General features: G+C 69.2%; 37 protein-coding genes and 2 pseudogenes. 16 read left to right on the forward strand and 23 right to left on the reverse strand.

The features are described 5' to 3' along the window. Nucleotides 1-204, forward strand: a pseudogene (locus ACTH43_RS11905) (hypothetical protein); the annotation flags it as partial. 105 nt (nucleotides 205-309) lie between these two features. Here ACTH43_RS11905 and ACTH43_RS11910 read toward each other — a convergent pair. The 6 genes from ACTH43_RS11910 to ACTH43_RS11935 all read right to left on the reverse strand — a co-directional run bounded on the left by ACTH43_RS11910 (nucleotide 310) and on the right by ACTH43_RS11935 (nucleotide 8,334). After that, the gene (locus tag ACTH43_RS11910) at nucleotides 310-3,252 is read right to left on the reverse strand and encodes a DEAD/DEAH box helicase (protein WP_441445116.1); all 2,943 of its coding nucleotides are present in this window, start codon (nucleotides 3,250-3,252) and stop codon (nucleotides 310-312) included. A 17-nt stretch (nucleotides 3,253-3,269) separates the two neighbouring features. Continuing rightward, nucleotides 3,270-3,665: a (deoxy)nucleoside triphosphate pyrophosphohydrolase gene (locus tag ACTH43_RS11915; RefSeq protein ID WP_441445117.1), complete on the reverse strand. Its 396-nt coding sequence runs from the start codon at nucleotides 3,663-3,665 to the stop codon at nucleotides 3,270-3,272. A 173-nt stretch (nucleotides 3,666-3,838) separates the two neighbouring features. Further along, complete coding sequence (locus tag ACTH43_RS11920; protein WP_441445118.1) at nucleotides 3,839-5,158, reverse strand: acyltransferase family protein; 1,320 nt, start codon at nucleotides 5,156-5,158, stop codon at nucleotides 3,839-3,841. Nucleotides 5,159-5,704: 546 nt separating this feature from the next. Next, on the reverse strand, nucleotides 5,705-6,175 hold the full coding sequence (locus ACTH43_RS11925; RefSeq protein WP_441445119.1) for a hypothetical protein: 471 nt from the start codon (nucleotides 6,173-6,175) through the stop codon (nucleotides 5,705-5,707). A gap of 270 nt (nucleotides 6,176-6,445) precedes the next feature. Next, entirely contained in the window at nucleotides 6,446-7,123 is a 678-nt protein-coding gene (locus ACTH43_RS11930) for a MerR family transcriptional regulator (RefSeq protein ID WP_441445120.1), read from the reverse strand. After that, nucleotides 7,123-8,334 (reverse strand): MFS transporter, encoded by a 1,212-nt coding sequence (locus ACTH43_RS11935; RefSeq protein WP_441445121.1) that lies wholly within the window; start codon nucleotides 8,332-8,334, stop codon nucleotides 7,123-7,125. The genes ACTH43_RS11930 and ACTH43_RS11935 overlap by 1 nt, the downstream gene beginning before the upstream one ends. A 195-nt stretch (nucleotides 8,335-8,529) precedes the next feature. Between ACTH43_RS11935 and ACTH43_RS11940 the strand changes: the two genes are divergently transcribed. Further along, entirely contained in the window at nucleotides 8,530-9,195 is a 666-nt protein-coding gene (locus ACTH43_RS11940) for a class I SAM-dependent methyltransferase (RefSeq protein ID WP_441445122.1), read from the forward strand. A 10-nt stretch (nucleotides 9,196-9,205) separates the two neighbouring features. Here ACTH43_RS11940 and ACTH43_RS11945 read toward each other — a convergent pair whose 3' ends face one another. The 3 genes from ACTH43_RS11945 to ACTH43_RS11955 all read right to left on the reverse strand — a co-directional run bounded on the left by ACTH43_RS11945 (nucleotide 9,206) and on the right by ACTH43_RS11955 (nucleotide 11,270). Continuing rightward, entirely contained in the window at nucleotides 9,206-10,027 is an 822-nt protein-coding gene (locus ACTH43_RS11945) for a GmrSD restriction endonuclease domain-containing protein (RefSeq protein ID WP_441445123.1), read from the reverse strand. Between the two features lie 209 nt (nucleotides 10,028-10,236). Then, a complete protein-coding gene (locus ACTH43_RS11950) occupies nucleotides 10,237-10,944 on the reverse strand; it encodes a GNAT family N-acetyltransferase (RefSeq protein ID WP_441445124.1) in 708 nt (235 codons plus the stop codon). Between the two features lie 143 nt (nucleotides 10,945-11,087). Further along, on the reverse strand, nucleotides 11,088-11,270 hold the full coding sequence (locus ACTH43_RS11955; RefSeq protein WP_087486256.1) for a hypothetical protein: 183 nt from the start codon (nucleotides 11,268-11,270) through the stop codon (nucleotides 11,088-11,090). Nucleotides 11,271-11,544: 274 nt separating this feature from the next. On the opposite strand from ACTH43_RS11955, the gene ACTH43_RS11960 reads away from it, so the two are divergent. After that, nucleotides 11,545-12,768: an amidohydrolase gene (locus ACTH43_RS11960; RefSeq protein WP_441445125.1), complete on the forward strand. Its 1,224-nt coding sequence runs from the start codon at nucleotides 11,545-11,547 to the stop codon at nucleotides 12,766-12,768. Nucleotides 12,769-12,825: 57 nt separating this feature from the next. On the opposite strand, the gene ACTH43_RS11965 is transcribed toward ACTH43_RS11960, so the two are convergent. Further along, nucleotides 12,826-13,653 (reverse strand): SDR family oxidoreductase, encoded by an 828-nt coding sequence (locus tag ACTH43_RS11965; RefSeq protein WP_441445126.1) that lies wholly within the window; start codon nucleotides 13,651-13,653, stop codon nucleotides 12,826-12,828. Between the two features lie 116 nt (nucleotides 13,654-13,769). Here ACTH43_RS11965 and ACTH43_RS11970 point away from each other — a divergent pair, with 116 nt between their 5' ends. Together ACTH43_RS11970 and ACTH43_RS11975 are read left to right on the forward strand one after the other, a co-directional pair. Next, the gene (locus ACTH43_RS11970; protein WP_441445127.1) at nucleotides 13,770-14,507 is read left to right on the forward strand and encodes a TSUP family transporter; all 738 of its coding nucleotides are present in this window, start codon (nucleotides 13,770-13,772) and stop codon (nucleotides 14,505-14,507) included. A 351-nt stretch (nucleotides 14,508-14,858) separates the two neighbouring features. Further along, nucleotides 14,859-15,407 carry a dihydrofolate reductase family protein gene (locus ACTH43_RS11975; RefSeq protein WP_441445128.1) on the forward strand — a complete coding sequence of 183 codons (549 nt, stop codon included), beginning with the start codon at nucleotides 14,859-14,861 and terminating at the stop codon, nucleotides 15,405-15,407. Nucleotides 15,408-15,539: 132 nt separating this feature from the next. On the opposite strand, the gene ACTH43_RS11980 is transcribed toward ACTH43_RS11975, so the two are convergent. Then, complete coding sequence (locus tag ACTH43_RS11980; RefSeq protein ID WP_441445129.1) at nucleotides 15,540-16,730, reverse strand: carbohydrate kinase family protein; 1,191 nt, start codon at nucleotides 16,728-16,730, stop codon at nucleotides 15,540-15,542. A 103-nt stretch (nucleotides 16,731-16,833) separates the two neighbouring features. On the opposite strand from ACTH43_RS11980, the gene ACTH43_RS11985 reads away from it, so the two are divergent. After that, nucleotides 16,834-18,315 carry a family 4 glycosyl hydrolase gene (locus ACTH43_RS11985; RefSeq protein ID WP_441445130.1) on the forward strand — a complete coding sequence of 494 codons (1,482 nt, stop codon included), beginning with the start codon at nucleotides 16,834-16,836 and terminating at the stop codon, nucleotides 18,313-18,315. Between the two features lie 96 nt (nucleotides 18,316-18,411). Here ACTH43_RS11985 and ACTH43_RS11990 read toward each other — a convergent pair whose 3' ends face one another. Further along, nucleotides 18,412-19,245, reverse strand: a complete 834-nt coding sequence (locus ACTH43_RS11990) for an aldo/keto reductase (RefSeq protein ID WP_441445157.1) — start codon at nucleotides 19,243-19,245, stop codon at nucleotides 18,412-18,414. A gap of 115 nt (nucleotides 19,246-19,360) precedes the next feature. On the opposite strand from ACTH43_RS11990, the gene ACTH43_RS11995 reads away from it, so the two are divergent. Further along, on the forward strand, nucleotides 19,361-19,537 hold the full coding sequence (locus ACTH43_RS11995) for a hypothetical protein (protein WP_441445162.1): 177 nt from the start codon (nucleotides 19,361-19,363) through the stop codon (nucleotides 19,535-19,537). Here the strand turns inward: ACTH43_RS11995 and ACTH43_RS12000 are convergent. Next, nucleotides 19,501-20,112 (reverse strand): annotated as a pseudogene (locus ACTH43_RS12000) (UTRA domain-containing protein); the annotation flags it as partial. The gene ACTH43_RS11995 and the pseudogene ACTH43_RS12000 overlap by 37 nt on opposite strands. Between ACTH43_RS12000 and ACTH43_RS12005 the strand changes: the two are divergent. From ACTH43_RS12005 to ACTH43_RS12015, 3 genes are all read left to right on the forward strand, one after another. Next, a complete protein-coding gene (locus ACTH43_RS12005; protein WP_441445131.1) occupies nucleotides 20,026-20,679 on the forward strand; it encodes a Gfo/Idh/MocA family oxidoreductase in 654 nt (217 codons plus the stop codon). The pseudogene ACTH43_RS12000 and the gene ACTH43_RS12005 sit on opposite strands and share 87 nt — an antisense overlap. Before the next feature lie 159 nt (nucleotides 20,680-20,838). Continuing rightward, nucleotides 20,839-21,765 (forward strand): hypothetical protein, encoded by a 927-nt coding sequence (locus ACTH43_RS12010; RefSeq protein ID WP_441445132.1) that lies wholly within the window; start codon nucleotides 20,839-20,841, stop codon nucleotides 21,763-21,765. A 62-nt stretch (nucleotides 21,766-21,827) separates the two neighbouring features. Beyond that, on the forward strand, nucleotides 21,828-23,045 hold the full coding sequence (locus ACTH43_RS12015) for a toxic anion resistance protein (RefSeq protein WP_441445133.1): 1,218 nt from the start codon (nucleotides 21,828-21,830) through the stop codon (nucleotides 23,043-23,045). A gap of 57 nt (nucleotides 23,046-23,102) precedes the next feature. Here ACTH43_RS12015 and ACTH43_RS12020 read toward each other — a convergent pair whose 3' ends face one another. Further along, the gene (locus tag ACTH43_RS12020) at nucleotides 23,103-23,708 is read right to left on the reverse strand and encodes an amidohydrolase family protein (protein ID WP_441445134.1); all 606 of its coding nucleotides are present in this window, start codon (nucleotides 23,706-23,708) and stop codon (nucleotides 23,103-23,105) included. Between the two features lie 58 nt (nucleotides 23,709-23,766). On the opposite strand from ACTH43_RS12020, the gene ACTH43_RS12025 reads away from it, so the two are divergent. Continuing rightward, entirely contained in the window at nucleotides 23,767-23,889 is a 123-nt protein-coding gene (locus tag ACTH43_RS12025) for a hypothetical protein (RefSeq protein WP_441445158.1), read from the forward strand. A gap of 23 nt (nucleotides 23,890-23,912) precedes the next feature. Here the strand turns inward: ACTH43_RS12025 and ACTH43_RS12030 are convergent, their stop codons facing one another. From ACTH43_RS12030 to ACTH43_RS12045, 4 genes are all read right to left on the reverse strand, one after another. Then, entirely contained in the window at nucleotides 23,913-24,803 is an 891-nt protein-coding gene (locus ACTH43_RS12030) for an NAD(P)-dependent oxidoreductase (RefSeq protein ID WP_441445135.1), read from the reverse strand. 32 nt (nucleotides 24,804-24,835) lie between these two features. Further along, nucleotides 24,836-26,191 carry a four-carbon acid sugar kinase family protein gene (locus ACTH43_RS12035; protein ID WP_441445136.1) on the reverse strand — a complete coding sequence of 452 codons (1,356 nt, stop codon included), beginning with the start codon at nucleotides 26,189-26,191 and terminating at the stop codon, nucleotides 24,836-24,838. Between the two features lie 92 nt (nucleotides 26,192-26,283). Next, a complete protein-coding gene (locus ACTH43_RS12040) occupies nucleotides 26,284-27,684 on the reverse strand; it encodes a GntP family permease (RefSeq protein ID WP_441445137.1) in 1,401 nt (466 codons plus the stop codon). Nucleotides 27,685-27,841: 157 nt separating this feature from the next. Continuing rightward, on the reverse strand, nucleotides 27,842-28,864 hold the full coding sequence (locus ACTH43_RS12045) for a 3-hydroxyacyl-CoA dehydrogenase family protein (RefSeq protein ID WP_441445138.1): 1,023 nt from the start codon (nucleotides 28,862-28,864) through the stop codon (nucleotides 27,842-27,844). Between the two features lie 299 nt (nucleotides 28,865-29,163). On the opposite strand from ACTH43_RS12045, the gene ACTH43_RS12050 reads away from it, so the two are divergent. After that, a complete protein-coding gene (locus tag ACTH43_RS12050; protein WP_441445139.1) occupies nucleotides 29,164-30,423 on the forward strand; it encodes an MFS transporter in 1,260 nt (419 codons plus the stop codon). A 75-nt stretch (nucleotides 30,424-30,498) separates the two neighbouring features. Here ACTH43_RS12050 and ACTH43_RS12055 read toward each other — a convergent pair whose 3' ends face one another. Both ACTH43_RS12055 and ACTH43_RS12060 read right to left on the reverse strand, forming a co-directional pair. Beyond that, a complete protein-coding gene (locus ACTH43_RS12055; RefSeq protein WP_441445140.1) occupies nucleotides 30,499-31,317 on the reverse strand; it encodes an SDR family NAD(P)-dependent oxidoreductase in 819 nt (272 codons plus the stop codon). Nucleotides 31,318-31,369: 52 nt separating this feature from the next. Further along, entirely contained in the window at nucleotides 31,370-32,314 is a 945-nt protein-coding gene (locus tag ACTH43_RS12060; RefSeq protein ID WP_441445141.1) for a sugar phosphate isomerase/epimerase family protein, read from the reverse strand. Between the two features lie 312 nt (nucleotides 32,315-32,626). Here ACTH43_RS12060 and ACTH43_RS12065 point away from each other — a divergent pair, with 312 nt between their 5' ends. The 3 genes from ACTH43_RS12065 (at nucleotide 32,627) to ACTH43_RS12075 (ending at nucleotide 35,893) form a co-directional block, all read left to right on the forward strand. Continuing rightward, complete coding sequence (locus ACTH43_RS12065) at nucleotides 32,627-34,342, forward strand: dihydroxyacetone kinase family protein (RefSeq protein WP_441445142.1); 1,716 nt, start codon at nucleotides 32,627-32,629, stop codon at nucleotides 34,340-34,342. Nucleotides 34,343-34,438: 96 nt separating this feature from the next. After that, a complete protein-coding gene (locus tag ACTH43_RS12070) occupies nucleotides 34,439-34,909 on the forward strand; it encodes a ribose-5-phosphate isomerase (protein WP_441445143.1) in 471 nt (156 codons plus the stop codon). A gap of 222 nt (nucleotides 34,910-35,131) precedes the next feature. Then, a complete protein-coding gene (locus ACTH43_RS12075) occupies nucleotides 35,132-35,893 on the forward strand; it encodes a triose-phosphate isomerase (RefSeq protein ID WP_441445144.1) in 762 nt (253 codons plus the stop codon). A 52-nt stretch (nucleotides 35,894-35,945) separates the two neighbouring features. Here the strand turns inward: ACTH43_RS12075 and ACTH43_RS12080 are convergent, their stop codons facing one another. After that, nucleotides 35,946-37,340 carry an amidase gene (locus ACTH43_RS12080; RefSeq protein WP_441445145.1) on the reverse strand — a complete coding sequence of 465 codons (1,395 nt, stop codon included), beginning with the start codon at nucleotides 37,338-37,340 and terminating at the stop codon, nucleotides 35,946-35,948. A gap of 554 nt (nucleotides 37,341-37,894) precedes the next feature. Between ACTH43_RS12080 and ACTH43_RS12085 the strand changes: the two genes are divergently transcribed. After that, nucleotides 37,895-38,806: a hypothetical protein gene (locus tag ACTH43_RS12085; RefSeq protein WP_441445146.1), complete on the forward strand. Its 912-nt coding sequence runs from the start codon at nucleotides 37,895-37,897 to the stop codon at nucleotides 38,804-38,806. A gap of 21 nt (nucleotides 38,807-38,827) precedes the next feature. Here the strand turns inward: ACTH43_RS12085 and ACTH43_RS12090 are convergent, their stop codons facing one another. Together ACTH43_RS12090 and ACTH43_RS12095 are read right to left on the reverse strand one after the other, a co-directional pair. After that, entirely contained in the window at nucleotides 38,828-39,529 is a 702-nt protein-coding gene (locus ACTH43_RS12090; RefSeq protein ID WP_441445147.1) for a GntR family transcriptional regulator, read from the reverse strand. 128 nt (nucleotides 39,530-39,657) lie between these two features. Then, nucleotides 39,658-40,827 carry an acyl-CoA dehydrogenase family protein gene (locus ACTH43_RS12095; RefSeq protein ID WP_441445159.1) on the reverse strand — a complete coding sequence of 390 codons (1,170 nt, stop codon included), beginning with the start codon at nucleotides 40,825-40,827 and terminating at the stop codon, nucleotides 39,658-39,660. Between the last annotated feature and the right edge of the window lie 146 nt (nucleotides 40,828-40,973).

Raw genomic sequence — 40,973 nt, forward strand, 5'->3', positions numbered from 1 at the left:
AGCGTGAATACCCGCCACAGCAGGGTCATTCACCACGAACCGCGAAGAGCCCCCAAACGACTCCGTGCGCGATTGTTTGAGATTCCCGCGACTCTCGTGCGGCGCTGTCGGCACAAGGTCCTACACCTCGCCCGGCACGCCCCGGAAGCACTCACCGTCTTGACCGGCGTCAACCGGCTCCGCATCGCCGTCGCGCAGACCTGAACCGGCGAGCCCGCTCGTCCCTACGATCCCCAGCACCTTCTCGGGAGTGGAACCCGACCGCCCGCCACGGACACGGCGACAGATCGTCACACCCACATGCCAGAATCAGCAGCTGAACACCGGCAACGACGCCGGTCGCCCCCGCTCACAACCCCGATGAAACATCGAGGCTAAGTAGTCATAAAGCTCAGGTGCAGTGGGGGTATTGAGAGAAAGTTTCATGGTCACAACGTTTAACGAAGAACCATTCGCTCCAGACATCGTCTCCTGTGTGGGCTCCTGAGGCATCGCGGTACCGAGATAGTAGAAATCGCCAACGCTCTCGACATCATCCTTTTTTACGAAAATGTGTAACGCTGGGGAGCCTTCGCCGGATAGGATCTCCCGAACCTCTCCGCTCGCGAGTGTGCGATTGCTGCGAGTGAACCACCGAATAGTCCTCTCGTCCAAGAAGGCGTCTCCGTAGGCTGTACTCTCGGACACCTCATCGGACTTATGGTAAGTAATGAAGATCGGGCAGGTGTTCGTCCCGGAATCGGTTTTATAGCCATACATGACGCCCTTCTGATCAGAACGCCAATTAAGTAACCTGCAGACATCCTTGCGCGTATACCTCTGCCCCAACTGAAGCGGAGTCGACCAATCGTGTCGATGTCGCGCAAGATAGAGACCGGTCTCGAGGACATCGTCAACGTGGCGCCTAAAGTCTTCAGAAGTCTCGTACTCGTTCAGGAAATCTCGCGAAAGCCGGAAGCGGCCTTCCACCTCGACACACATCGGGCTTCCATACTTTGCAAGGTCCTGTTTCGTGAAGAACTCAAAGTTGAGAATTCGGATGACAGACTCAACCTCTCCTCCATCCACAGCACAACCTTGCTCGAGCAGTATGGATCGGATCCGATTCACGTGCACACCCTCGCCCGGCCGCCCAAGTAGCGCCTTGAGGAGCACCAGCTCGTGCGGCCTCTTACCGTTCAAGACTTCAGTTGAGAGGTACTTGAGGTACCTGTCCGCAGTGGTCGTTGGGGCTTCCGACACCAACTTGAACGAAAGCAATAAGTTCCAGAAGTTACCCTTCTTTGAAGCCAAAATCAGAGGGTCAACGGCATCGAATCGCGCGAAGTCCAGGAGCCGAGGAACACCACCAAGACGGTGTTGCATATCTAAGACAGCACGCTTCAAATTTGGCATGCTGTCCAGGTTCACGCGTGCGAGGGATTCAAAAATTCTCCGCCGCGACACTTCCTCGAAAGAAATGCTCGACACGCCCGCGATGGCACCCGACGTCTGCGACTCCAGGAGCTTCCTACGGAGCACATCTTTATTCAGAGAGCTATCCCCGAATAGCGCAATCGGGATAAGGAAGTTGTTCGAGTAGTTGCCGATAAAGTCGACCACTCGCAAATGGTCCTTGCCTAGTGCTTTTCGCAGTCCGCGCCCGAGCTGCTGAGTAAAAATGATGCTTGACTGAGTATTGCGCAGCATCACAACCTGGTTCACGGAGGGTATGTCAATACCCTCGTTAAATATGTCGACCGTGAGAATATAGTCGAGCTCTCCAGCTTCGAGCCGACGAACTTCCGCCTCCCTGAGCGCCACGCTGTCCGCCCCTGACAACGCAACCGTCCTGAGTCTCCTCCCGCGCCACTCGCGGCCATTCAGCGCCGCGGAAATAGCTTTCGCCTCGTCATTCCTACTGCAGAACATGAGCCCTCTGGCGCCAACTGGATGCCCGTAAATCTTCAGGGTGCTTACTATATGATCCACACGCTCCACCGCCGTCAACCTTGCAAGCCGACTCGTGTCATCAATCGTGTTGCCCTCAGCATCCGTATAATCCACTACTCCATAGTAGTTGAACGGTGAAAGCATGTCCTCTTCAAGCGCCTGCTGCAGCCGTATCTCATAAGGAACGTTGAAGTCAAACAATTCGTAAACACTGAATTCGTCCGACCGCTCGGGCGTTGCGGTCAGGCCGAGCAAGAACTCCGGCGTGAAGTAATCGAGGATTTTCAGGTACGTCCGAGCTCCTGCGCGATGCACTTCGTCGACAATGATCAGATCGAAGGCGCTGGGGTCGAAGGAGTGGAGATTTTCGGTCCGCTGTAGCGATTGGACCGTTGCAAAAACGTGCTGCGCATACATGGAGCGCTCACCGCCGGCTAGGCGGCCAAAAGTTTGAGCTGGGACTTCAAGTACCCTAGAGAATTCTTCGGTGGCCTTATCTAATATCTGCTCTCGATGCGCCACGAATAGCAAGCGGGCTGGATCAATCTCCTTGGCCGCGAGTGCCGCGAGGATAGTTTTTCCCGTCCCCGTCGCAGAGACAACGAGCGCTCTCCGCGCCCCGGAGCTCCGGATCTGCCGGATCGCCTCCAATGCATCTTCTTGCATTGCATTCGGCCGAATCTTCCCGGTGGGCAGTAGCGCGTCCACGCCCGCCTCTCGCTGGTCGCTGGGGAGAATTGGATTCCAAGAATCTTCGTATGACCCAATCCACTCTTCAGACAACGCGACTGCGCACTGCGCTTGGCGAGCAGCGGCCCCTGAAAGTTGGCGCACAATATCCCCATCAGGCATTGCGCTGAATTTCAGGTTCCACTCGTCGTTCTGAAGCAGAGCCCGCCTGGTCAGATTCGAGCTACCTACAATTGCCGCCAAACCGTCAGGCTGCGAGAATATATACCCCTTGGAGTGAAATCCTCTTACCCCATCCGCAACCACCTTTACATTGAGATTTGTAATCGCCATCAATTCACGGAAGACGTCAGGGGAATTGAACTGGAGATACGTCGAGGTAATGATCGTTCCGCTACCCCGATACTCCAACAAGTCCTGCTTGAGTAGGGCGAGCGCTCCGGGCGTAACGAACGCGACGGAGAATAAAAAACTATCAGATCGACGCAGTTCGTATTTAATCGCCCTGAGCATCGTGTTTGAACCATCGTTATCGATGAGGTGCGGGTGGTTCTTGCGCACACTATCAACTCGATGGTCTACGAAGCCAAATCTCGCATCGGCGAGAAATGACGTTATTTTACTCTCCACGCCTAACTCCATCATTTCTAAGCGGTCAGATCGTCAATGAATGGGACGTCGGCAGGAGACCACTTCAACTTCCGGAGTTCTTCCCGCTCCATCCAGTCCAGCTTGTCGTGGTCAGTACTGCTCGTGGGCTCATCGGAGGCGAGGGTCGCAAAATAGCACGCCAGGTCGATCAGTTTGTTCCCGAGTGGCGTTGTGTGACGCGACGCGAGGCCATGGACATTGACCTCGATTCCGAGCTCTTCTCTGAGCTCGCGCTTCAGTGCTCCTTCCGGGGTCTCGCCCGGTTCAATCTTTCCCCCAGGGAACTCCCACAAACCGCCAGCGCTACGCTCTGGATTCCTTCTAGCGGCAAAGACTCTCGAGCCCTTCTCGATAATCGCACCGACGACAATTAGAGTTTCAGGCTCAGCCAATTCAGACTCCTAGCTCGTTTGACGCTCCGTCCCAGCATAGGGGGAGCCGGGCCTGCGAAGTCCGCCAAGTATCGGCTTGCTGCGACTCCACCGCAAAGAGGCCTGGGCCAACGATCCAGGCAGCTTCGGCTAGCCGCTGAGTAGATTGGACCTTCGCGCCTCCAGAGAGTCGCTCAGTCGAGTCGCTCTGGCTCACTCCGATTCCTCGCACCAACGACTCGAAATGCCGCCATCCCCACCACCGGCAGCAACGGCCACCACCAGGTCACGCCGCTCTCCCCCACCACTCCCACGTTCGCCATCACGGCAAGCCCGGCGATCACGGTGACGGCAGCAAGGATCGGCTTCCACAGCGCCGGCGCAGGCCTGTCGTCGGCTCGCGGCTCCTCGAACCGTCCCATCACCAGCACCACCACCCCGGTGAGCGCCAACAGCACCACCGCCCACAGCGGCCGGGTCGCCCACCACGACCCGCTCAACGGCTCTGGCAGCAATGCTCGGGCATCCAGCGCGAGCAGCAGATGCGCGAGGCCCACCATCACGGTGAGGTGCCACAGGAACCAGGTCATGATCCGCTGGTTCACCAGCACGGTCACGAACCACAGCCCAGGCCGGCGCAGCAGGGCGGTGAGCGGCTTCTCGAGCAGCAGCACCAGCCCGGCCTGGAGCATGCCTAGGAACGCCATCGTGATGCGGGTGGGGCTCGAGTTGGAGATCTCGTCGGCCGCGGAGGTGATCATCGAGACCGGGTACGGGCCCACCAGCACGAGCAGCAGCAGGCCCACCAGTCCGATCGCGGCGAGCAGCAGCCGTCGGCCTGATCCCGCGAGCCGGCCATCCAGCCAGGCGTAGCCGAACTGGTGGAAGGCGGCCCACACCAGCAGGTAGTTCGGGTAGCCGAGCAGCGGCTGGTCCAGCACGATGCTGAGCGCGTCCACGATCCCGGCGAGCGCGAGCACGCCGATGATCGACCACCAGCCGAACCTCTCCCACAGCACCAGGCAGGCCGGGGCGACCATGATGACCATCAGATAGGCGGCAAGGAACCAGGTGGGGATGAGTGCCATCTGGGAGGCGAGCTGCACGGTCGCGTTCGGTGCCCCGGCGGCGACGGCGACCACGCCGATCACGAGCCAGGCCAGCAGCAGCGGAATCAGCGGGATGCCGAGGCGTCGCAGGCGGGTGCGCAGCCATTCCGCGTAGCCCACGTCCTTGCGCCGGGCGGAGCGCCAGGAGAGGGCGTTGGAGTAGCCGCCCACCAGGAAGAAGATCGGCATCACCTGGAACACCCAGGTGAGCGGGTGGGTCCAGGCGGCGCCGTCGAGCACGCCGTGGGGCAGGATGCCGCCGTCGGCGTCGACCGCGATGATCGTCCAGTGCCCGAGCACCACCACGGTGATCGCGGCGGCGCGCAGGAAGTCGACCACGCGGTTGCGGGAGGCGGGGGTGGCGGCGTCCACCTTCTCGGCGCGGCTGAGGCGCGTGCTCGTCATCGGCGATGTCCCCTCGTCAGTGCCCCAGCGGCCCGTCCCCTACGAAGGACCGCCGGCTATGACGGCAATATACCGGAACGGCACGATTTCCCAGGTGGCGCTGGCGACATTGCCGCGAGAAGAACCGCGATAACTGCTACGCGACACCCGCCGCCTGCATGATGCTTACACCGAGAGCTTGTGCCCGTAAGGCCTGCATCCCGACATACAACGCAAATCCGGTGCTCAGCAGGAGTGCCACTCCGATACCGACATGAGTGATCACTGCTCGCGTGCCTCGCGCGGGCGACAAGTACCAGAAAACACAAGCAATCGCAGTGGCCAGTTGCAGTGCGGCAGACCATTGGAATCCTGGCGCAAGCTCCGGATCGCGGATCAACTGTAGAAAACTAAAGGTCGACATCAACCCCAGAGGGAAGAAGATGAGCGCTGCGATCACTGGGAATCGCTTGACGCGAGATTGCCGTTGCCACCAGCCTTCAAGTCGCGCGCGCAACCCGCGGGACGGACCGTTCCTCGTGTCGTGATCGACGTTGGGGTGAGTGCTCACTTGCAGAGACGTCCCGCTTCCGTGATCATCGCTGACGTGATGACGCCTGCTGCGGCTCCGACCAACGAGCCTGCGAGAGTAGGGGCGGCGGCGATGGTTGCAAGGGTCCATACGATCCCGTTCGCGTAGCCTGCGGCAGAGAGGATGTTCTTGCACGTCTCGACACTGACACGTTGGGGCGAAATAACACCAGGATCGGCAGTGGAGGTGAGGTCCTCGAAGACCTCATCCGGAACCGAAACAACCTCGCTGCCACCGTGACTGTTCGAGACCGTCAAGGTTTGCGTTTCCAGGTCGAGCTTAAAATTGACTACGGTGCCATCCTCCGCAGTGAGGGACTGCTCGAACTCGTCGGATGTGGCGGATGCAATGACACGTTCCGTCGGGACTGACGATTTGTCGTGTGCGCTCGCTGACACGAGGCTCACTGAAAATGCCAAAGCTACTGTCGTCGCCAGGGCGGCCACTCTCGTCACTGAGTGTGCACGCAACGGATTCTCCTGTCGTCTGGCGGGACTCACTGCGCCCCGTCGCACGTCGAGTTTTTCATTGGCAGCGAAGCTCCGTCAAGTCTTCGAACTGCGAATACTCCTCGCCGTGGGAGGTGCCGGTCGTGTCGGCGTCGATCCGGATCGCGTGGCGGGGGGACGTTGTCCATGAACGCATCGGCGCGGGCTCTCGAGCCGAGAGGGCGTGCCGCGCCGATGGTGGCCGTGCTGTACCGGGGCTGCGGGCCGTCACTCCTGGCTGCGCAGGAACTCGCGCTGGCGAGAGTTCAGATCCCGCTCCACCAACTCGCGCACCAGGCGGAGCCAGTCCTCCCGCAGCGGCGGCAGCTCGTCGGCGGCGTCGGCGAGGACCTCCTGCACCTGTGCGGCGATCTCCTCGAGCTCGGTCTCCGGGGTGTGCTCGTCGACGGCGTCGAACCGGCGCTGGAGCTGCACCAGGAGGGCCCGGCGCTCCGGCTGCAGCAGGGCGTCGGCCAGTCGGCCGAACTGCGGATGATTCCGGTAGAGGTGGGCGAGCAGGATCGCGGGCGGCATGTCCGCGCTCTCGACGGTCAGCGCTGCGGCTTCGCGGCTGAGGCCCACGTGGCCGCCCGCCCGGGCCTCGGCGAGGCGGGCGCGACGCTCGCTGAGCACGGCGATCTGGCTCTCGAGAATCTTGTCCGCCTCCTCGAGCACCGCCTCGGCGGCGTGCGGTGCGGGATCCGCGGCGAGATCCCCGGCGGTCGCGAGCGGCAGACCGGAGCTGGTGAGCTGATGGATCCGCAGCACGAGCACCAGGTGATCGACGGTGTAGTCGCGGTACCCGTTCGAGCGCCGGGGCGGCTCCGGCAGCGCGCCCACCTGGTGGTAGTAGCGCACGGTGCGCACGCTCACCCCGGCGAACTCGGCCAGCTCGGCGATCCGCATCAGTGGGCCTCCGCCCCGAGGCGTCGCAGGTGCGGGCTCAGCAGCGAGGCGATCACGGCGAGGATCCACACCCCGGCGAGCACCATCGCGGCCAGGTCCAGGCTGCCGGTCTCGATGAGCAGGGCGGCGCCGCCGATGCCGACCGCGGGCACCAGGGTCAGCAACGCATTCTGGGCGCCGAGCACCGCACCCCGTCGGCGCTCCTCGACGGTCTCGACGAATGTCAGTCCCACGACGGCGTTCATCGATCCGCCGCCGAGGCCCACGATCGCAGCGCCCGTGAAGATCATCCACACGGGGCCCAGCGTACCGAGCACCACCAGGCCCACCGCGATCACCACGATCCCGACCACCAGCCACACAGCGCGCGGGATCCGCTCGCCTAGGACGGCGAACAGTCCGCCGCCCAGCAGCAGCCCGACGGCGACCGCGCTGAGCACGAAACCCACCATCGAGGCCTCGCCCTGGAACGCGAAGTGCACCGGGATCACCATGCCCTGCAGGGCGGCGAGCACCACGGCGAGGGCGAGCATGAGCAGCATCGGGGCTCGCAGCAGCGGCGTGCGGGCGATGATCCCCACGCCGCGGAACACGGACCCGGCCGCGGCGCGGAAGGATGGGCGGCTCTCGTCGCGCACGTGGGCGGTGGCGTGCGGTGGCAGCAGCAGGGTGAGCAGGGCGGCGAGCGCAGCGATCGAGGCGGTCACCCACATCACCGCGGCCGGTTCGAGGGCGGCGACGAGGATGCCGGCGCTGGCCGGTCCGGCCAGCAGCGAGACCCCGCCGAGGGATTCGCGCAGACCGATCAGTCGCGAGGCTTCCATGCGGGCGGCGCGGGCGATGGCAGGGAGCATCGCCTCGCGGGCGGTGATCCCGGGGACGTCCCCGAAGGAGTTCAGCACGGCGATCGCGATGAACCAGCCGAGGCTCAGCCCGGCAGTCGCCTCGATGATCGGCAGCAGTGCCAGGGCGAGCGCGGAGATCACGTCGGAGAGGATCGCGGCGGTGCGGCGGTTGATCCGGTCCACCAGCGAGCCCATCAGCAGGCCGGCGAGCGCGGCGGGGACGGCCGCGGCGATCGCCACCAGTCCGGCGTCCCCGGCGCTGCCGGTGGTCAGCAGCACCAGCAGCGGCAGGGCGATGGCGGTGACCGAGTTGCCCAGCAGGGAGATGCCGTAGGAGGTGAGATAGAGGATGGGGATGCGTGTCATGGGGGCGAGTCCAAACCATGACAACGCGTCAGGGTCGAGGGTGCGCCCCGCGATGCTGGCCCGGCTGTGACGCAACGCCCACCCGGTGGCCCGACGGGAGGTTTCGCGGGCGCGAGGCGCACGGCCGACGGGACGGGCGGGGCTCCTCGCGCACGGGGCCTTCCCCGATGGCCACTGCTCTGCCAGGCTCGCCCCATGACAGCTCACCACCATCACGGCGCAGGCCACGCCGCCGAGGACCCCCACGCCCACCTCTCCCCCACTGAGTACTGGGAGAAGCGTTACTCGGAGACCGAACGGATCTGGTCCGGGAAGGTCAACGCCAGCTTGGCCGCCGTGGTGGGCGAGCTGACCCCCGGCACCGCGATCGACCTCGGCTGCGGCGAGGGCGGGGACGTGCTGTGGCTGGCCGAGCAGGGATGGCAGGCCCACGGCCTGGACATCTCCGAAACCGCCGTCGGCCGCGCCCGCGCGGAAGCCTCCGCACGTGGCTTCGACACCGCAACTTTCACGGCGACGGACCTCAGCACCTGGCAGCCCGAGCCGGAGTCGGTGGATCTGGTGACCGCCTCGTTCTTCCAGTCGAACGTGGCGCTGGACCGCACCGCGATCCTGCGCACGGCGGCGTCGGCCGTGCGCAGCGGTGGGCGTCTCGTGGTGATCTCCCACGCCGCCGGTCCGCCCGGTTCCTCCCACCGCGGCCCGAACATGATCACCGCCCGGGACGACGCCGCCCAGCTGGACCTGCCCTCGGATCAGTGGACGATCGAGGTCGCCGACGAGCGCAGCCGCCCGTCCGTCGGCCATGACGGGCAGCCCTCCGAGCTGGCGGACGCGGTGCTGGTGGCGCGCAGACGCTGAGGCGCACGCCCTACGCGCAGCCCACCCCGTCGCCGTCGCGGTCCAAGTGCTTGCCGTAGCCGGGATCGTCCGCGCGGACCGGGGCGGCGCCTGCGGCGCGGGCGGCGTCGCAGTTCTCGAACGGGGCTGTCTTTCCGCCGGCCCCGGAGGCCGGCTCCTCCGCCGAGGGTTCGTCGGCGTCCGGAGCCGGCTGGTCCGCGCAGTCGGCGAGCACGCGCCGCATGGCGTCGGCCTCGGCGGGCTTGACCCACAGCTCGTAGCGGTGCTTGACCGCGATCTGCCGGGCCACGTACTCGCAGCGACCCTCCCGGTGCGGCGGCAGCCAGGTGGCGGCGTCGCCGTCGCCCTTCTGCCGGTTCAGGCTCGCCTCGACGGCCAGGAGGTTCAGCGGGTCGTTCGCGAACTCGCGCTTTGTCACCTCGTCCCAGCCGGCTGCGCCGCTCTGCCAGGCGTCCGACAGTGCCACCACGTGGTCGATGTCGATCGTGGAGGCAGTGCGGTCGAAGGCGACGCTCTCGCCGCTGAAGGGTGAGAGGAGGGTGCCGGTGAGCACCACGCATCCGTCGGTGCCGGGCTTGAGCGTGATGTCCTCCAGGTCGCGGCGCAGGATGTCGTTGCGGGTGTCGCAGCCGTTGCGGTCCATGTCATCGCGCCAGCCGAAGGAGTCGCGGTCATAGCCCGTCTTCGGGGCGCGGCCCTTCTCGTCGAGCTCCTCGAGCAGCGCGAGCGCCGTCCCGTCGGCCGCCGGGGCGCCATCGGGCTGCTCCGCAGTGTCGGTGAGGGGTTCGCAGGCGCTGAGCGGCGCGAGGAGGACCAGGGCGGCCAGGACCATCGGCCACAGCGCGCGGGCGCAGTGCCGGTCCGGGCGGGTGCGTCGGTCGTGGCGGAGGGGAAGGGTCAGTCGCGTGTGCAGGGAAGGTCCTTCGTGCTCGTGGGGAAGGGCCCGGGCGGCCGGATGACCTCGAGATCACCCGCTCGGCCGCCGCGCCGTCGGGAAGCCTACGGCGCGCCCCTGACAGCCGAGTCAGGCGTTATCCCTGCTCACTCCCCGTCCTCGAGCCCCTCCCAGAGCCCGAACCGGGCGAAGCCCGCCGCGCGGGCGAGGGCGGCGGAGGGGGCGTTGTCGAGGTCGCAGCGGTACTGCGGCTCATATCCACGGGCCAACGCGGCGGCGCTGATCGCGCGCACCGTCGCCCGGCCCAGGCCCTGGCCGCGGAACTGCGGCAGGGTGATCACGCCGAGGTCCGCGATCGTGGTCTCGCCCCACGGGTACATGCTCGAGACGGAGACCAGCTGCTGCTGGCGGAACGTGCCCACCACGAGCCAGTGGTCCAGCTCCACGAAGGCCTCGTCGAGGTCGTCCCCCGGGGCGAGCGCGGTGAAGGCGTCGAAGGCGTCGGCGTCCGCCGCGGTGAGCTCGCGGGTGCCCTCGCCCCAAGGCTCTGCGCGCAGTCGCTCCTGCTCGGAGAGCGGGAGGTGGAACAGGTGGTCGGCGCTGGCGAGCTCGAGCCCTGCCCGTTCGAGGCGCGCCTCGAGCTCTGCACGGTCCAGGCGCTCGTCGGAGACGAGGCCCAGCTGCGCGGCCAGGTACGGGGCGAGGGAGAGGACCCCGGCCGCACCGTCCAGGCGCAGCAACGACAGCGGGAGCTTCTCCGAGCGAGTCGGATCGATGACCACCAGCAGCTCGCCGTCAGGGCAGGGCTCGAAGGCGGCCGGGAGCCGCTGGCTGGAGATGAGTGCGGAGAACACAGCGGCGGCCTCTTAGGGCTCGGGAACGTGGATCTCCACGGAAGCTACCGGAGGCTGCAGCGACCTGGTAGTTCTTTTCGTCGGCCCGCTGCCGGACCGTCGGGGCGGCACGCTCGGGCGCGCCTCCGCCGTGACTCAGAGGCTCAGAGGCTCACCAGGGTGACGGCCACGAAGGCGGCCACGAGCGAGGCCGCGACGGCCAGGCTGCTGCGCCAGGTAGGTGCCTGATCGCTCGAATCCGCAGTGGCAGGGACCGCCGGAATCTGCGTGGTCTCGGTAGTCGCCGGCAGCTCCTGGCCGACAGTGACGTCATGGCGCGACTCCATACGTGGGTCCCTCCTTCTCGCAGTGGTTGGGAGCACCGTTCTCGAGGCCGAGTATCGGCTGATCAGATGCGGTTTCCGGGCATCTTTTGTGCTCGCGACAAGAGTAGGGCCGCGGGGGGTCGCAGAAAAGGGTCCGAGACCATGGGTCAGGCGAATCACACCGGCGGTGACGGGCCTGGTTACGCTCGAGTCATACCGCGTGCTCGCCGCCGTGCCCGCGCCCTGTCCCGTCGGCCGCGAAAAGCCGCCGCGGCACCCCGCGAAAGGATCCGAGATGACCGCTCTGACCGACCGCATGACCGCCGCGCTGAAGGAGTACCGCGCCTGGCAGGAGCCGCTGCTGACGGACCTGCACCGTCATCCCGAGCTGTCGATGCGCGAGGAGCGCACACGGCGAATCATCGCCGCGCAGCTGGCCGAGTTCGGGTACGAGGTCCAGCAGATCGGCGGCGGCGTGGTGGGGGTGCTCTCCCGGGGCGAGGGGCCGACGGTGCTGCTGCGCGCGGACATGGACGGCCTGCCCGTGCAGGAGGCCTCCGGCCTGCCGTACGCCTCGGTGCACAGCCAGCAGGATGCCGACGGGACTCTCCAGCCCACGATGCATGCCTGCGGCCATGACTTCCACATGGTCGCGGCTCTCGGAGCGGCGAGGCTGCTGGCCGAGCATCGAGGGGACTGGTCCGGCACCTTCATCGCCCTGTTCCAGCCCGGGGAGGAGACCGCCGCCGGGGCCGCGGCGATGGTCGCGGACGGGCTGATCGACAAGATCCCCGCGCCGGATGCATGCCTGGGCCAGCACGTGCTGACCAGCCCGGCCGCGGGGAAGGTCGCCGTGGCGCCCGGCCCGGTGCTGAGCTCCTCGGTGTCGATGCGGGTGCGGGTGCACGGCGCCGGCTCGCACGGCTCGATGCCGCATCTGGGCGTGGATCCGGTGGTGCTCGCCGCCGCGATCGTCACCCGGATCCAGACCCTCGTGGCCCGCGAGATCGCCCCCGGCGACTTCGGGGTGGTGACGGTGGGCGCCCTGCACGCCGGGACCAGCGCGAACATCATCCCGGACCAGGCCGAGCTGGCGCTGAACTTCCGCGCCTACAGCGAGGAGATCCTCGACCACCTGGTCGAAGGGGTGCAGCGGATGGTGCGCGCCGAGTGCGAGGCGGCCCGCTCCCCGAAGGAGCCCGAGTTCGAGCTGTTCAACCGCTACCCCGTCACCGACAACGACCCGCAGCTGGCCGCACAGGTGCGCGAGGCGTTCATCGCCCAGTTCGGGCCGGAGCGGGTCGAGCACATGGACCCTGTCACCGCCTCCGAGGACTTCTCCACGATCCCGGACGCCTTCGGGGTGCCGTACTGCTACTGGGGCTTCGGCGGCTACGCCCAAGGGCGAGAGGCGGCGCCGAACCACTCGCCGCTGTGGGCCCCGGACCTGCAGCCCTCCCTGAGCACAGGCACCGAGGCCGCGGCGAGCGCCGCGTTCGCGCTGCTGGGGCGGGGCTGACCGGCGGGCCGACGTCGGCGCTCTGCCGACGCCGGCCCGCACGCGCGGCGGCGCGCCTCAGACCCCGAATGCGGCGAACTTGGCGTTGATCGCCTCGTCGTTCCAGCCCCACACGTCCTCGCCCCGCAGCACCGCATCGGCGCCGCCGTCGGCGTAGAACGTCTGGCCGCAGCAGTGGGAGTTCTCCACCGACGTCAGCCAGATCAGCAGGCGCGCCACGCTCTCGGCATCCTGATGACCGTTCAGCGGCATCGGCACCACCATGTCCATGAACGCCGCGTACTGAGGATCGGCGAGCATGTCCTGCGTCATCGGGGTGCGCACGATGCCGGGGGCGACGGCGTTCAGGGGGATCCCCGCCCCGGCCCACTTCGGCCCGGTGGACTCGCGCCGCACCCAGCGGGAGATCGCCCGCTTCGAGGAGGCGTAGATGAGGTTGCCGGTGGCGGGATCGGCGGCGAGCTCCTCCGCCCGGGCGAGCGCCGCGGTCTCGTCGTCCGCCATCAGCGCCTCGACCAGCGCGGGGTCGAGCGGCTGCAGGGAGGACATCGAGGAGACCAGGGCGACGCGCGGCGCTTCGGAGCGGGCCAGCGCCGGCTGCAGCGCCTCGAGGAACTCGGTCATCCCGAAGTAGTTCACCGCAGCGGTGACGGCCTTCGGGGCGGCGAGCCCGGCCGACGGGATCACCGCATCGACGATCCCGCCCGTCGCCTCGAGGGCGAGCCGGGCGGCCTCGGCGCGGCCGTCCGGGGTGGAGAGGTCCGCGGAGACCTCCACGCCCTGCAGATCGACGCCGACGACCGTGTGGCCCTGCTCGCGCAGCAGTTCGGCGGTCTTCGCCCCGATGCCCGAGGCTGCTCCGGTGATGATGTAGGTGCGGGTCATGACGGACCTCCTGGTGAGCGCACCGCATCGAGCAGTGCTCGTACCTCGACGCTATCCACGCGCACGCACCGGATCCAGGGTCATAGGTCACCGGTTCACCGCATACCCTGACCGGCGTGATCGATCCGCAGTGGTGGCAGCTGGGCCTGGCCGCGCTGGCCGTCCTGGCCGGGGCGGTCGCGGTGCGCACCACCGGAATGGGCTTCGCGCTGCTGTCCTCCCCGTTCCTGGTGATGGCGCTGGGCCCCTTCGAGGGAATCCTGGTCACGAACGTGTGCGGGATCGTCGCCGCGCTGCTGAACCTCACCGCCGTGCACGCCGATCTGGACTGGCGGCGGGCCGCGAGCGTGATCCCCGCCGGTGTCGTGGGCACAGTGCCCGGGGCGCTGCTGGTGCTGTGGCTGCCCCCGGCGGTGCTCGCGATCTCGATCAGCCTGCTGGTGCTCGTCGGGCTGCTGTTCACCCTCGCCTCACGCCGGCTCCAGGTGCCGAACTCACCGTGGGTGGGCGTGGGCGGAGGCTTCGCCTCGGGGCTGATGAATGTGACCGCCGGGGTGGGCGGCCCGGGCCTGGTGGTCTACGCCCTGGCCACCCAGTGGGAGCATCGCCGCTTCGCGGCCACCGCCCAGCTGCACTTCGCCGTGCTCGGCGTGGCCGCGCTGATCGCGAAGTGGTCGCTGCCCACGCTGCCGCTCGTGGGCTGGGCCGCGCTGCTCGCGCTGCTGGTGGTGGGACTGGTGGGCGGGAACGTGCTGGCCCGCTGGGTGCACGGAGCGCGGGCGATGCGCTGGGTGATCGTGGTCGCGATGGCCGGCGCGCTGATGTCCCTGGCGCAGGGCCTGCTGCAGCTGTGAGGCTGCCGCCTCGGTGACTCCTCGGCCACCGGACACGAGGCCAGAGGTGGAGCGATCCCCGCTGCCGAACCGTCGGCCCCCGCCGTCGGTCCCGCAGCTCCTGCTCCGCATGAGCCTCGTGCCGGTGCCGCTCCCCCAGGGGCGTCCCGCACCCGCACTGAGGAATCTACGGGCCGCTGACCAGGAGCGCGATGGGCTGAACTCCCTGGGGAGAACTCCCCATGCGGGCATGACGGAACTCGGAGCTCTGGAGTCGCGACCGGTAGCGGCCTACACTCCCAGCCCCGACCGGTGACGCCCGCAGGGCGCGCTCCGGGCGGCAGATCCCGCGAAACGGCCCGAGGAGGCCCTGTGCGACCGCTCGTGATCACCCAGAACATCACCGTCGACGGCTCGATCGAGATGCTGGACGACTGGTTCGACCCCACCGACTCCCCACAGGATCAGCAGGAGATCCTCGCCCGGGACAGCGCCGCCTGCGATGCGATCCTTCTGGGCCGGCAGACCTTCGAGGACTTCCGCGGCTTCTGGCCCGACCAGACCGACGACGCCACCGGCATCACCGACGAGCTGAACCGGATCGCGAAGTACGTCGTCACCACGACCATGACCGACCCGGCCTGGCAGCACACCACCCTGCTCGCCGGCGACCCCGTCGAAGCGGTGCGGGAGCTGACGCAGCAGGACGGGGCGGAGATCTCCCTGACCGGCAGCATCAGCCTGTGCCACACCCTGATCGCCGCAGGACTGGTGGACGAGTACCGGCTGTGGACGTTCCCCTATGTGCAGGGTCGGGGGCGCGGCCTGTTCCCGAACGGGCACCGGGCACGCCTGGCTCTGGCGGAGCACCGGGCGTTCAGCTCCGGGGTCACCTACGCGCGGTGGGTGCCGCGGGGCTGACTCTTCTCGCCTGGAGGACCGACGATCGCGCTCGCATCGATCCTCAGCGCTCAGAACTTCGGCCCAGGTGGGCCGGGCGGCGCGGCGCGGCCCGGCTTTGCCCCAAGCGGGCGGCGCGGCGAGGGAGCCGCCTCAGTGCAGCCCGGCGTCCGAGCGCAGGGCGAAGGTGCCCTGGGCGCGGCGGCGGCCCTGGACGGGATGGTCGGGGACCACGTCGTCGAGGAAGCGGTAGCCGGTGCGGGTGTAGGCGGCGCGCAGGTCACCCCCGTCGGCCGCGGCGCTGAGCGAGCGCCACCAGTCGGTGATGTCGCCCCAGCCCGGGGCGGCGAGCGAGCCGCCGAACTGCTGGACGGCGAGCGCCGAGCACAGCGAGCCGAAGCGCAGGCGCTCCTCGAGCGGCCAGTCCGCGAGGGTGCCGAGCACGAGCGCGGCGGCGAACACGTCCCCGGCGCCGGTGGTGTCGATCGCGGTGACCGGCACGGCCGGGCAGTACGCCTCCTCGCCCGTGGAGGAGTCGATCGCGTAGGAGCCGGAGGCGCCGTCGGTGACCACCGCGAGCGGCACCTTCTCGGCGAGTGCCCGCACGGCCCGGTCGGGGCTGTCGGTGCGGGTGTAGGCCATGGCCTCGAGCGCATTGGGGGTGAAGGCGTGGCAGTGGGTGAGGGGGGCGAGGTCGGCGGGGTCCCAGCGGCCGGTCTCGTCGAAGCCGATGTCGGCGAAGACGAGGGAGCCGCGCTGGGCCAGCTGCGCCCACCAGGAGGTCTCCCCCGCGAGGTCCACCACGGCGGCGCGGGCGTGCGGGGCGCGGGCGATCAGGGAGGAGAGCGGCTCGGGCAGGTCATGGCCGTGGGTGGCCATGGCGCGGTCGCCCTCGGCGGCGATCGAGACGGTCAGTGCGGAGTGGAAGTCGGTGAAGCGACGGGAGGCGGAGAGGTCGATGCCCTCCTCGTGCGCCATGGTGTGCCACATCCAGTCGGCATAGGCGTCATCGCCGAAGCCGGCCACCAGCCCGGTGCGCAGGCCGAGCCGCGCGGCGGCGGTGGCGAGGTTCGCGATGCCGCCGGGGCTGGAGCCCATGCCCTTGGACCACAGCTCCTCGCCGGGTCGGGGCAGGCGGTCTATGCCGGTGAACACGATGTCGAAGAACACCGTGCCGGACAGCAGCACGTCCAGCGGCGGGTCCTGCTCGGTGCGCTGGGCGGCGAGCGGATCCCAGTCCTGGCATTCGGCGGCCTCGGGCGGCGCGGGGGTGGAGGCGCCGGGGGTGAGCTCGGGATGGTCGGCGGGGTTCTGGACGGGAGGGCGGGCAGGATCTGTCGTCACGTGGCAGCTCCTTCGAGCGTTCCGCGGATGAAGTGTCGTGGGAGGAACAGGAACCGATCGGGGCCCCATGATCGCACTGCGGCGGTGCTACGGTGACGGCGCTATGAAGCTCACCATCCTGGGAGGCGGAGGGTTCCGCGTCCCCCTCGTCTACGAAGCGGTCGCCACCGGTGTCACGGGCCTGCAGGTCGACGAGGTGGCGCTGCATGACATCGATCCCGCGCGCCTGCGCACGATCGGCGCGGTGATCGAGGGTCTCGGCGAGCAGCTGCGCGCCGAGGGCCGGGTCGCGTCCCTGCCGCGGCTGGCCCTCACCACCGATCTGCGCGAGGCCCTGGCGGGCGCCGACTTCGTGTTCTCCGCCGTGCGGGTGGGCGGGGCCGAGGCCCGCACCGTCGACGAGCGGGTGGCGCTGGGTCTGGGCCTGCTCGGCCAGGAGACGATCGGCCCCGGCGGCCTCGCCTACGCCCTGCGCACGATCCCCGTCGCGCTCGAGATCGCGCGCGCGGTCGCGGAGGTCGCGCCCGAGGCGTGGGTCATCAACTTCACCAACCCTGCCGGGATCGTCACCGAGGCGATGCGCACCGTGCTCGGCGACCGGGTGGTGGGCATCTGCGACACCCCGATCGGGCTGGTCCGGCGCGTGGGCCGACTGCTGGGCGTGGACCTGGTGGCCGGGGAGCCGGGGGCCGACGGGATCCCCGCCGTCTTCGACTACGTGGGCATGAACCACCTGGGCTGGCTGCGCTCGGTCACCCTGCACGGCCGCGACCGCCTGCCGGAGCTGCTGGCGAGCGATGCCACCCTCGAGGAGATCGAGGAGGCCCGCCTGATCGGCAAGGACTGGGTGCGGGCCGACGGCGCCCTGCCGAACGAATACCTCTTCTACTACCTCCACACCGCCGAGGCGATCGACCGGATCACCGGCGCCGCGACCACTCGCGGGGAGTTCCTCGCCAAGCAGCAGGGGGACTTCTATCTCGCGGCCGACGGGGGCGCATCGGCCGCCCCCGTCGCAGATGCCGACGGTGGCGCCGCCGCGGACGCCGACGGGGCCGACACCTGCTGCACCTCGCCGCTGGACCTGTGGCGCTCCACCCTGCACGAGCGCGAGGCGACCTACATGGCGGAGTCCCGCGACGAGGAGCGCCGCGAGGAGGACGTCGCCGGCGGCGGCTACCAGGAGGTCGCGCTGCGGCTGATGACGGCGCTCGCCACCGGCCGCACCGAGCGGATGATCCTGGATGTGGGCAACGCCCCCGCGGGCAGCGTGGCCCCGCCGGAGGCGCGGATCATCCCCGAGCTTCCCGCCGATGCCGTGATCGAGGTGCTGTGCCTGGTGGACGCAGACGGCATCCACCCCCAGCCCGTCGCACCGGTGGAGCTGGGACGGCTCGGCATGATGAGCGCCCTGCGCGCCTCGGAGCGGAAGATCCTCGAGGCCGCGACGACCGGCTCCCGCGAGGCGGCCTGGCAGGGCTTCGCCACGCATCCGCTGGTCAGCTCGCCGGAGCTCGGGCAGAAGCTGCTCGAGGGCTACCTCGCGGGGCACCCGCAGATCGCGGAGTTGCTCACCGAGCGCTGAGCCCGTCGGGCCCCAGCCCGCCGGCGCGCCGCGGCCCGTCGGACGCACTGGACCGGCGTCCGTCAGATTCGCTGAAACGCGGCCCGTCGGGCTCGTTCAGAAGCCGGGATTCGCGGGATCCGCGCCGATCCGGCCGTCCTCGCGGTCCAGGCCCTCGATCCGTGCGATCTCCTCGGCCGTGAGCTCGAGGGCGGCGGAGGCGAAGTTCGAGACGATCCGCTCCGGGGTCTCGGACTTGGGGATCACCACGTTCCCGATCGCCAGGTGCCAGGCGATGATCACCCGGCCGGCGTCGACCCCGTGCGCCTCCGCGATCTCGGTGATCACCGGGTTCTGGAGGATGTCGCCTCCCTGCCCCAGCGGGGACCAGGCCTCCGTGAGGATGCCCTTGCCCGCGTGGTACTCCCGCAGCTCCTGCTGCTGGAACTCGGGGTGCAGCTCGATCTGGTGCATCACCGGCACCACCCCGGTCTCGGCGATGATCTCCTCGAGCTGCGCGATCGGGAAGTTCGAGACGCCGATCGACCGGGCCTTGCCCTCCTGCTGCAGCTCGATCAGCGCCTTCCAGGACTCGAGGTATTTCCCGCGCTGGGGGCTCGCCCAGTGGATGAGGTAGAGGTCCACGTAGTCCATGCCGAGTTTCTCGAGCGACGCCTCGAGCGCCTGCTTCGCGGAGTCGAAGCCCTGGTCGCCGTTGGCGAGCTTGGTGGTGATGAACAGATCCTCGCGGGGGACGCCGGAGGCCTTCACCGCGCGGCCCACGCCGCCCTCGTTCTCGTACCCGGCCGCGGTGTCGATGTGCCGGTAGCCGGCCTCGATGGCCTGGCGGACCACGTCCGCCGCGACGTCGTCCTCGACCTGCCAGACGCCGTAGCCGAGCTGGGGGACGGATGCGCCGTCGTGAAGGGGGAGTGTGGGGACGGTGGTCATGCGGGCCTCCTCGGTATGCGGTTGCCGGTGCACTCTACGACGCCGCGCCCGCCGGAGGACAGGCCTCGTCCGGTCGGTCGGGAAACACCGACGACCGAGCGGATACCGTGGGCGGGTGAGTCTTCCCCTCTCCCTGACCCTGCTCGGCCTGGTGCTGCTCGCGGCCGTGATCCAGCGGGTGGCCGGGCTGGGCCTGGGCATGCTGTTCGCCCCGATCCGCTCATGGGCGAGGACGGTCGTGACCCCTGCTTCGCGCAGGCACGCGTACAGGCCCGTGGCGGCGAGCGCCTGATGCGAGGGAGCGATCCGCTCGGGGAGCGTGTTGCGCATGACCGCGAGCGGCTCGTCATCCGCGTAGCGCACCCGGATCAGGTCGAGCACCTGATCCCCCGGGGCGAGCTGGAGGCGGTCCACCGCCTCGGGCGAGGGGCGGCCGATGCGGTACTCGACGATCTCGGTGCGGGGAGCTTTGCCGGCTGCCGGGGGTGAGCACGCCGCTGCGGATCGCCTCCTCGGTGCCGGTGGCGAGCTGCAGGTACAGCGGGGTCTGACTGCCACGCTCCACCGTGAGGTCGAGGGTGATCGGGCCGTTGCGGGCCGGGGCGGCGTCAGGGTCCACGGTGATCTCCTGCAGATCGGCCCGCCCACGGAGGCGGTGCTGCGCGATGGCGGCGGCGCAGATCCGCCTCGCCGCGGATCTGCCCCGAGGATACGGGCAGGCGGATCAGCTCGGACGCTCGAGCAGCTGCACCGGAACCGGCCCCCGTCGGCCGTGAGGGAGTGCTCGGCGGCCTGGCACACCGCTGCGGCGACGTAGCCGTCCCAGGCGGTCGCGGAGCGGGGCGCGACGAAGGTGCCGTCGGCCACGGCGGAGATCCAGGCCTGGATCTCGAGGCCACCGCCACCTCGGACGTGTTCATCCCGGAGCGCCCGATCCCCACCAGCCTCGGGGTGGGCCACAGCGGCTTCGAGGTGGGCGAGGAGCGCGGCCCGGTGCTGAACGAGGACTGGGTCGCGGCGCTGGGCCGGCTGTCGGGCGGGGCGCATGCCACGCTCGAGTCCTCGCGGGTGGCGCGCGGCCATCGCAGCGACTACGCGCTGGAGGTGTTCGGCACCGAGGGCTCGGCACGCTGGTCCTTCACCCGAATGAACGAGTTCGAGGTGATGAGCGGCGAGGGCGGCACGGAACACGGCTACACCACGGTGCTCGCCGCGCCCGGCCACGGCGACTACGCCCGCTTCCAGCCCGGCCCCGGCATCCCGATGAGCTTCGACGACCTCAAGACCATCGAGGCCGCGGCCTTCCTCTCGGACATCACCCGCGGCACGCACCTGGCACCGAGCGCGGCCGACGGGCTCGCCGCGGCGGAGGTCTGTGAGGCGATCGTGCGCTCGGCGGCGTCACGGTGCTGGGAGGCGGTCAGACAGGGATGAGTTCGCGCCCGGCGAATCCTCGGGCGATATCCAGTCCCTCGCGATAGCCTTTCGGCACGCCCAGGACGAGGCGCGCACGGTGCCCGGAGCGGTGTTAGCACTGCTCCTCCCCTTCTCCGTGTCGGCCCGTCCACGCCTCGAGGAGGACAGCGGGAACCGGTGAGCGCAGGACACGATCCGTCGGCCGAGCGGCCGCACGACGGGAACGGCAGGTTCCCCGACCCCTTCGCGCCCTCTTCCACCTCGCCCTCCACCGAGCCGCGCACCCCCGGCCCCGGCGATCAGGATCTGCCCTGGAAGGCCACCGCGGAGCGCCGGGACCTGTGGGGGCCGGTGCAGAAGCCGCTCGAGGGGAAGGTCCACTCCCCCGCCTCACGCGGCGTCGGCCGCCCCCGCCGCTCGCCGCTGGTGCGCGTCGGCGCGCCGGTGCTGCTGGGCGGCCTGGCCGCGATCGCGACGGTCGTGGTGGGGCTCGGCACAGCGCTCGCAGGGCCGTTGCTGGTGCTCGGCGCCGCGGCGGGCGTCGGCGCACTGACCCTCGGCGGGAGCGCGCTGGTGCTGAACGCCCCGCGCCGCGAGAAGGATCCCGCGCTGCTGGGCGAGACGGTGCCCGAGGGCACCCGCGCCGTGCTCGAGCGGATCCTCGAGGCCGACGCCACCACGCGCGAGCGCCTCACCCGCCTGCGCCCGCAGGCCGTCGTGCCCGCCGCGACCGAGGTGCTCGACGATGTGCAGTCCCTGCTCACCCGGATCGATGCGCTGGTGGGCTCCGAGCAGCTGCAGTCGCTGCGCGCCTCCTCGGGCGAGGTGACGATGCTCGAGGGCATGGCCACGCGCTACGTGCCCGAGCTGGTCGACGCCGCGAGCGACACCCTCGGCTTTCTGCAGACCTTCGAGGGATCCGCTCGCCAGGAGGCCCTCGATAACCTCGGAAGCATCGACCGTCAGCTGAACGTGCTGGCCGAAGGGGTCGAGCAGATCGAGCGCGACATCGTCGGCGGGGTCTCCCGCTCCCTCGAGGTGCACTCGGAGTTCCTGCGCAACCGCTTCGCCGATCAGCACCTGAACCCGATCATCGACGTCTGACCAGCCCGGACCACACCGTCCCCGCACCGACTCCCAGAAACCGCACCGCCCAGGAGGCCCCGATGGACAAGCTGCAGCCGCCCACCCCCGCCGAGGAGATCACGCCCGCCGAGCCGGTCGAGCAGATCAGCGACGACGACGCCGTCTCGGTGCTGCCCGACCTGCCCGCCGAGCAGCAGCACGAGCTCGAGCAGCGGGCCGACGCCTGGGTGGATCAGGTCTCGGGCCTGAACCCTCACTCCCAGGAGTTCACCGCCCAGGTCAACGCACTGGGGGCGGTCGCGCGCCGCACCTTCGAGCGCACCAGCCAGACCTCCTCCCGCTTCATGCAGCAGTCGCTGCGGGAGTCGAAGGAGAAGGGGAACGCGCAGGCCTCGGTCGCGAAGTCCCTCTCCGAGCTGCGCACCACCATGGAGGACCTCGCCCCGAAGGACGAGACCTTCGCCGAGAAGGCGCTGGGCTGGCTGCCCGGCCGCAACCTGGCCAAGCGCTACTTCCGCAACTTCGAGTCGAACCAGGACCAGCTGGACGAGGTGCTCGGTGCGCTCAGCCGCGGCCAGGAGATGCTGCAGAAGGACAACGCCGAGCTCTCCGTCGAGCGTCGGGGCCTGTGGGAGGACCTCGGTGCGCTGCAGAAGGCGGCGTACCTGCTGAACCTGCTGGATGACCGCACGGTGCGCCGGGCCGAGCAGCTGCGCGCCGAGGGCAAGGCGCAGGATGCCGACGCGATGGAGCGCGACGTGCTGTTCGCGGTGCGCCAGCGCCGCCAGGACGTGGCCACCCAGATCGCCGTGACCGTGCAGGCCTACCTGTCGATGGGCCTGATCGAGGACAACAACACCAAGCTCCAGCAGGGCGTGGAGCGGGCCCGCACCACCACGGTGACCGCGCTGCGCACCGCCGTGATCACCGCGCAGGCGCTCGAGAACCAGAAGATCGTGCTGGACCAGATCGACGCGGTCAACCGCACCACCGACGACCTGATCGGCCGCACCTCGCAGATGCTCGCGGACAACTCGGTGAAGATCCAGGAGCAGGCCGCGACCTCGGGCGTCTCCCCCGAGACGCTGCAGAAGGCCTTCGACAACCTCTTCACCACGATGGACGGGATCGACGCCTTCCGCACCAAGGCCAACGAGAACTTCCTGACCACGGTCAACAGCCTCGAGCAGCAGGTCCAGCGGGCCCAGCCGTACATCGAGCGGATGCAGAAGGAGCGTCCCGAGGTCGAGGAGATCGAGAGCGCCGCGAGTCTGCTCGAGATCGAGGACCGGCGCTGAGGGGTGGTCGCGGCTGAGCGCAGCGGCTGAGGGTGCCCGGCCGCCGGGTGAGCCGCCTCAGGCGGCCGACGGGTTCTGCTCGCCGAGCCGGCGGTAGACCCGCGCCGCGGTGCCGTGCAGCATCGTCCGCACGCTCACGTCATCGCGCCTGCGCACTTGCGTGAGCAGCGGTGCGAAGCCACTGCCGAGGTCCAGGGGCGTCGGCGCGATCGGCCAGTCCGAGCCGACCATCAGCCGCTGCGGTCCGAACAGCTCCACGGCGACCTCGACCGCCTCGGTGAAGCCGCCGTTCCCGCTGGTGGCGAGCCCGGAGACCTTCGCGACCACGTTCGGGCAGGCCGCGATCGCCTCAATCTGCTCACGCCAGCGCACCATCGCCGAGGCGTCGCCCAGCGGGGGTTTGCCCAGGTGGTCGAGCACCACGGTGAGCCCGGGATGACGCTGGGCCACGCGCACCACCTGCGCCATGTGCCGCTCGAAGGCGTCGGGGACATCCAGCGGCAGGCCGGCGCCGGCGAGCAGGTCGAGGGAGCGGGCCACGTCGGGGCGGTCCAGGAACCCGGGGTCGGGCTCGTCGTGGACCAGGTGCCGCACCCCCACCAGGTGGGCGGTGCGGGCCGGATCGGCGAGCGCGGCGCGCACGGTGGGACGCCTGCTGGACAAGGCGGACGACCCCGCCGCCGAGCGGGCCGCACTCGAGGCCCGCTAGCCGCACAAGCGCCTGGTCTCCCCCGAGGAGGTCGCCGAGGCGCACTGCTACCTCTCCTCGCCCCGCAACCGCTCGACCGTGGGCGTGCTGCTCTCGGTCGACGGAGGCGTGACCGGGGTGCGCACCCGCGACTGAGCCGGGCTCAGCGCCGAGCCGCGTCAGCCCTCGCCGCGGCGCAGCACCTCGTAGACGATCGAGTCGTCGCGGCGATCCCAGCCCAGCTCGCTGCCGCGCTGGTAGACCTGCTGGGCGGAGCTCGCGAGCGGCACCTCCTGGCCCACCTCCTGCGCGGCCTCGGCGACCAGGCCCATGTCCTTGACGAAGATGGTCAGCGCGGAGCGGACGTCGTCGAAGGCGCCGTCGACCATGCGCTGGCCGCGATCGCCGAACATGAAGGACGCGGCCGCGCCGGTGCCGAGCACCTCATGGACCTGGGCGAGATCGAGCCCCATCGAGTCAGCGAGGGCGAGCGCCTCCCCGGCGGCGGCGATGTGCACGCCGCACAGCAGCTGGTTGACGATCTTGAAGCGCTGGCCGTCGCCGGGCTTCTGCCCCACCACGGGGGCATTCGAGGCGAGGGCGTCGAGCAGGGGGCGTACGACGGCGACGTCGGCCTCCGCGCCGCCCACCATCACCAGCAGGTCGCCCTGCGCGGCGCGGGCGGCGCCGCCGGAGACGGGCGCATCGACCACGCGAGCGGTGATGCCCTCGAGACCGGCGAGGGTCTGCTCGATCGCGGCGGGACCGACGGTCGCCATGATCAGCAGCGTGGTCTCGGCGGTGAGCACCTCGGCGATGCCGCCCTCGCCGAAGAGGACGGCGTCGAGCTGCGCGGGGGTCGCGACCATCACGGCCACCGCGTCGGCGCCGCGGGCGGCCTCGCGGGCGGAGGGCGCCGGGGTGGCGACGTCCGCGAGGGCGTCGCGGGCGGCGGGGTTCAGGTCGAAGGCGGCGACGGGGAATCCGGCCTCGGCGGCGATGCGGGCCATCGGGGTGCCGATGGCGCCCAGACCGATCCAGGCGACGGAGGTGGGGGCGGTGGTCATCATGTGCTCCTCGGCGTGATGGATGGGCGAGCAGGTCAGCGGGCGGCGACGGCGGCGGCGAGGGTGTCCACGACGTCGGCGAGCGCCTGCGCGCCGCCCACATTGCCGGGGAAGACGACGTACGGCGCGCCGAGCACCTCCTCGGGGGCCTCCTGGGCGGAGAACAGGGAGACCTGCCCGGCCCAGAACTGGCCCTCGACGCGGGCGCGGCGGATCCCCAGTCCGTTCGCGGCGACCTCGTGGGAGGTGATGCCGCCCTTGGCGACCACCCAGGCGGGCCGCACCGCGCGCACCTTCTGGACCACCTCGACCACGGCGTCGGAGACGCTGCGAGCGATCGCGAGGGACTCGGCGGGATCGTCGGTGCGCACCAGGTCGCGGCTGGTGTAGAGGACGCAGTCACTGGTGGTGAGGGCCTCGCGCACGGCGGCGGCGAGGTCCTCGAGGTGCTGCTCGCGGCGCTCGTCGAGCACGGAGGGGACGTGGATCTCGAACTCGGTGAGGGTTCCGCGCTCCTGGACGGCGCGCAGCTGCGTGGTGGTCAGGCCGACGTGGGAGCCCACCACGACCAGGCCGTGGTCGAGCCGCCCACCGGGAATGGTGATGGCCTGGCCGTCGACCACGCGGGCGCCGGACTGGCGGGTCAGCGGGCGCACGAAGGAGGGGGCGCAGCGGGTGACGAAGGTGCGGCCCTCGGCCTCGAGCTGGGCCATCGCCTCGGCGACGACCTCCATGTCGGAGTACTCGGTGGCGTTGACGACCACCCAGGTGCGCTCGCGGGCGCCGGCGAGCAGCTCGCGCACGCGGGCGGGGCCGCCGGTGCGGATGTCCTCGAGGGAGAGGCTGAGCACGCTGCTCGCCTCGATCGTTCCGCCGGAGCGCTCGGCGAGGAACTCACGCAGGTCGGAGTGGGTGTAGCCGAAGGTGGCATCGCGCGCGAAGTCGGTCTCGGCGACCTCGACGGCCTTCCCCTCGACGGTCGCGAAGTGGACGTCGCCCTCGGTGAAGCGGCCCGCCTCGATCATCGCCGGGCACAGCACGAAGGCATCGACCTCGAGGCCGTGGGCGGAGAGCTCGTCCGCGATCGCGAGGGGCTCGGCGATCACGTGGCCGCGCAGGGTGGAGTCCGAGCGGGAGACCACATGCAGGCCGTCGGCGGGGATCCCGCCCTCGAGCACGCCGCGCACGATCCGGCGGTTCATCGCGACCGCCTCGTCCTCGTCCAGGGCGCGGGTGTTGGTGAGCACGAAGCAGGCATCGCCCGGCTCCTTCAGCACCTCGAGCGGGATCGCGGGATCCTCGTCGAAGGCGACGTCGATCCCGGCCACGCACTGCGAGCCGGTGGGGTCATCGTCGAGGATGAGCAGGCGACGGGCGGGGACGGCGGTCACGGGGGCCTTCTTCCGAGGGACGGTGGGTGGAGCGGGGACGAGTGAGGGCCGGCGCGCGATCACGCACCGGCCCTCACCCTCTCAGACGCAGGTCATGCGAAGATCACGAACACCACGGCCGACAGCGCGAAGCCGACCAGTGAGATGGTGGTGCCCACGAGCGACCAGGTCTTGAAGGTGGTTACGGTGTCGAAGCCGCAGAACTTGCCGATCAGCCAGAAGCCGGAGTCGTTCACGTGCGACCAGCCGATCGAGGCGGCACCGATGGCGATGACCACGGCCGAGACCGCGATCGCGCCGAAGTCGCCGGCCATGATCGCTGGGGCCATGATCGAGGCACCGGTGGTGGCGGCCACGGTGGCCGAGCCCTGCGCGATGCGCATCGCCATGGTGACCAGGTAGGCGGCGACGATGAGCGGCAGGCCCATCGCGTCGAGACCCTCGGCGACCTCGCCGCCGATGCCGGTCTCGGTGAGGACGCGGCCGAAGGCGCCGCCCGCTCCGGTGATCAGGATGATCGAGCAGACGGGGCCGAGGGCGTCGTCCACGAGTTCCTCGAGGAGGCCGCCGATCTTCTCGCCGCGGCGACGCTTCGGGATCACGTACAGCAGCAGCATCGCGGCCAGGGCGGACAGGGCCAGGGCCACCGGGGTCGCGCCGATCAGGCGGGAGAGCTGGAAGAGGACGTTGTCATCGGTGACCGTCCCCGACTTCTCCATGGTGGAGAAGCCGGTGTTGAAGAAGATCAGCAGCAGCGGCAGCAGCAGGACGAGGAGGATCGCGCCGAAGGCGGGGCGCTCCTCCTTCGGGATCTCCCGGGGCTCGCCCAGCAGGGCCGGGACCGGGGTGTCCGGGAAGCGCTTGGCGATGGCGCGGGCCACCAGGTAGCCACCGAAGTACCAGGTGGGCAGGCCGATGAGCAGGCCCACGATGATCACCATGCCCACGTCGGCGCCCATCACGGTGGCGGCGGCGGTGGGGCCGGGGTGCGGGGGCAGCAGCGCGTGCATCATCATGAACGACGCGATCGAGGGCAGCACGTAGAGCATGAACGAGCCGCCGAGGCGACGCGCCACGGTGTAGATGACCGGCAGCATCACGATGAAGCCGGCGTCCAGGAAGATCGGAAACGCGTAGAACAGCGAGGCGACGGAGAGTGCCAGCGGCGCCCGTGCCTCCCCGAAGGTGTCGAGCATCTTGTCGGCGAGCACCTGGGCACCGCCGGTGATCTCGATGAGTCTTCCCAGCACGGCGCCGAAGCCGACCAGCAGGGCGACTGTTCCGACGGTTGTGCTGAATCCGGCGATGACGACGCTGATGACGTCGCCGACCCCGATGCCGGCGGCGAGACCGGTGCCGACCGCGACGATCAGCAGGGAGAAGAAGGCGTGCAGGCGCGCCTTGATGATGAGGACGAGCAGTATGACGATCGCGACGACCGCGATCGTCAGGAGCAGCCAGACCGGCCGATCCGCGAGGACGAGTTCTTCCACGAGAGGAGTCTCCTGAGGGTGTGGGGCAGGTCGACCTGCGGCTCCGACGTCGAAACGCTCGGGACTCGGCGGCTGCCGGGCCCCGAGCGTTCAGCTCAGGTCCCGGGCAGCGGTGCCCGGTCGACGGGCTGTGCCCGTGGGGTGATGGGGGTGGGGGTCAGTCGTTCTTCGGGGTGGGCTTGGGGGCCGGGCCGAGCTCCGCGAGGAGCTGGGACATCTTGGCGTAGGCCTTGTTGCGGTAGGCGACCAGCTCCGCGGCGGTGTCCTCGTCGTAGTCGCCGAGCAGACCCTTGCCGTTCTTGACGCCCTTGCGATCCGCCGCGACGGAATCGGTGAGGAGCGAGGGGGTGGCCAGACGGTCACCGAAGGCGTTCTCGAAGGTCACGAAGCAGTTCGCGTAGACATCGAGTCCCGCCTGGTCGGCGATCGCGAAGGGCCCGAAGAAGCCCAGGCGGAAGCCGAAGGTGGTGCGCACGATGGTGTCGACGTCCTCGGCGGTGGCGACGCCCTCCTCGACGACGGAGGTGGCTTCCTTCAGCAGCGCGTACTGCAGGCGGTTCAGGACCATGCCGGGGGTGTCCGCGACCTGGGCGCCCTGGTTGCCGGACTTCTCGAGGAGGACCTTGACGGCCTCGACGGTCTCGGGGGTGGTGGCCTGCCCGGCGACGAGCTCGACGCCCGGGATGAAGGGCGCGGGGTTGGAGAAGTGGACGGTGAGGAACCGCTCGGGGTTCTTCACCGCGCTCTCGAGCTCCTTGACCGGGATGGTCGAGGTGTTCGTGCCGATGATCGCGTCGGGGCGGGCGTGCTCGGAGATCTTCCCGAGCACCTCGCGCTTGACGTCGATCCGCTCGAACACGGCTTCCTCGATGAAGTCGACATCTGCCACGGCTTCTTCGATGGTCTTGCCGGCGGAGATGTTCTTCGCGACGAGATCGGCGGAGCCGGGGGCGTAGAGGCCCTGCTCCTCGAAGTCGCGCGCTTCCTTCTGGAGGCGCTCGAGGGACTTGTTGGCGACCTCGACGTCGACATCGGCGATCGTCACATCGAAACCGGCCATGGCGAGGACCTGGGCGATGCCGCCGCCCATGTAGCCGGCGCCGACGATGGTCACGGTGGAAATGGTCTTCTGGGGGACTCCTTCGTCAGTGAGGGGCGCCGCTGCGAAGGTCGACGCCATTGCCATCACGCCGGACGCGGCGCATGAAGCCGCGGGGAACCGACGCTGTGGAACTCATTCATCATGATCCTATTGGATATTTGCGAGAAGGGGAACCCCTCGCGATCCATCCGCTTCGCGGGCCCCCTCCGGCTCCCGCATCGCGTGCCACGACCAGGAGACCGCTGGCGAAGGCGGGGAGATGAGCACTCTGGACCGTTTTGACGTTCCCGTTCCGCGCATAGATCCTATAGGTAAATAGGCGTTCGTCGGCTACGCGCGCACTTCCCCCACCTCCCCGGAACGGTGCAGACATCTCCATGAGCTCAGCACGCTCCTCCCACCGCCTGACCCATGCCCACCTGGTGTGGACGGTCGGCGTCTTCGCCTACCTCTGCGCCGTGTCCGCGCGCGCATCCTTCGGGGTGGCCAGCGTCGAGGCCTCGGAGCGCTTCGCTGTCGACGGCGCGATGCTGAGCCTCTTCGGCGTCGTGCAGCTGGGTACCTACGCCGCCGCGCAGATCCCCGCTGGCCTGCTCCTGGACCGCCTCGGGCCGCGCCGCATGCTGGTCCTGGGCGCCGTGATCATGGCGACCGGGCAGGTGCTGCTCGCTGTCTCCACCGATCTCCCCGCCGCCCTCGTGGCCCGCCTGCTGACCGGCGTGGGCGATGCCGCCACGCTGATCAGCGTGGTACGGCTGATCGCCACCTGGTTCCCCACCCGGCAGGTACCGGTGTTCACCCAGCTCACCACGATGATCGGCCAGTTCGGTCAGGCCGTCGCCGCAGTGCCCTTCCTGGCACTGCTGCTGGGCGTCGGCTGGGCCGCCGCCTGGGCGTCGCTGGCATTCCTGCTGCTGCTGAGCGTGCTGCTGGTGATCGCGTTCGTGCGGGACTCACCGCCCGACGAGCCGGGCACCTCCCCCGCCCCCGTGGCCCGCGCCGGACAGGTGCTGAAGGACGTGTTCACCTCGCGTCCCGCCTGGTCCGGGTTCTTCCTGCACTGGATGACCCTGATGACGGTGAACTCGTTCCTGTTCATGTGGGGCGTGCCGTACATGACCGCCCTGGGCATCAGCGCCGCCGAGGTGGGTGCGCTGCTGACGCTCAACGTGGTGATCATGGTGGCGCTGGGCCCGCTGATCGGGGTGTTCACCGGGCACTTCCCCCACCGTCGGCCGCTGCTGGGGTGGATCGCCGGCACGATCCTCACCGTGACCTGGTCCCTCACGCTGCTGGTTCCTGCTCAGCTCTCGGCCTGGCAGCTGCTGCCGCTGATCACGGCGATGGCGATCGGATCGGCCACCTGCTCCGTCGGCTTCGACCTGGCCCGCACCGGGGTGCCGCATCGAGCGATCGGCACCGCGACCGGCATGGTCAACATCGGTGGCTTCTCCGCCTCGCTGCTGGCCGTGCTGCTGATCGGGATCGTGCTGGACCTGCGCACCGGAGAAGGTGCGGCGAGTCTGACCGACTACCGGATGGCCATGGCCTCGCAGCTGGTGCTGATGGTGGTCGCCGGGATCGGGCTGTGGGCCACCACCAGGGACCGGCTCAGCCCACCTGCACAGCGCCGCTGAACAGTCGGCGGGGCCCGGTGAGGCCCTGGAAAGTCCTGCTCCCCGGGCCCGGATCCGATCCGTGCAGGTGCCGGATCAGTGCATGTGCTTGCCGCCGTCGACGTTGATCGAGGTGCCGCTGACGAAGGAGGAGTCCTCTCCGACCAGGAAGCTGATCAGACCGGCGACCTCCTCGGGCTGGCCCACGCGCTGCAGCGGGATGTTGGCCGACATCGAGTCCTTGCGGTCCTCGGTGAGGGTTCCGCCCATGATGTCGGTGTCGATCGGGCCGGGCAGGATCACGTTGGCGGTGATGCCATGGACGCCCAGCTCGCGGGCGGCGCCACGGGTCAGGCCCTGCACGGCGGCCTTCGCGGCGGCATAGCCGGTCTTGGAGAAGGTGCCTCCGCCGTCGAGGGCGGTGATCGAGGAGGTGTTGACGATGCGCCCACCCACACCGCCGTCGATCATGCGCCGGGCCGCGGCCTGCATCATCAGCAGGGTGCCCTTGCCGTTGACGTTCATGACCCGGTCCCAGATCTCCGAGGTGATCTCGAGGATCGAATGGGGGCTGGGGATCCCGGCGAGGTTGACCAGCGCCACCAGCTGCGGCAGCTCCGCGTCGATCCGTGCGAAGGCGGCGTCGACCGAGGCCTGATCGCTGATGTCCACGCCGACCCCGATCACCTTCAGGCCGGAGTCGGTGGGGATCTCGGCGCTCAGCTCGGTGGCGAACTCCTCGACGGCCGCGCCGTCGATGTCCGCAGCGGCCACGTTCCAGCCCTCGGCGACGAGCTTGCGTACGACGCGCCGGCCGATGCCGCGGGGGGCACCGGCACCGGTCACCACCGCAGTGCGCTGGGCGGGGAACGGCTGGATCGTCCGGGTCTGGATGATTCCGGTTTCTTCGGTCATGAGGTGTTCTCCTTCGAACGGTGGGCTGCGGATCCGCGAACCTGCGGAGGGCTCAGGCGCTGGCGCCCGCAGGGGCGTCGGCGAGAGCGGAGGTCAGCACCTGGCGGATGTAGTGCACGTTCTCGGCGATCACACCGAGGGAATCGGAGCCGTAGTGCTCGCAGCAGAAGGGCCCGGTGTAGCCGAGCTCGAGGGCACGACGGATCACCTTGCGGTAGTTGATGTACCCGTACTTCAGGGGCATCGGGGCGCTCGAGTAGGCACCGGTTGCGGTGTCGAGGTCGCGGGTGTAGTTCTTGATGTGCCAGAAGTTCGAGTGGGGCAGGACCTTCTCGAACATGTCTTCCCAGGGCTCGACCTCGCGGTGCAGACGCACCAGGTTGCCGAGGTCCGGGTTCAGGCCGACGGAGGCGTGGTCGACGTCCTTGACGAAGGAGACCGCCTCGTCGGGAGTGCCGACGTAGGTGTCCTCGTACATCTCGAGGCTGAGCTGGATTCCCTGCGCCGCAGCGGCATCGCCGAGGTGGCGGACCCGCTCGATCGCCAGGTCACGCAGCGCCGGGTCGTCGACGTGGCCATCCTCCAGCCAGAACCAGATGGCCTTGGCCTGCTTCTCTGTGATGGCCTGCATGAACCCGGTGTTCACGACGGTCACGCCGAAGCTTGGGGCCAGCTCGATGAAGCGCAGGGCATCGGCGAGGTTCTGCTCGCCGTTGTTCACATCGACCACGGAGTTGCGGGTCATCGAGATCGAGGAGAGGGACATGCCCTCGCCGTCGAGCACGCGACGGAACTCCTCGACGCGCTCATCGCTCAGCTTGGCGAGCGGGAGCCAGGCATCGGTCGGGTCGATCATGTCGACGCCGAGCTCCTTGACCTGGCGCAGCTGGGAGGCCCAGACGTTCGAGGAGGCCTCCAGGAGAGGAGTGCCGTCCGAGGTCTTGTTGCCGAACCCGAGCATGTTGGCCCCGATCGGCCAGTTCTCTGCGGTGAACATCGTTGTCCCTTCGTTGACGAGGAATGATCTCGGCGATCCTATAGGATCGATGGCCCTATGGGAAGGAGCGGTGCGAAATTTTGTGTCGACCAAGATTTCGCGGCCTTCCGAGGCGAAGATGCCGGCCCGAATGCTGGCCCCAGCTCGCGGATTCTTCCCCGATCGAGGCGGAACGGCACGAGGAGCGGTCGCCTCTGTCCAGCCACGCAAGATTCCTATAGGATCGAAGGGATCCCGGGCCTCACGCCCGCCCCGGCCCGCTCACGACTACCCGCCGTCGGTCCCCCGCGGCAGCCTTCGGAGGAAAACACGATGACGTACCTCTTCAACGATCCCGCAGCCTTCGCGACCGATGCGGTCGCAGGCCTCGCCGCAGCCCACCCCGATCACGTCGCGGTAGTGCACGGCGGCGTGGTGCGGGCGACGGAGACCCCGAAGGGGCAGCCGGCGCTCGTGATCGGCGGTGGCTCCGGCCACTACCCCGCCTTCGCCGGCTGGGTGGGCCCGGGCATGGGCCACGGCGCCCCCTGCGGCAACGTCTTCGCCTCGCCCTCGACCTCGCAGGTCTACTCCGTGGCACGCAATGCCGAGAACGGCGGCGGCGTGATCCTGGGCTTCGGCAACTACGCCGGGGACGTGCTGCACTTCGGCGGAGCGGCGGAGAAGCTGCGCGCCGAAGGCATCGACGTGCGGATCGTCAAGGTCAGCGACGACATCGTCTCCAACACTCCCGAGAACCATCGCGACCGCCGCGGCATCGCCGGTGACCTGCCGGTCTTCAAGATCGCGGGCGCCGCGATCGAGGCCGGCGCCGATCTCGACGAGGCCGAGCGCATCGCCGTGAAGGCGAACGACGCGACCCGCTCCTTCGGCGTCGCCTTCGACGGCCCCACCCTCCCCGGCGCGGAGGACGCACTGTTCCACGTCGAGGACGGCCAGATGGGCGTGGGCCTGGGCATCCACGGCGAGCCCGGCGTGCGCGACGAGCCGATCGGCACGGCCGACGAGATCGCGACCCTGCTGGTCGAAGGTGTCCTGGCCGAGCAGCCGGAGCGCGTCGAGGGCGGCTACCAGGGCCGGGCCGCGGTGCTCGTGAACGGTCTGGGCACCGTGAAGTACGAGGAGCTGTTCATCGTCTACGCGAAGGTCGCGGAGCTGCTCGAGGCCGCCGGCATCACCCCGGTGCGGCCCGAGGTGGGCGAGCTGATCACCAGCCTCGACATGGCCGGAGTGTCCCTGACCCTGGTTTTCCTCGACGAGGAGCTCGAGCAGCACTGGCTCGCCCCCGTGGACACTCCTGCTTTCCACCGTGGCGCGATGCCGCAGGTGGACCGCCCCCGCCGCACCGAGTTCTGGCAGGCCGGGGCCGATGAGACGCCCGCCTCGAGCGAGGAGTCGCGCGAGGTCGCGCAGCAGATCGCCGGTGTGCTGGACCTCTTCGAGTCCGTCTGCGTGCGGGAAGAGGCAGAGCTGGGCCGGATTGACGCGATCGCCGGCGATGGCGACCACGGCCAGGGCATGGCTTACGGCACCAAGGGTGCTGCGGCCGCCGCGAAGGCTGCGCTCGAGGCCGGCGCCGGGGCTCGCACCCTGCTGGTCCGGGCGGGCGACGCCTGGTCGGAATCCGCCGGAGGCACCTCCGGAGCGCTCTGGGGAGCGGCTCTGATCGCCGCTGCCAGCATCTTCGACGATCAGGCGGGCAGCGAGCCGCGGAACATCGTGGACGCGATCGACGCCGGGATCGATGCCATCCAGCGCCTGGGCGGGGCGCAGGTGGGCGACAAGACCATGGTCGACGCCGCTGCCCCGTTCCGGACCACGATGGCCGAGACCTTCACCGGCGACAACGCCGCCGAGGCGATCCTCGCCGGCGCCTCCGTGGCCCGCGAGGCCGCGGATGCCACGGCGGACATCACCGCCGCCCTGGGCCGCTCGCGCGTGCTCGGCGAGAAGTCGATCGGCACGCCCGACCCCGGCGCGATCTCCTTCTCCATCCTGATGAAGGAGCTCGGGCAGCACCTGTCCTGACCTCCCCGGCCTCGGGCAATCACCCGACCCCACGGCTGCCACGGTCACCGAACAACCACCACGACCCCTACGACCCCTACGACCAAGGAGATTCCCATGGCACTGAAGATCATCGTCGGCGGCGACAACGCCGGCTACGGATACAAGGAAGAGTTCAAGGCCCTGCTCGAGGCCGATGACCGCGTCGAGTCGGTCTTCGACGTCGGCGTCGGCAGCGCGGATGACGGCACCTTCTACCCGAACGTCGCAGTCGCCGCGGCGGAGAAGGTCGCCGCGGGCGAGGCGGACCGGGCACTGCTGATCTGCGGCACCGGCCTGGGCGTCGCGATCGCCGCGAACAAGGTCTCCGGCGTCCGCGCCGTCACCGCGCACGACCTCTACTCCGTTCAGCGCTCCGTGCTCTCCAACAACGCGCAGGTGCTCTGCATGGGTCAGCGCGTGATCGGCCTGGAGCTCGCGAAGGAGCTGATCAAGGTGTGGCTGGACCTCGAGTTCGACCCCACCTCCTCCTCCGCCGCGAAGGTCGACGCGATCTGCGCCTACGACGGCTCGCTCGAGCAGGCCTGACCCCGACGGGGCCGCGCAGGCCCTGCCACCCTGTCCCGGCGGACCGCGTCCCGGCCGGACCCCGCGGGATTGTCAGTTTCTGAGCCACTTCCAGGGCGGAATCGGTTCAGAAACTGACAATCCCGCACGCCGCCGTGTCACCGTGTCACCGGGCGGGAGACCGTCGGCAGGCGGCAGCCACGAAAGCAGTTGCGGGTGTACCCGCGTCGACGAAGGAGAGACATGAACACCCTGTGGGTGGGCACCAGCTGGAAGATGACCAAGACCCTCACCGAGGGCAGTGCCTGGGCGACCGGCCTGCGCGACCACCTGGCCGGGACCGCACCGGCAGGGGTGCAGCCCTTCGTGATCCCCTCCTTCACGGCGACCACTACCGTGGCCGGCATCCTCGGCGAGGACTCCCCTGTCCTGCTGGGCGTGCAGAACGCCCACTGGGAGGACTCGGGCGCATGGACCGGCGAGGTCTCGGTACCGCAGGCCAAAGACGCGGGCGCGCAGATCGTCGAGATCGGCCACTCCGAGCGGCGTGAGCACTTCGGCGAGACCGTGGAGACCACGCGTCTCAAGGTCGCCGCCGCACTTCACCACGGGCTGACCCCGCTGCTGTGCATCGGGGAGAGCGCCGAGGTGAAGGACGCCGGCGGCTCGAGCGAGTTCATCCTCGACCAGGCCCGCGGCGCCCTCGACGGGCTCAGCGAAGAGAAGCTCTCCCGCGTGGTGATCGCCTACGAACCGATCTGGGCGATCGGCGAGAAGGGCCGCCCAGCCACCGTGGAAGAGCTCATCGCCCCCTTCGCAGCCCTCGGCGAGGAGTACTCCGGCAAGGTCACCGGGCTGCTGTACGGCGGTTCCGTCAACCTCGACAACGCCGCCGGCCTCCTACGCATCGAGCACGTGACCGGCCTGTTCGTGGGTCGCACCGCCTGGAAGCTCCAGGGCTATCTCGAACTGCTGAGGATCGCAGAGGCGCACGCCGCAGGCTGAGGCTGACCCTCATCGCCCACGGCGCCGACGGGTGGGGCGCAGCGGCGCGGCCTCATGCGTACTGCGGGGGATGGCGCAGGTGGAACCCGGTCTCCTCCTGGAAGGCTTCGACCGCGCTCAGGAGGAGGGATTCCTGGTGGTGCGGGCCGACCAGCTGGGCACCCATCGGGGTGCCTCGCTGCGTGAAGCCCGTCGGGAACGTCAGGGAGGGGTGGCCCGAGTAGTTGTAGGGGCACGTCAGGCGCATCACCTGCGTGTTCCACACCTCGTAGCTCTCACGCATCGTCGCGATCTCGGCGTTCGTCGGCGAGGTGACCCCGATCGTCGGCATCAGCAGCACGTCGACCTGTGCAAGAGCGCGGTCGGTCTCGGCGGTGAACTGATGCGCGGCGGCGAGGGCGCGCTGCAGGTCCTGGGCAGTGGCCTTACTCCCCTGTTCGAGGACGAACGCGATCTCCGGTCCGTAGAGGTGCTCGCTCCCCTCCGGGTACAGCTCCGCCAGGTCCTGGAGCGCTTCGCGCCCGACGAACCCGACCCACTCGTAGGCGAGCTGACCGCCATCAGGCGTGGTGACCTCCTCCACCGTTGCTCCGAGCTCGGCGAAGCGCGTGGCGGTGCTCTCGACCATCTCCCGAATCTCGTCGCTGACGGTGTTCAGCAGGCCCCGATCGATGCCGATCCGGAGGCTCCCTCGACCGGGCACGGGCGACAAGGCACCGAGCATCGCAGTGCTTTCCTCGAGGACACTCTCGGACGCTTCGTGCTGCGCCATCGCGTCGAAGACGATCCTGCAGTCGCGTGCCGACCGGGCGAAGGGGCCCAGGGAGTCGAGCGTCCTCGACAGCGGAATCGTGCCGTCCGTGGGGATCAGTCCTCGCGTGGGCTTCAGACCCGTGAGTCCGGCGGCCGTCGCGGGCCCCCTGATAGAGCCTCCCGTGTCGGAGCCGAGGGCGGCGAAGCACAGGCCCGCTGCGGTGGCCGCGGCGGATCCGCTCGAGGAGGTCCCCACCCACGTGCTCTCCTCCCAGGGGTTCACCGGGGTGGGCAGGCCCGGGCCATGGTCGGTGAGGGCTGCTTCCGACATCCGGAGGGTGCCGACGATGATGGCGCCCGCCTCACGCAGACGGCGGACCACCTCCGCATCCCGGTGGAAGTGGTGGTCGGCCAAGTGGGCCGACCCGAACGCTGCAGGTGCCTCGACCGTTCCGTACAGGTCCTTCACGGCGATCGGTATCCCGTGCAGCGGTCCGCGCCACCCGCCTGCCGTGATCTCTCGGTCGGCCTCTTCTGCAGCAGCGGTGGCGCTCTCGGTGTTGACCGTCGCGAAGCTGTCCAGGCGAGGGTCCACCTGCGCGATCCGCTCGAGCATCTGTTCCACCAGCGTCGCGGCTCTCAGTTCGCCCGAGCGTATTTTTTGCGCGGTCACGCCAATTGACGAATAATGCATGCCCTCTTCTTTCAATGTGGCCTCTTCCTTCACTGTGGTGTTCTCCAGGCCGGCGCCACGTACGTCGACGTGGCATATCAGTATGTTTCTCGGAGCGTCGGCAATGAGGGTTCCGCTGCGCCTCGGCGGGCTTCGGCGCGGATCTGCAGTCAGTGACGTCGTAGCCGCTCATGACGGACGAAGTGTTCTCGGCGGTGCCTCGCAGCAGAGAGGCCGTCCGGATCAGGAATCGAGTTCACTCCTCCACGAAGATTCATCGGTGACCTGTTCGCCTCGTTGCACAAAGTTTTTCTGACGAGTGCGAAGCAATCAGTCTCGGCGCTCTCAGCCCTGGCGTGGAACAGGCACCACAGAATGAGGATCCTATGGTAATTCGGAAGTGTCAATCTTCTCCAGGCCTTCCTGTGCTCCTCGGCAACCCCCGTCGTATCCGGCACCCGTCGGCGAACGACGCCCGCGAGCACACGGTCACCGTCCCGCGAGCGCACGGTCACACAGCTCGGGGGATAGCCCCCAGCCCCCTCTCGGCGGCCCGCGCTAGCCTGGTAGGCGTCATGAATGCTCACGATCGCCTGCCCAGAGATCATCCGGCCCGACGGGCCGGCACCTTCTCGCGGCCCGGCGCCGGTGCGTCCCGGAGCATGGGCAACGCCTGGAACGGCCCCTCCAGCCGACGGCCCGGAGCAGGTACGGGTCAGGGTCCGCTCGAAGGCAAGATCCACTCCCCCTATTCGAAGGCAGTCTCGGTGCCGCGGCGTCGCGGCCGCTGGCTCACCGTCGGCGTGCCCTCGGTGCTCGGCGGCGGGTTGGGTATCGGCAGCTTCCTCCTGCTCGGCGTCAGCAGCCTGATCGGGGGCGCCGGTCTGCTCACCCCGCTGATCGCCGGGCTGGGCGTCGCCCTGGTCGTCGGAGGTGGGACGGGGCTGCTGCTGCGCAACCGCGCCCCGCAGGCAGTCCGCCTGAACCGGGCCACGGTCGGGGAGATCCCGGCGGCCACCCGCGCGACGCTCGAGAAGATCGTGAAGGACTCACGCTCCCAGCGTCGGCGACTCCAGCGCCTGCGACGCCGGGCTCCCACTCCTGCCGTGCGCACGATCCTTCACCGCACGGAGACGCTGCTGCTGCGGATCGACGCGCTGCTGGGCTCGGCCTCACTGCAGTCGCGGCGCGCTTCGGACAGCGACGTGATGCTGCTGGAGGGGATGGCTGACCGCTACATCCCTGAGCTGGTCGACGCCCTGGAGAACACCGTCGGCTTCCTCTCCCCCGCCACCACCGAGGGGGCGCGGGACCAGGCGGTCGCGAACCTGGACAGCATCGACGAACAGCTGACAGTGCTCGGCGAGGGCATCGACCGGGTCGAGAACACCCTGGTCACGGGCGTGACCCGGTCCCTGGACGTACACTCCGAGTTCCTCCGGGCCCGCTTCGGTGAGGGCCCCGACGACCCGTTCACCGACCGCTGAGCCTGAAAGCCCGTCGGCCTCCTACTCGGCCCCGTTCCTCGCGCGTTCCTCGACGCCGGTGAGCGACCTGGCGAGCACTCCGTCCAGATGCGAGGTGAGCGCCTGCAGAGCGCCGTCATGGTTGTGCTGGCGGACCTTCTCGAGGATCAGCCCGTGCTCGTGGAGAGCGGTATGGCCGTCGAAGGTCTCCGGCCCGCCGGACCAGGTCTGCCGCATCCGGTGGGTGTAGGTGCTGAGGTTCTCCACCATCGTGCGCAGGTAGCGGTTCTCGGCGTGGGCGAAGAAGACCTGGTGGAACGCCCAGTCGGCACGGAAATGCTCGTTGAGCAGCGCATAGTCCTCGGAACCCGCCTCGTCGATGCGGGTGAGCACCTCGGTGTGGAGACGGTGCGCTTCCTCGAGGTCGACGAGCAGTGCGTCCTGATCGTGGAAGGCGCGGCCGAGGGCAGCGGATTCGACGACCTTGCGCGCATCGAGCAGCTCAGTCATGTGTTCGGCGTCCAGCGGCGGTGCGACGACATAGCCGCGCAGCGCCACGTATTCGACCAGGCCGGAGCGCTCGAGGGACACCATCGCCTCGCGGACCGGGGTCGGGGAGACCTCCAGGTCGCGGGCCAGCCCATCGATGCTGAGCCGAGCCCCCGGGGGCCACTGCGCCTCGAGCAGTCGCTGGAGGATCAGCTCCTCGACCTCGGCGCGCAGGACCTTTCGTCGCACGGCCATCTCGGTACTCCTTCTCCCCGCCAGGGGCTGAAGACCCCTGCGGCCCCAGCATCCGCACCCTATAGGAAGTCGCCTCCGGTGTTCGCTGCGAACCAGTGGAACCCTCGTCCCAGGTCAGTCCCCGCCGTTCACCCCACGAGCGCCTTGTCGAACCCCAGGTGCTTGGCGATGATCGCCAGCTGCACCTCGGTGGAGCCCTCACCGACTTCGAGCACGCGGGAGTCGCGGTAGTGGCGGGCGACGACGTTCTCGTTGAGGAAGCCGTTGCCTCCCCAGATCTGACAGGCATCGCGGGCGTTGGCGACCGCGGCTTCGCTGCTCACGAGCTTGGCGAGCGAGGCTTCCTGGCTGAAGGGCATCCCGGCATCGAGGCGGCGGGCGGCCTCATGCATGAGGGCGCGGGCACCGGAGACCCGGGCCTGCATACGGGCGATCGTGAAGGCGATGTGCTGGTTGTCGCCGAGCGGCTTGTCGAAGACCACGCGCCGCTTGGCGTACTCCACCGCCTGCTCGAGGCAGCCCTGGGCGGCGCCGACGCACAGCGCGGCGAGCGCGACCCGGCCCTGGTCCAGGATCGCGAGGAAGTTCGCGAAACCGCGGCCTCGCTCCCCCAGCAGATTCTCCTCGGGCACGCGCACGTTCTCGAGCAGCAGCGGGTGGGTGTCAGAGGTGTGCCAGCCCATCTTGTCGTAGCTCGGCAGGGCGGTGAACCCTGGGGTGTCGGTGGGGACGATGATGCTGGTCAGCTCCGGGGTGATGCGTCCGTCGGCGCGCTGGCGCTGACCGGTGACGGCGGTGACCGTGACCAGTGAGGTGATGGGGGTGCCGGAGTTGGTGATGAACTGCTTGGTCCCGTCGATCACCCACTGACCGCCCTCGAGCCTCGCGGTGGTGCGGGTGCCGCCGGCGTCGGAGCCGGCCTCTGCCTCGGTGAGCCCGAAGGCGGCGAGCTCCTGGCCGCGGGCCAGCGCCGGCAGGTGGCGCTCCTTCTGGGCGGTGGTGCCGAAGGTGAGGATCGGCATCGCACCGAGGCCCAGGCCCGCCTCGAGGGTCACGGCGATCGACTGATCCACCCGGGCCAGCTGCTCCACGGCGACGCAGAGGGACATGTAGTCCTTGCCCTGCCCGCCGTACTCGCGCGGGATCGGCAGGCCGAACAGCCCGAGCTCTCCCATCTGGGCGATGATCCCCATCGGCAGCTCCCGCTTGGTGTCGTACTCATAGCTGGCCGGGGCGACGACCTCGTCGGCGAAGTCGCGCACCTGCGCGGCCAGCCATTGGTGCTCCTCGCTCAGCATGTCGGTGCCGGGCGGGGGTGTGGGGGTGGTGCTCACAGGGGTCTCCTTCTGCGGGGCGGCGGTGCTCATGACGCGTCGGTGCGTATCAGGGGGTGCGTATCAGGGGGTGCGTATCAGGGGGTGCGTATCAGGCGGTTCTCATGAGG

Origin of the sequence: Brachybacterium sp. (assembly GCF_052095815.1) — a bacterium.
In the GTDB taxonomy this organism is placed as follows: Bacteria; Actinomycetota; Actinomycetes; order Actinomycetales; family Dermabacteraceae; genus Brachybacterium.

Coding starts and splice junctions, on each gene's coding strand:
- ACTH43_RS12095 (WP_441445159.1), bottom strand. CDS start 40,827: ATGCTGAGCGAGGAGCACCAATGGCTGGCCGCGCAGGTGCGCGACTTC.
- ACTH43_RS11955 (WP_087486256.1), bottom strand. CDS start 11,270: ATGGAGTCGCGCCATGACGTCACTGTCGGCCAGGAGCTGCCGGCGACT.
- ACTH43_RS12065 (WP_441445142.1), top strand. CDS start 32,627: ATGACGTACCTCTTCAACGATCCCGCAGCCTTCGCGACCGATGCGGTC.
- ACTH43_RS12090 (WP_441445147.1), bottom strand. CDS start 39,529: ATGGCCGTGCGACGAAAGGTCCTGCGCGCCGAGGTCGAGGAGCTGATC.
- ACTH43_RS11965 (WP_441445126.1), bottom strand. CDS start 13,653: ATGACCCGCACCTACATCATCACCGGAGCAGCCTCGGGCATCGGGGCG.
- ACTH43_RS11960 (WP_441445125.1), top strand. CDS start 11,545: ATGACCGCTCTGACCGACCGCATGACCGCCGCGCTGAAGGAGTACCGC.
- ACTH43_RS11945 (WP_441445123.1), bottom strand. CDS start 10,027: ATGGTCCTGGCCGCCCTGGTCCTCCTCGCGCCGCTCAGCGCCTGCGAA.
- ACTH43_RS11985 (WP_441445130.1), top strand. CDS start 16,834: ATGAAGCTCACCATCCTGGGAGGCGGAGGGTTCCGCGTCCCCCTCGTC.
- ACTH43_RS12085 (WP_441445146.1), top strand. CDS start 37,895: ATGAATGCTCACGATCGCCTGCCCAGAGATCATCCGGCCCGACGGGCC.
- ACTH43_RS12055 (WP_441445140.1), bottom strand. CDS start 31,317: ATGACCGAAGAAACCGGAATCATCCAGACCCGGACGATCCAGCCGTTC.
- ACTH43_RS12045 (WP_441445138.1), bottom strand. CDS start 28,864: ATGGCGTCGACCTTCGCAGCGGCGCCCCTCACTGACGAAGGAGTCCCC.
- ACTH43_RS12060 (WP_441445141.1), bottom strand. CDS start 32,314: ATGTTCACCGCAGAGAACTGGCCGATCGGGGCCAACATGCTCGGGTTC.
- ACTH43_RS11940 (WP_441445122.1), top strand. CDS start 8,530: ATGACAGCTCACCACCATCACGGCGCAGGCCACGCCGCCGAGGACCCC.
- ACTH43_RS12030 (WP_441445135.1), bottom strand. CDS start 24,803: ATGATGACCACCGCCCCCACCTCCGTCGCCTGGATCGGTCTGGGCGCC.
- ACTH43_RS11990 (WP_441445157.1), bottom strand. CDS start 19,245: ATGACCACCGTCCCCACACTCCCCCTTCACGACGGCGCATCCGTCCCC.
- ACTH43_RS11935 (WP_441445121.1), bottom strand. CDS start 8,334: ATGACACGCATCCCCATCCTCTATCTCACCTCCTACGGCATCTCCCTG.
- ACTH43_RS12075 (WP_441445144.1), top strand. CDS start 35,132: ATGAACACCCTGTGGGTGGGCACCAGCTGGAAGATGACCAAGACCCTC.
- ACTH43_RS12050 (WP_441445139.1), top strand. CDS start 29,164: ATGAGCTCAGCACGCTCCTCCCACCGCCTGACCCATGCCCACCTGGTG.
- ACTH43_RS12015 (WP_441445133.1), top strand. CDS start 21,828: ATGGACAAGCTGCAGCCGCCCACCCCCGCCGAGGAGATCACGCCCGCC.
- ACTH43_RS12080 (WP_441445145.1), bottom strand. CDS start 37,340: ATGCATTATTCGTCAATTGGCGTGACCGCGCAAAAAATACGCTCGGGC.
- ACTH43_RS12070 (WP_441445143.1), top strand. CDS start 34,439: ATGGCACTGAAGATCATCGTCGGCGGCGACAACGCCGGCTACGGATAC.
- ACTH43_RS11930 (WP_441445120.1), bottom strand. CDS start 7,123: ATGCGGATCGCCGAGCTGGCCGAGTTCGCCGGGGTGAGCGTGCGCACC.
- ACTH43_RS11920 (WP_441445118.1), bottom strand. CDS start 5,158: ATGACGAGCACGCGCCTCAGCCGCGCCGAGAAGGTGGACGCCGCCACC.